The organism is Paenibacillus sp. JNUCC32 (genome assembly GCF_014863545.1).
Classification (GTDB): Bacteria; Bacillota; Bacilli; order Paenibacillales; family Paenibacillaceae; genus Paenibacillus_AQ; species Paenibacillus_AQ lautus_A.
This window is the reverse complement of record NZ_CP062260.1, coordinates 6,522,843-6,580,513: the sequence shown is the minus strand read 5'-3', so window position 1 is coordinate 6,580,513 and position 57,671 is coordinate 6,522,843. Positions and strand designations below refer to the sequence as shown.

The 57,671-nt window shown below is 53.1% G+C and carries 51 protein-coding genes and 1 riboswitch (2 of these 52 cut by a window edge); of the genes, 14 read left to right on the top strand and 37 right to left on the bottom strand.

Annotated features, from left to right (window positions below):
* Positions 1-273 carry the 5' portion of a DUF948 domain-containing protein gene (locus JNUCC32_RS29095; protein WP_036663863.1) on the bottom strand. It extends 249 nt beyond the left edge of the window, so the window shows 273 of its 522 coding nt (coding positions 1-273); the start codon lies at positions 271-273; its stop codon lies off the left edge, out of view.
* Between the two features lie 278 nt (positions 274-551).
* Here JNUCC32_RS29095 and JNUCC32_RS29090 point away from each other — a divergent pair, with 278 nt between their 5' ends.
* Positions 552-716, top strand: coding sequence for a DUF1328 domain-containing protein (locus JNUCC32_RS29090; RefSeq protein WP_036663891.1), 165 nt, complete (start codon positions 552-554; stop codon positions 714-716).
* A 122-nt stretch (positions 717-838) separates the two neighbouring features.
* Here JNUCC32_RS29090 and JNUCC32_RS29085 read toward each other — a convergent pair whose 3' ends face one another.
* The 3 genes from JNUCC32_RS29085 to JNUCC32_RS29075 form a co-directional block, all read right to left on the bottom strand.
* Positions 839-2,344 (bottom strand): DHA2 family efflux MFS transporter permease subunit, encoded by a 1,506-nt coding sequence (locus JNUCC32_RS29085; RefSeq protein ID WP_096776946.1) that lies wholly within the window; start codon positions 2,342-2,344, stop codon positions 839-841.
* Positions 2,345-2,400: 56 nt separating this feature from the next.
* On the bottom strand, positions 2,401-2,850 hold the full coding sequence (locus JNUCC32_RS29080; protein WP_096776945.1) for a MarR family transcriptional regulator: 450 nt from the start codon (positions 2,848-2,850) through the stop codon (positions 2,401-2,403).
* A gap of 256 nt (positions 2,851-3,106) precedes the next feature.
* On the bottom strand, positions 3,107-3,685 hold the full coding sequence (locus JNUCC32_RS29075; protein ID WP_192570559.1) for a hypothetical protein: 579 nt from the start codon (positions 3,683-3,685) through the stop codon (positions 3,107-3,109).
* Between the two features lie 188 nt (positions 3,686-3,873).
* On the opposite strand from JNUCC32_RS29075, the gene JNUCC32_RS29070 reads away from it, so the two are divergent.
* Positions 3,874-4,218, top strand: a complete 345-nt coding sequence (locus JNUCC32_RS29070) for a hypothetical protein (RefSeq protein ID WP_009594133.1) — start codon at positions 3,874-3,876, stop codon at positions 4,216-4,218.
* Positions 4,219-4,326: 108 nt separating this feature from the next.
* Here JNUCC32_RS29070 and JNUCC32_RS29065 read toward each other — a convergent pair whose 3' ends face one another.
* Positions 4,327-5,202 (bottom strand): cation diffusion facilitator family transporter, encoded by an 876-nt coding sequence (locus JNUCC32_RS29065; protein WP_036663860.1) that lies wholly within the window; start codon positions 5,200-5,202, stop codon positions 4,327-4,329.
* Between the two features lie 222 nt (positions 5,203-5,424).
* Between JNUCC32_RS29065 and JNUCC32_RS29060 the strand changes: the two genes are divergently transcribed.
* On the top strand, positions 5,425-5,613 hold the full coding sequence (locus JNUCC32_RS29060; RefSeq protein WP_009594046.1) for a hypothetical protein: 189 nt from the start codon (positions 5,425-5,427) through the stop codon (positions 5,611-5,613).
* A gap of 117 nt (positions 5,614-5,730) precedes the next feature.
* Here the strand turns inward: JNUCC32_RS29060 and JNUCC32_RS29055 are convergent, their stop codons facing one another.
* Positions 5,731-7,356: an ABC-F family ATP-binding cassette domain-containing protein gene (locus JNUCC32_RS29055; RefSeq protein ID WP_192570558.1), complete on the bottom strand. Its 1,626-nt coding sequence runs from the start codon at positions 7,354-7,356 to the stop codon at positions 5,731-5,733.
* 208 nt (positions 7,357-7,564) lie between these two features.
* Between JNUCC32_RS29055 and JNUCC32_RS29050 the strand changes: the two genes are divergently transcribed.
* Positions 7,565-7,711, top strand: coding sequence for a hypothetical protein (locus JNUCC32_RS29050; protein ID WP_192570557.1), 147 nt, complete (start codon positions 7,565-7,567; stop codon positions 7,709-7,711).
* 90 nt (positions 7,712-7,801) lie between these two features.
* On the opposite strand, the gene JNUCC32_RS29045 is transcribed toward JNUCC32_RS29050, so the two are convergent.
* The 4 genes from JNUCC32_RS29045 to JNUCC32_RS29035 form a co-directional block, all read right to left on the bottom strand.
* Positions 7,802-8,833 carry an MBL fold metallo-hydrolase gene (locus JNUCC32_RS29045; RefSeq protein ID WP_096776941.1) on the bottom strand — a complete coding sequence of 344 codons (1,032 nt, stop codon included), beginning with the start codon at positions 8,831-8,833 and terminating at the stop codon, positions 7,802-7,804.
* Between the two features lie 127 nt (positions 8,834-8,960).
* Positions 8,961-9,062 (bottom strand): cytochrome bd oxidase small subunit CydS family protein, encoded by a 102-nt coding sequence (cydS, locus tag JNUCC32_RS31870; RefSeq protein ID WP_015737491.1) that lies wholly within the window; start codon positions 9,060-9,062, stop codon positions 8,961-8,963.
* A gap of 5 nt (positions 9,063-9,067) precedes the next feature.
* Entirely contained in the window at positions 9,068-10,099 is a 1,032-nt protein-coding gene (locus JNUCC32_RS29040; protein ID WP_192570556.1) for a cytochrome d ubiquinol oxidase subunit II, read from the bottom strand.
* Positions 10,096-11,448 carry a cytochrome ubiquinol oxidase subunit I gene (locus JNUCC32_RS29035; RefSeq protein WP_192570555.1) on the bottom strand — a complete coding sequence of 451 codons (1,353 nt, stop codon included), beginning with the start codon at positions 11,446-11,448 and terminating at the stop codon, positions 10,096-10,098. The genes JNUCC32_RS29040 and JNUCC32_RS29035 overlap by 4 nt, the downstream gene beginning before the upstream one ends.
* Positions 11,449-11,804: 356 nt before the next feature.
* Here JNUCC32_RS29035 and JNUCC32_RS29030 point away from each other — a divergent pair, with 356 nt between their 5' ends.
* Both JNUCC32_RS29030 and JNUCC32_RS29025 read left to right on the top strand, forming a co-directional pair.
* Entirely contained in the window at positions 11,805-12,935 is a 1,131-nt protein-coding gene (locus JNUCC32_RS29030; RefSeq protein WP_192570554.1) for a virulence factor, read from the top strand.
* A 117-nt stretch (positions 12,936-13,052) separates the two neighbouring features.
* Positions 13,053-13,233: riboswitch (Lysine riboswitch) on the top strand.
* Between the two features lie 113 nt (positions 13,234-13,346).
* Positions 13,347-14,798 (top strand): amino acid permease, encoded by a 1,452-nt coding sequence (locus JNUCC32_RS29025; protein WP_015737496.1) that lies wholly within the window; start codon positions 13,347-13,349, stop codon positions 14,796-14,798.
* Between the two features lie 74 nt (positions 14,799-14,872).
* Here JNUCC32_RS29025 and JNUCC32_RS29020 read toward each other — a convergent pair whose 3' ends face one another.
* The 5 genes from JNUCC32_RS29020 to xylA all read right to left on the bottom strand — a co-directional run bounded on the left by JNUCC32_RS29020 (position 14,873) and on the right by xylA (position 22,593).
* Entirely contained in the window at positions 14,873-16,015 is a 1,143-nt protein-coding gene (locus JNUCC32_RS29020; RefSeq protein ID WP_015737497.1) for a transglutaminase domain-containing protein, read from the bottom strand.
* A gap of 107 nt (positions 16,016-16,122) precedes the next feature.
* Complete coding sequence (locus JNUCC32_RS29015; protein WP_192570553.1) at positions 16,123-18,474, bottom strand: YcdB/YcdC domain-containing protein; 2,352 nt, start codon at positions 18,472-18,474, stop codon at positions 16,123-16,125.
* A gap of 193 nt (positions 18,475-18,667) precedes the next feature.
* Positions 18,668-19,291, bottom strand: coding sequence for a bifunctional 4-hydroxy-2-oxoglutarate aldolase/2-dehydro-3-deoxy-phosphogluconate aldolase (locus JNUCC32_RS29010; protein WP_090913217.1), 624 nt, complete (start codon positions 19,289-19,291; stop codon positions 18,668-18,670).
* 271 nt (positions 19,292-19,562) lie between these two features.
* Positions 19,563-21,059 carry a xylulokinase gene (gene xylB, locus JNUCC32_RS29005; protein ID WP_096776933.1) on the bottom strand — a complete coding sequence of 499 codons (1,497 nt, stop codon included), beginning with the start codon at positions 21,057-21,059 and terminating at the stop codon, positions 19,563-19,565.
* A 217-nt stretch (positions 21,060-21,276) separates the two neighbouring features.
* Positions 21,277-22,593 carry a xylose isomerase gene (gene xylA / locus JNUCC32_RS29000; protein WP_015737501.1) on the bottom strand — a complete coding sequence of 439 codons (1,317 nt, stop codon included), beginning with the start codon at positions 22,591-22,593 and terminating at the stop codon, positions 21,277-21,279.
* Between the two features lie 368 nt (positions 22,594-22,961).
* Between xylA and JNUCC32_RS28995 the strand changes: the two genes are divergently transcribed.
* Positions 22,962-24,134, top strand: coding sequence for an ROK family protein (locus JNUCC32_RS28995; protein WP_192570552.1), 1,173 nt, complete (start codon positions 22,962-22,964; stop codon positions 24,132-24,134).
* Between the two features lie 152 nt (positions 24,135-24,286).
* Positions 24,287-24,490, top strand: coding sequence for a hypothetical protein (locus tag JNUCC32_RS28990; RefSeq protein WP_192570551.1), 204 nt, complete (start codon positions 24,287-24,289; stop codon positions 24,488-24,490).
* A 124-nt stretch (positions 24,491-24,614) separates the two neighbouring features.
* On the opposite strand, the gene JNUCC32_RS28985 is transcribed toward JNUCC32_RS28990, so the two are convergent.
* The 5 genes from JNUCC32_RS28985 to JNUCC32_RS28965 form a co-directional block, all read right to left on the bottom strand.
* Positions 24,615-24,851: a glutaredoxin family protein gene (locus tag JNUCC32_RS28985; RefSeq protein ID WP_006212730.1), complete on the bottom strand. Its 237-nt coding sequence runs from the start codon at positions 24,849-24,851 to the stop codon at positions 24,615-24,617.
* Between the two features lie 66 nt (positions 24,852-24,917).
* Complete coding sequence (gene trxB, locus JNUCC32_RS28980; RefSeq protein ID WP_015737504.1) at positions 24,918-25,859, bottom strand: thioredoxin-disulfide reductase; 942 nt, start codon at positions 25,857-25,859, stop codon at positions 24,918-24,920.
* Between the two features lie 418 nt (positions 25,860-26,277).
* On the bottom strand, positions 26,278-27,342 hold the full coding sequence (locus JNUCC32_RS28975; protein ID WP_192570550.1) for a leucine-rich repeat domain-containing protein: 1,065 nt from the start codon (positions 27,340-27,342) through the stop codon (positions 26,278-26,280).
* A gap of 136 nt (positions 27,343-27,478) precedes the next feature.
* Complete coding sequence (locus JNUCC32_RS28970; protein ID WP_192570549.1) at positions 27,479-29,503, bottom strand: heavy metal translocating P-type ATPase; 2,025 nt, start codon at positions 29,501-29,503, stop codon at positions 27,479-27,481.
* Between the two features lie 340 nt (positions 29,504-29,843).
* On the bottom strand, positions 29,844-30,953 hold the full coding sequence (locus JNUCC32_RS28965; RefSeq protein ID WP_192570548.1) for a PEP-utilizing enzyme, TIM barrel domain protein: 1,110 nt from the start codon (positions 30,951-30,953) through the stop codon (positions 29,844-29,846).
* 187 nt (positions 30,954-31,140) lie between these two features.
* On the opposite strand from JNUCC32_RS28965, the gene JNUCC32_RS28960 reads away from it, so the two are divergent.
* The gene (locus tag JNUCC32_RS28960) at positions 31,141-31,755 is read left to right on the top strand and encodes a nucleotidyltransferase domain-containing protein (protein WP_192570547.1); all 615 of its coding nucleotides are present in this window, start codon (positions 31,141-31,143) and stop codon (positions 31,753-31,755) included.
* A gap of 86 nt (positions 31,756-31,841) precedes the next feature.
* Here the strand turns inward: JNUCC32_RS28960 and JNUCC32_RS28955 are convergent, their stop codons facing one another.
* Entirely contained in the window at positions 31,842-33,134 is a 1,293-nt protein-coding gene (locus JNUCC32_RS28955; protein WP_009594125.1) for a homocysteine synthase, read from the bottom strand.
* A 150-nt stretch (positions 33,135-33,284) separates the two neighbouring features.
* Positions 33,285-34,112 carry an SDR family NAD(P)-dependent oxidoreductase gene (locus JNUCC32_RS28950; protein ID WP_096776926.1) on the bottom strand — a complete coding sequence of 276 codons (828 nt, stop codon included), beginning with the start codon at positions 34,110-34,112 and terminating at the stop codon, positions 33,285-33,287.
* A gap of 240 nt (positions 34,113-34,352) precedes the next feature.
* Between JNUCC32_RS28950 and JNUCC32_RS28945 the strand changes: the two genes are divergently transcribed.
* On the top strand, positions 34,353-34,610 hold the full coding sequence (locus JNUCC32_RS28945; protein WP_192570546.1) for a DUF3949 domain-containing protein: 258 nt from the start codon (positions 34,353-34,355) through the stop codon (positions 34,608-34,610).
* 75 nt (positions 34,611-34,685) lie between these two features.
* On the opposite strand, the gene JNUCC32_RS28940 is transcribed toward JNUCC32_RS28945, so the two are convergent.
* The 7 genes from JNUCC32_RS28940 to JNUCC32_RS28910 form a co-directional block, all read right to left on the bottom strand.
* Positions 34,686-35,543 carry an ATP-binding cassette domain-containing protein gene (locus tag JNUCC32_RS28940; RefSeq protein ID WP_036663839.1) on the bottom strand — a complete coding sequence of 286 codons (858 nt, stop codon included), beginning with the start codon at positions 35,541-35,543 and terminating at the stop codon, positions 34,686-34,688.
* Complete coding sequence (locus tag JNUCC32_RS28935; RefSeq protein WP_015737511.1) at positions 35,536-36,378, bottom strand: hypothetical protein; 843 nt, start codon at positions 36,376-36,378, stop codon at positions 35,536-35,538. Before JNUCC32_RS28935 ends, JNUCC32_RS28940 begins: the two co-directional genes overlap by 8 nt.
* A complete protein-coding gene (locus JNUCC32_RS28930) occupies positions 36,359-37,048 on the bottom strand; it encodes an RNA polymerase sigma factor (protein ID WP_009594062.1) in 690 nt (229 codons plus the stop codon). Before JNUCC32_RS28930 ends, JNUCC32_RS28935 begins: the two co-directional genes overlap by 20 nt.
* Before the next feature lie 88 nt (positions 37,049-37,136).
* A complete protein-coding gene (locus JNUCC32_RS28925) occupies positions 37,137-39,338 on the bottom strand; it encodes an ABC transporter permease (RefSeq protein ID WP_192570545.1) in 2,202 nt (733 codons plus the stop codon).
* The gene (locus tag JNUCC32_RS28920) at positions 39,331-40,200 is read right to left on the bottom strand and encodes an ABC transporter ATP-binding protein (RefSeq protein WP_036663835.1); all 870 of its coding nucleotides are present in this window, start codon (positions 40,198-40,200) and stop codon (positions 39,331-39,333) included. The genes JNUCC32_RS28925 and JNUCC32_RS28920 overlap by 8 nt, the downstream gene beginning before the upstream one ends.
* A gap of 317 nt (positions 40,201-40,517) precedes the next feature.
* Positions 40,518-41,423, bottom strand: a complete 906-nt coding sequence (locus tag JNUCC32_RS28915) for an aldo/keto reductase (RefSeq protein WP_192570544.1) — start codon at positions 41,421-41,423, stop codon at positions 40,518-40,520.
* A 50-nt stretch (positions 41,424-41,473) separates the two neighbouring features.
* On the bottom strand, positions 41,474-42,268 hold the full coding sequence (locus JNUCC32_RS28910) for a sulfite exporter TauE/SafE family protein (RefSeq protein ID WP_081746330.1): 795 nt from the start codon (positions 42,266-42,268) through the stop codon (positions 41,474-41,476).
* Between the two features lie 122 nt (positions 42,269-42,390).
* On the opposite strand from JNUCC32_RS28910, the gene JNUCC32_RS28905 reads away from it, so the two are divergent.
* Positions 42,391-42,576 carry a hypothetical protein gene (locus tag JNUCC32_RS28905; protein ID WP_015737517.1) on the top strand — a complete coding sequence of 62 codons (186 nt, stop codon included), beginning with the start codon at positions 42,391-42,393 and terminating at the stop codon, positions 42,574-42,576.
* A gap of 43 nt (positions 42,577-42,619) precedes the next feature.
* Here JNUCC32_RS28905 and JNUCC32_RS28900 read toward each other — a convergent pair whose 3' ends face one another.
* Together JNUCC32_RS28900 and JNUCC32_RS28895 are read right to left on the bottom strand one after the other, a co-directional pair.
* Positions 42,620-43,174, bottom strand: a complete 555-nt coding sequence (locus tag JNUCC32_RS28900) for a hypothetical protein (RefSeq protein WP_192570543.1) — start codon at positions 43,172-43,174, stop codon at positions 42,620-42,622.
* Positions 43,171-44,073: a hypothetical protein gene (locus tag JNUCC32_RS28895; protein ID WP_192570542.1), complete on the bottom strand. Its 903-nt coding sequence runs from the start codon at positions 44,071-44,073 to the stop codon at positions 43,171-43,173. Before JNUCC32_RS28895 ends, JNUCC32_RS28900 begins: the two co-directional genes overlap by 4 nt.
* Positions 44,074-44,266: 193 nt before the next feature.
* Here JNUCC32_RS28895 and JNUCC32_RS28890 point away from each other — a divergent pair, with 193 nt between their 5' ends.
* Complete coding sequence (locus JNUCC32_RS28890) at positions 44,267-44,608, top strand: protein YmzB (protein ID WP_192570541.1); 342 nt, start codon at positions 44,267-44,269, stop codon at positions 44,606-44,608.
* A 154-nt stretch (positions 44,609-44,762) separates the two neighbouring features.
* Here JNUCC32_RS28890 and JNUCC32_RS28885 read toward each other — a convergent pair whose 3' ends face one another.
* The 5 genes from JNUCC32_RS28885 to JNUCC32_RS28865 all read right to left on the bottom strand — a co-directional run bounded on the left by JNUCC32_RS28885 (position 44,763) and on the right by JNUCC32_RS28865 (position 52,236).
* Positions 44,763-46,952 (bottom strand): alpha-galactosidase, encoded by a 2,190-nt coding sequence (locus JNUCC32_RS28885; protein ID WP_192570540.1) that lies wholly within the window; start codon positions 46,950-46,952, stop codon positions 44,763-44,765.
* Between the two features lie 47 nt (positions 46,953-46,999).
* Entirely contained in the window at positions 47,000-49,042 is a 2,043-nt protein-coding gene (locus JNUCC32_RS28880; protein ID WP_192570539.1) for a beta-galactosidase, read from the bottom strand.
* Positions 49,043-49,157: 115 nt separating this feature from the next.
* Entirely contained in the window at positions 49,158-50,444 is a 1,287-nt protein-coding gene (locus JNUCC32_RS28875; protein WP_192570538.1) for an ABC transporter substrate-binding protein, read from the bottom strand.
* A 71-nt stretch (positions 50,445-50,515) separates the two neighbouring features.
* Positions 50,516-51,355 carry a carbohydrate ABC transporter permease gene (locus JNUCC32_RS28870; RefSeq protein WP_015737524.1) on the bottom strand — a complete coding sequence of 280 codons (840 nt, stop codon included), beginning with the start codon at positions 51,353-51,355 and terminating at the stop codon, positions 50,516-50,518.
* Complete coding sequence (locus JNUCC32_RS28865) at positions 51,355-52,236, bottom strand: carbohydrate ABC transporter permease (RefSeq protein WP_009594044.1); 882 nt, start codon at positions 52,234-52,236, stop codon at positions 51,355-51,357. Before JNUCC32_RS28865 ends, JNUCC32_RS28870 begins: the two co-directional genes overlap by 1 nt.
* 124 nt (positions 52,237-52,360) lie before the next feature.
* Between JNUCC32_RS28865 and JNUCC32_RS28860 the strand changes: the two genes are divergently transcribed.
* Both JNUCC32_RS28860 and JNUCC32_RS28855 read left to right on the top strand, forming a co-directional pair.
* Entirely contained in the window at positions 52,361-54,205 is a 1,845-nt protein-coding gene (locus JNUCC32_RS28860) for a cache domain-containing sensor histidine kinase (RefSeq protein ID WP_228468843.1), read from the top strand.
* The gene (locus JNUCC32_RS28855) at positions 54,183-55,820 is read left to right on the top strand and encodes a response regulator transcription factor (RefSeq protein WP_192570537.1); all 1,638 of its coding nucleotides are present in this window, start codon (positions 54,183-54,185) and stop codon (positions 55,818-55,820) included. Before JNUCC32_RS28860 ends, JNUCC32_RS28855 begins: the two co-directional genes overlap by 23 nt.
* A 127-nt stretch (positions 55,821-55,947) precedes the next feature.
* Here JNUCC32_RS28855 and JNUCC32_RS28850 read toward each other — a convergent pair whose 3' ends face one another.
* Positions 55,948-57,671, bottom strand: the 3' portion of a protein-coding gene (locus JNUCC32_RS28850) for a beta-galactosidase (protein WP_192570536.1). It continues 310 nt past the right edge of the window; 1,724 of the gene's 2,034 nt are visible here — the last part of the coding sequence; its start codon lies beyond the right edge, outside the window; it ends in the stop codon at positions 55,948-55,950.

The window sequence follows — 57,671 nt, the reverse complement described above, 5'->3', positions numbered from 1 at the left end:
GACTTCGCTTAAAGCTTCTCCCAGGTTTTTGACGGTATCCATAACCGGATCAATTTGTTTCATCTTATGCTGAACATCCACCGTAATATCGTTCGTATTTCGAATGGTCTGCTTCACTTCATAACTCAATTCGTCGACCGTCTTTTGTACTTCCTGAAGCGTTTGTGTTACCTTTTCGAGCGATTGCGTGGCCGCCTTCAATGTCTTGATCAAGAAGAATACGAGAACCGCAAATGCCACGGCAATAATGGCAACACTGATTTGAGTTAGCATACGTTGTCCCTCGCTTTCAAGTTATGTTTGGTTTCGGATACGCAATAGTTACCCTATCCCCAACCTCACGAAACAAAGGGTTCCTTGCCATCCATGCCACTGTTCTCCAGCTTGTTTCATCCCCTGCCGCCCCGGTTAAAGAACACTACGAAGGGCGCTGCGGCAACGCCGATGGCCCCTACCGATCTTCAAATTGGATAAGAGCTCCTTACTTGGAGCAGCATGCGATGACATGCGATCTATCCAATAAAATCGATGAAGAAAGCAGGGTGAATATGATGTTAAAATGGTCCGTAATTTTTCTGGTGGTTGCACTGATTGCAGGGATCTTCGGCTTCTTCGGCATCGTTGAGGCTGCAGCCAGTATCGCGAAGGTTCTGTTCTTCGTCTTCGTTGTCCTGTTTGTGATCTCTCTCTTTACCGGACGCAGACGAAGTATGTGACGGCGTCACATGTTGTTAAAGCCCGTGCATTGAATATACACATAGGAACATGAAAAAGGGTGTCCCTCCGTTGTTAAACGGATGGGACACCCTTTTTATGGCGTGCTTGAATTTGAGGCGGCTTAAGCGTTCGTTGCTGCAGCCTCCCGGCTTCCGGCTGCCTTCGGCTCTTCCGCCGGCTTCGTCTTCTTGATGAAGAAAGCCAAAATCAAGGAAACCACGCTGATCCAGGTGGCAATAACAAAGGCATAGTTAATGCCATAAATCGTTGCTTCGTTGCCCAGCTTAAGCAGGTCGGCCTGATTCTTCGGATCGAACAGTCCCGACTGCATCAAGGCTTCTCCTCGGCTCTCCGCCTGGGTGGACATGACGGTAACGAGGATCGCGGTTCCGATCGAGCCGGAAACCATGCGGAGTGTATTCGACATGGCCGTACCATGGGCGTTCAAGCTCCGCGGCAGCTGATTCAATCCCGCGGTCTGAATCGGCATCATGAGCATCGACATACCGAACATGCGGGCCGTATAGATAATCATAATCTGGCCGTAAGACATCGTTTCGGTCAGATTACTGAACTCCCACGTCGTAATGACCGTTATCGCCAGACCGATAACAGCCAGCCATCTTGCGCCAACCTTATCGAATATCGCGCCCGTGATGGGTGACATAATCCCCATCAGAATCGCGCCGGGAAGCATGAGCAGACCGGATTCCACCGGCGTAAACCCGCGAATCTGCTGCAGATAAATCGGCAGCAGGATCATCCCGGCATACATCGCCATCGTGACGATGACATTGATCAAGGTCGTTAACGTAAACATGTTGTACTTAAATATACGGAATTCCAGCATCGGATTGTCGGCCTTCATTTCCCGCCATACAAACAGGATGAGGGCAACCGTGCCGACCGCAAGGGTCGTCACGACCGGCGTGCTGGACCAGCCGTCGTTCCCGGCGTCACTGAAGCCGTAGAGCAAGCCGCCGAAGCCGAGCGTCGACAAAATGACAGCGATCATGTCCAGCTTGGGCCGGCTGACCTCGGTCACGTTTTTAAGGAAGAAGACCCCGATTAACGTAGCGATAACGGAGAAAGGCAGGATCATGTAGAACAGCACCCGCCAATCGTAATGCTCCACGATATATCCGGAAAGCGTAGGACCGATCGCAGGAGCAAAAATCATGGCGATCCCCATCATCCCCATGGCTTTACCGCGGTTCTCGATAGGGAAAATGTTCAGAAATACGACGGTCATAAGCGGCATGAGAATTCCTGCACCCGCTGCCTGAACGAGGCGTCCGGTTAGAAGGAATGCGAAGTTAGGGCTGATGGCACACAGCAAGGTGCCGATCGTAAACAGCGTCATGGCGCTGATGAACAGCTGCCTGGTCGAGAATCGCGCTATCAGGTAGGCGGTAACGGGAATCAGCACTCCGTTCACCAGCATAAAGCCTGTGGTCAGCCACTGGGCTACCGTCGGTTTGATGCTTAAATTTTCCATGATGCTCGGCAGAGCAACATTCATCAAAGTCTGGTTAAGAATGGCGACAAAAGCGCCAATCATTAATGCGGCAATGATGGGGCCTTTCTTGACAGGCTCGCCGGGGCGAGCAGCAGTATGGGTATTCATCGGAAGCTTTCACTCTCTTTCTAAGTAAGTTCGTTCATATCAATAGCATGTTTGTTCTATGTGGACAGCTGACCTTGGATATACTCAACATTCGTCAAAATTTTGCGGTACAGGGAACTCAACTGCCTAACCTCTTCATCTGTTAGAAAACCATATAACAAATCGCTCAGTTCGGCGCGTTTATTGGCCAACTGCTCGATCAGCTCCCGCCCGAGCGGCGTAATCTCCAGATGGATGACCCTGCGGTCGGTTGTATCCCTTACGCGGCGCGCGAATCCGCCTTCGATCAATTTATCGGATATGCCCGTGACCGCACCGCACGTCACATGAATGGAATCCGCCAAGTCAGACAATCTCAAAGCACCCTGTTCGTGGAGCTTCTCCAAGGCGGTGTACTGAGTTCTCCCAAGCTTAGGGAACCCCTCCTTCTGCCATTCATTCTGCACAGTCCGAAGCATCTTCTTAAATAGCATCTCCAACTCCAGAATTTCATTCCGCATGGACATGTATTTTTTTACACTCCTTTAATGGTCCAGCACTCCTTCAATAGAGACACCCTCTCCTTCGCCTCTAAATACTTTAGTACTAAAACATTTATTTCTAAACATTTACTGATTATAGTAGGGGATCATTTCAGTGTCAATGTTTACATATATATTTTTTTCATAATTACTTTCTGAAAATAATGCTTTATCATGAAAGAAAATGCAAAAAGACCCAGACATCGTTTCCTTGTCTGAGTCTTTAGCCGATTCTCTTGCTTTACTTAAACAACGAAGGAATCGACATCCAATCCATCGTAAAGTTCAATTCCAGGCCATCGGACAGAAACTTAACATTCTTCACGGTTACCAAATCCGGCAAATAGTCCTTCAGCGAAATTTGAATGGGGTCAAGCCGGAACACATTCAGCGGAATCTCAACGCCACGAATCGTTGTCGATTCATGCGCCAGGTGAAGATAGCTTCCCTCGGCTGACATCTGGAAGCGCAGGACGGCTCCAAACGGCAATACGCCCCATTTTCCGTTCATGCGGGCTGTCATGGTGGTACCGTTCATTACGAAATCGGCTCCGGTTATATCGACGCCAAGGTCATGCGTGCTCATATATTTTACCATGTTCTTCTTGCTGAGTTCCCCGACTTCCTCCGTGCTTAGTTTCATGCGGGTATCCCGGTTCGACACCATGGTCATCAATTTGTCCTTGAAATCAACGGATCGATAGCGCATATCCAAGGATTGCGTAGGATAAACAAACCAGACTGCCGCACCGATGATCACAAGCAACAAGACAAGTATTCCCAATAGGAATCGCCCGGTTCGTTTCTTTCGGCGTACCATCCAAAGATCCCTCCTCCCAAAGGATTTCCCTGCTGGAGCAGGGCTTTTCCCATCCCCAAAGTATATAGGAATCCTGGAAACTTGTCACGATTTGAGAATTGTACCCAACTTTCTTGGTTCAAAACATCCAAATGGTGGTTATTACGATATTGTCAAATACTACTTCGGTCCCAAGGAGGAATCATTCCATGAAAAAAACGCTAAGCATTACTGCAGCCCTAGCACTCACCCTGTCCCTAACCGCCGTAGCAAGCGCGGATCCGATTAACGGTACGGTATCCAACACTTCAGGACCGGCTCCGATCTCGGTAGAAGACCCGATCATCAAACCTGAAGAAGTCGTGATCGTACCGACGCCGATGATTGAGCTTACAAGCAAAACTTACTTCTACAACGCTCCAAACGGCGAAAAGCTTGGTGCCCTGGCTCCGCAAAAGCTCGACACCACCGGCAATCGTTACGATGTCATGCTTGGCGGGGAATGGGTTGAAGTATATACATGGCTCGGTAAAGCTTGGATTTATGTAGAGTAATCGTGTATGGCTATCGGGCTTCATGATCCTTCATGCACCCCGGCATGTTAAATGGCAGGTCAAGAGAATCTTGGCCTGCCATTTTTATACCTGCACATTCGGTATCCCTTAGGAGGATCCCTTAGGCTCCACATGAATATGGACGCTCATAATATTATGAATCTTCTCCATCTGCTCTTCGATTCGGTCACTGATCTGATGCCCCTCCAAAACGCTGATATCCGGGTCTACCTCGATGACGACATCCACCAATACATGATTGCCGTGGATTCGGGCTTTCATATCCTTGATTCCCTCGACACCGGGCGTACGGGCAATCGTGCTGCGCAAATCCGACAAACGGTTTTCATCAAAGCCGTCGGTGAGGCTATAGGTACAATCCCTGAATATTTCCCAAGCCGTTTTGCAAATAATGACGCCAACCGCTACGGCCGCCACGGTATCCAGCCAGGGCAGGCCGAATTGTGCGCCGATGATGCCGACAGCGGCCCCAACGCTGACGAGCGCATCGGACAAGTTATCCTTGGCCGCTGCCATCAGCGCCTGGTTATCGATGCGCCGCGCAAGGTTCCGATTGTAACGATATACGCCCAGCATCGCAACGGCACAGATGCCGGCTACGCCGGCAGACCATAAATTCGGCACTTCCTTGGAGCCTTCAAAAAAAGAACGGACGGCTTCAACCAGCACTTGGATGCCCACGACCGCCATGATGAAGGAGGCCACCAGCGCCGCGATCGTCTCCGCCCTCAAGTGTCCGTACGCATGATCGGAATCCGGCGGCTTCTGGGAAATCCGCAGCCCGATCAATACGGCGAGCGATGCCACGATATCCGTCAGGTTGTTGAAACCGTCGGCGAGCAAAGCACTGGATGCAAACAAGTATCCGCAGAATATTTTAAACGATGACAATACGAGGTAGGCCGCAATGCTGATCCAGGCCCCTCGCTCCCCTTGTTTGATGTTATCATAGGCATTCACTATATGCGTCTCTCCTTTGCTTGCTCCGTGCAGACTTCAAGCGATATCCATCATTATCCATATTTAATCCTAGCAAAGGTCTTTCGTGTGGGTCTAGAGAAACATAATTGCTTCGGTCAAAGAACCATGGACGTAGAAAATGGTATTAATCATTGTTACCCTTGCCGGACGATTTAAAAACGAATAAAATGAGGACAAGCGAACACGAAGAGGAGGGTGATTTCTATGCCCGAGAATAATGAGCCACGCAAAGTGAATTTGGCTGATGCGATCAAGCAAAAGCTGGAACAAAAGAAACAGCAAAATACATCCGCGAACAAGCCGGGGCAATTCCAAGCCGGTTCAGCGCAAAAAATGAAAAGCCAAAACAACAAAAAGCCAAACAACCAGCGTCGTCGTACCGGCGGTTCGTAAAGAGCCGATCCGTACCGCACGCCAAAAAAATGCTGCATCTCCCATACCCGGGAGGTGCAGCATTTTTAATGAAAAGGCGGGATGACAGCTTATCGCCATCACCCCGCCGCTTAATTTTTAAACTTCAACCGGGTACATGCTTTCGCGAAGCCCCTTGATCTCTTCACTCTCCAGATACTCGTCATAACTCATGCTGCGGTCGATGATGCCGTTAGGCGTAATCTCGATAATCCGGTTGGCAATCGTCTGAATGAACTGATGGTCATGCGAGGTGAACAGAATCGTTCCGTCGAAATCGATCAAGCCGTTGTTGAGCGCCGTGATGGACTCCAGATCCAAGTGGTTCGTCGGCTCATCGAAGATCAGCACGTTCGCGCCGTTCAGCATCATTTTGGCCAGCATGCAGCGAACCTTCTCGCCTCCGGACAATACGCTCGCTTTCTTCAGCGCTTCCTCGCCCGAGAACAGCATGCGGCCAAGGAATCCGCGCAGGAACGTTTCGTCCTGATCCTTGGAATATTGGCGCAGCCATTCCACGAGATTCAGGTCGACTCCGTCGAAATAAGCCGAATTGTCTTTCGGGAAATATGCTTGAGTCGTGGTTACGCCCCAACTGTATTCGCCGGCTTCCGCTTCGGTTTCGCCGGTGATGACCTGGAACAAGGTCGTTTTCGACAAGCCGTTTGGCCCGACAAACGCAATTTTGTCACCTTTATTCACGACAAAACTCACGTTGTCCAGCACTTTCTCGCCTTCCACGCTCTTCGTCAAGCTGTCCACGGTCAGCAATTGTTTGCCGGCTTCGCGTTCAGGCTTGAAGTTGAGGAACGGATATTTACGGTTGGATGGACGGATATCGTCCAGCGTAATTTTATCGAGCTGCTTCTTCCGGGATGTCGCTTGCTTCGATTTCGAAGCATTCGCGGAGAAGCGCTGAATGAAGGCTTGAAGCTCCTTGATCTTCTCTTCCTTCTTCTTGTTGGATTCGCGCTGGAGCGCGAGGGCCAGCTGGCTGGATTCATACCAGAAGTCGTAGTTGCCGACATACAGCTGGATTTTGCCGAAATCGATATCCGCAATATGCGTACATACCTTGTTCAGGAAGTGACGGTCATGGGATACCACGATAACGGTGCCTTCATAATCCATCAGGAAGTTCTCGAGCCACTGAATCGATTCGAGGTCCAAGTGGTTGGTAGGCTCATCGAGCAGCAGGTTATGCGGCCGGCCGAACAATGCTTGGGCCAAGAGAACGCGGACCTTCTCGTTGCCGCTCAGCTCCGACATTTTCTTGTCGTGCAGCTCACGCGGAATTCCGAGGCCGATCAGGAGCGCAGCCGCATCCGGCTCGGCATCCCATCCGTTCAGCTCGGCGAATTCGCCTTCCAGCTCACCCGCACGCATGCCGTCTTCTTCGGAGAAGTCGGCTTTTGCATACAGCGCATCCTTCTCTTTCATGATGGTATACAGTCTGGCATGACCCATGATGACCGTCTCCAGAACCGGATACTGGTCATATTCATAGTGGTTCTGCTTCAGAACCGCCATCCGTTCGTTGGGAGTCATATGAACCTCGCCTGAGTTCGGTTCGATCTCGCCGGAGAGGATTTTTAGAAATGTAGACTTACCCGCCCCGTTAGCGCCGATGAGGCCGTAGCAGTTGCCCGGGGTGAATTTTATATTGACATCTTCAAATAGTGCTCGTTTGCCATAGCGGAGCGTTACGCCGCTTGTACTGATCATTAAGCATTACCATCCTTTATCACTATTGGTTTCAGCACATTATAGCATAAGTACGGCGGTTATCGAAGCTTCTGGACGATATAAAACGGTTTTAAACAAATATAACCTCCTGCATGGGCCATTTCATGCTGACCAGCCACAGGAGGCCGACGATCAAAGATTACATTTTTTCCAAGTTTCATAGAACCGAGGCGTTTCTATTAATTAGATGAAACCAGTCGGACCGGATCCGCTGTCTTACCGTAGTCTTCACCGGGAATCGATTGACGATCCCGTGCAGTTGGCTAAGAAAAACGCTGCTGCCGCAAGAGCGGTCGGCATTTGGCCCAAAACGATGACGATTAGAAGGAACTAATAAATGGGCCCGAAAGGTTATACGACCTTTCGGGCCTTTTTAGGCAGTCTGTAGTGTGTATGCCGATCGGAATCGCTTCTTGGGTTTCCGTTACGAAGTCACGCTTCTTCGTTCCGGCTGAACCTTGAAGGTTTCCCCGTACTTCAAGACGCGAATCCGCTCCTTGGCAATCCCGAGCCGCTTTCGTTCCGCTTCCATCCGGTCCAGCGCTTCCCTGGCCGTATCATCGGCCAGCTTGAAGGTCCCGTAATGCATCGGAATCATCGTCTCCGCCTTCACGTCCTGAAAGGCCTGCAGCGCCTCTTCCGGATTGACGTGCTGAGACGTCATGAACCACTCCGGCTCGTATGCCCCGATCGGCATTAAAGCTAGGTGAATGTTGAACCGTTCGCCGATCAGCTTAAAACCCTCGAAATAACCGCTGTCTCCGGCAAAATACAAATTCGGCGGAAGCAGTCGGGTACCGTCCTCTGCGACGGGTTCGTTATTGCATGGCGATTCATCGGAAGAACTCGAATCCGTCTTTCCATCCTGCAGCACGGGCTCCATCACGAATCCTCCCCAATGGGACGTATTCGTATCAAACGGTGTCCGCCGCGTCCAATGCTGTGTCGGCACGAAGGAGAATTTCACGCCTTTTATGGCGACCGATTCCCACCACTGCAGTTCGATCACGCGGCGAAAGCCTTTATTGATCATTTTCCGACGCAGACCGACCGGTACAATGATGGTGGTATCCGCACGGTACAGCTTACGAATCGAGGAAACATGCATATGGTCATAGTGGGAATGCGATATCAAAATGACATCGATCGGGGGGATCTCATGAATGGGAAGTCCAGGTTCCCCAAGGCGCTTATTAAACCCCATTCTCCGCGCCCATACGGGATCAGTCACAATATTCATGCCTTCGTATTGAATGAAGAACGTGGCGTGCCCGATCCAGGTAACGGAGGTTTCGTGCCGGTTGCTATGCAAATACTGAAGATCCGGCGTCAGGTTCGGAATGCAGTAGGAATAATCCTTCTTCTTCTGACGACGTTCGTCGCGCCACTGCTTGAACTGTTTAAGCGTTTTGTCCGTGCTGACGTTATCGATATTGTTATAGCGAATTCTTGGCATGCAGCCTCCTCCTTCCATTACCCTGTATTTTACCCGTATTGAGCTATCCGCTCAACTTTGCGCTATGTTGTTCTTTTTACACCGAATGATTCTTGGCGAAACAGCCCGGATTTATTTTGTCCATCCCTCAATCCGAAGGGTCTTTATACTTGACGACGTAAATCGCCATAAAGGCTACGGCAGCCAGTACCGTGAGCAGCGGTGCTATGAAAATGCCGAAGTCCTCCACTTGCCTCACCCCTTCTTCGCGGATTTGCCGCGAATGTAGTTCGCATCGAACAGAAACAATCGCATCAGCAGGATCAGGGAAGGCACCAGCACGCAGAAGCCGAGAATAAACGCGGTAATCAAAGCGATGGCCATCGTATCGTTGGTGATGCTCTCATGAATGTGAATGTAATCATAGAGAATGTACGGCAGATGCGAGCGACCATATCCGTACCAGGCAAAAGCGAATTGAAGCATGACCATGATAAATGCGATGCCAAGGCGGGTGCGTTTCCACACGAGGTATACCGCGATCACAAAGCAGACGAACGACGCGATAAACATCCAGGCGATATCCAGCATTTGCCCAAAATGGACCGGATTCTGATGGTTGATCTGGAAAAACGCGAAAACCGAAGCCAGGATCGTCGGCCCGCTCCACCCCAGTGCATAACCCCGGACTACGCCGAACGCCACCTCATCCCCGGCACGCTGCGCGTAATAGGACAGGAACATCGCCGAGATGTACAGAACGCTGACAAGGGCAAGCAGAATGACCGACCACGTGTACGGATTCGTGAAGAACGTGTACCAGTGAAGCTCCACCTTCCCGCCGTCCATATAGATGATGCCGCCTTCGGAGATGGCCAATATCGTCGACAAGGCGGCAGGAATGAGCAGCCCTGTCGCTCCGTATAGTCCCATGTATACGATATTGTTGCCCGTCTGGCTGCCATACGTATGATAGGCGTAGTAAGCGCCTCGGATGGCAAGCAGCACTAGCGCCAAGCTGCCCGGGACAAGCAGCGCGGTACCATAATAATAAGCGGCATCGGGAAAGAATCCGACGAGCCCGACCACAAAAAAGATCAGGAACACGTTGGTCACTTCCCAAACGGGGGACAGGTATCGCTGGATGATATTGTGGATCTTGTTCTCATGTCCGGTAAGCACGCTATAGAAGCTGAAGAATCCGGCACCGAAATCAATCGAGGCCACCAGCAAATAGCCGAACAGGAACGTCCATAGAACGGTTATGGCTACCATGGCATAGCTCACTTGCGGTCTCCTCCTTCGATTTCGAGTCCCAGCAGCCGGATTTCCTCTTCCGCGCTTTTATTCCGGAACAATTGGCTCAGCACGCGGATTGCGGATACGGACAAGACCAAATACAGTAGAATAAACAGCACCAGCATCCAGCCGACGCTCGATGAAGTGGTCGCCGCATCCGATACCTTCATATAGCCCCGCACAATCCACGGCTGCCTTCCGATCTCGGCAAGGAACCAGCCCAGCCATATGGCTGACATCGATAAAGGCCCTAAAGCCAATATACTGAGCAGCAGCCACTTTGGGTAAGGCTTTTTGCCAGGAAGTTTCCTTCGGAACATATACAGGAGAGGAATCAGAACGATCACGGCGCCGCTGGTCACCTTCAAATCAAAAAAATAATGCACGGACATCGGCGGTCTCTCGTTCTCCGGAAATTCATTCAGGCCGATGACCTCCGTACTGGGGCTGTTCCCTGCCAGTATGCTAAGCGCGTACGGAATCTTTAACGCATACTTGATTTCGTTATTCTCATCCAGAAAGCCGCCGTAAATGAGCGGGGCTTGTCTCATCGTTTCAAAATGCCACTCGGCGGCCGCCAGTTTCTCGGGCTGGTATTTGGCCAGGAATTTGCCGGAAAAGTCTCCGATCATCACGGTGGCCACGGCAAACACAAAGGTGGAAACGACGGTGAGCTTCAGCGCTTTCTTAAAATAGACGTGCCTGCTTCCCCGAAGTAAGCTGAAAGCCGCGATGCTGGCCAGCGCCGCTGCGCTTGTCGTAAACGCCGACGCCAGCACATGGCTCACCTTGGTCGGCGTCGCCGGATTGAACATGGCCACGAACGGATTCACGTTCGTAAACACCCCGTCCACCAGCTCAAAGCCCTGCGGCTGGTTCATAAATGCATTCATGCTCGTGATAAAGAATGCAGAAGCGGAGGAGCCGATCGCCACGGGAATTAGCAGCAGCAAGTGGGTCCATTTGTTTTTGAACCGATCCCACGTATAGAGATAAATGCCAAGAAAGATCGCCTCCACAAAAAAAGCGAAGGTTTCCATGAACAGCGGCAGCGCAATGGCCTTACCGGCTACGCGCATAAAGGTGGGCCACAGCAGGCTGAGCTGCAAGCCGATGGCGGTTCCTGTCACGACGCCGACAGCTACGGTAATCACGTATCCCCGCGCCCAGCGCCTGGCGAGCAAGGTATAATGGTCGTCCCCCGTCCGGATCCCCCTCCACTCCGCCAGAGCCAGCATAATGGGGATCCCGACGCCGATGGTTGCCAGAACAATATGTACAAACAGGGTCAGTCCGGTCAGTATCCGGCTCATCAGTACTGGATCCAGTGATGACATCAGGTTCACTCCTCGGGTGTGTTATCCAAAATGATGCATGTAGCGCAAATATCCTTTCACGGCCCCGTACAGCATAATGGCCGCCACGATAAAACATAGAATCGCAAGCTTTTTCTCCTGCTTCCTGTACATCGACAGCCTAGCCTCCCTTATGTATTTCGGACTTCCTGCAAGGGGTGCCGCCCTTCGCCGTAATTCTTTGAAAAACATGAATGAATTCCATCCAACATTATCAGTTTTACAAACCCTTCCTCTTTTTATCCAAAGTCCGGTCAATTTGTTGGAATCCTGTGCATGATGTTTTTTCCGGCATGGAAAAGAGGTACAATAAGAGGATAAGGAGGCGATAAAAACCCATGAAAATTACATTCATTGAACCAACCCCGAGCCCGAACTCCATGATGCTTCATCTTGACGAAACCCTGGAGTCCGGAATTCGCAGAACATATACACTAGACAACGAACGGTCGGCTCCTCCCTGGATCAGGCAGCTGCTCCATATCCCTGGCGTAAAGAGCGTGTTCCACACCCTCGATTTCATCGCGCTCGACCGTAAAGGCAACGCCGATTGGCCTTCCATTCTGGGCGCCGTTCAGGAAATATTCGGCCAGGAGGGACTCGCCGCCGGACTCAAGGAAGACGCTGATGATATCGCATTTGGGGAAGCCCAGGTGTTCGTGCAATATTTCCGCAATATTCCGATGCAAATTCGTGTCAAAAGCGGGAATCAGGAAGAACGTATCGGTCTGTCGGAGCGCTTCTCCCAAGCCGTAGCCGCGGTAGGGACTTCCTCGCTTATCAAGGAACGCAAGCTCAAGGAGTACGGCGTACGCTACGGCCAGCTGGAAGACATCGCCCGTGACGTGGAGCAGGAGCTGGAAGCCGCATTCCCGCAGGAGCGCCTCGATAAGGTCATTGCCCAGGCGATTGCCCACGGTGCCAGCGACGAGGATTTCGTCGAGCAGCGCCGGAAGCTGACGGACGAGGAAACCGAGGCCGCGATGCAGGATGAGGACTGGCGCGTACGTTATGCCGCGCTGGATGCGCTGGAGCCGACGGAGAAACACATTCCGCTGCTTCGCAAAGCGCTTCGGGATCCGAAGATGCAGATCCGACGGCTCGTCGTCGTGTACTTGGGCGACCTTCGGACGCCTGAAGCGATGGAGCTCCTGTATGAAGCCATGCGCGACGAAACGCCGGCCGTTCGCCGTACCGCTGGAGATACCTTGTCCGATATCGGCGATGCCGCCGCTACCCCGGTCATGGTCGAATCGCTCAAAGACAGCAGCAAGATCGTTCGCTGGCGTGCAGCCCGCTTCCTATACGAAGTCGGTACGGAGGAAGCGCGTTCCGCCCTTGAAGAAGCCGCCAACGATCCGGAATTCGAAGTAAGCCTGCAGGCGCGAATGGCGCTGGAGCGCATCGAATCCGGCGAAGAAGCTGCCGGAACCGTCTGGCAGCAAATGGCTAAACGGAATCAATCGTAATCGCTGGCGGAAACCGCCTTGAACCGTAAAAATTAACCATTGCTTCTGACATGGAATGTGATTTATACTTAGGACTCTCTTGTTAGAATTGAATATACAGATAGCCTCATCATTCCAAGATGAGGTAGAGGTTGCAGACATGATCAGTAGTTGTGCCGAGGCAAAGAGAAGCCGGTGAAGCACAGTGAAAGGCATGAATGCCGAAGTGCAGGGTATCCTCTTGTATCCTGTGCTGGGGCCGTTGTCGAAAGAGACGGAACTGTCACGGGGGATTTCCTCGTGTTGTGCTATCTTCATGGAGGGTATGATGCGGATACGATCAAGACCGCAGGTATAGGACCTGCGGTCTTTTTGTTCTAACAGGGTATATTTTAAATATCATTTCTTAATGTATAGAAGGAGTGTTCGACCTTGAATCGCAAAAAAGCACCGGCTGCTTCGCTTAAGCAGAGCTTTAAAGCCCGTCATATGACGATGATCGCCCTTGGCGGATCAATCGGTACGGGCCTGTTCCTGGCAAGCGGAACGGCCATCGCCTCTGCCGGTCCGGGCGGAGCGCTTATCGCGTATGCCGCCGTAGGCCTCATGGTTTACTTTCTGATGACCAGCCTGGGCGAACTCGCTACGTATCTTCCGGATTCCGGCTCATTCAGCACCTACGCCTCCCGGTTTGTCAGTCCCGCCTTCGGATTTGCCGTCGGCTGGAACTTCTGGTACAACTGGGCCGTTACCATTGCCGCCGAGCTCGCGGCGGCGACGGTTATAATCAAGTTCTGGTTCCCGGACAGCCCGTCATTTCTCTGGAGCCTTCTGTTCCTGGCGATTATGTTCGGCTTAAACATTCTATCCGCCAAAGGATACGGCGAATCGGAATATTGGTTTGCTATCATTAAAGTAGCGACCGTCATTGTATTTCTTATCATCGGCGTTATGATGATTTTCGGTATTCTTGGCGGCGAAGCAGTCGGATTCAGCAACTTTAGCCTAGGCGACGGGCCGGTACACGGCGGATTCTTCGCGCTGGTCGGCGTGTTTATGGCTGCAGGCTTCTCCTTTCAGGGAACCGAGCTGATCGGGGTAGCCGCTGGCGAAAGCGAGAATCCGAGAAAACATGTGCCCAAAGCCATTCGTCAGGTTTTCTGGCGCATCCTGATCTTCTACATTTTCGCCATTTTTGTTATCGGCATGCTGATCCCGTACACCCATCCGAGCTTGCTTCAATCCGGGGTCGACAATATCGGTGTCAGCCCATTCACCCTGGTGTTTGAGAAAGCCGGCCTTGCGTTTGCGGCTTCCGTAATGAATGCGGTCATTCTCAGCTCCGTGCTGTCTGCCGGCAACTCCGGGATGTATGCCTCGACCCGCGTCCTGTATGCCATGGCGAAGCAGGGCATGGCTCCGAAATGGCTGAGCCGCCTGAACAGCCGCGGCGTGCCGGTTGCAGCCCTGATCGTAACCTCCGCCGTGGGCATGCTGGCATTCCTGGCCTCCTTCTTCGGCGATGGCGTCGTTTACGTGTGGCTTCTTAACGCCTCCGGGATGTGCGGATTCATTAACTGGCTGGCGATTGCGGTGAGTCATTACCGCTTCCGCAAAGCCTACGTTGCCCAAGGCAAGGACCTGAAGGATCTTCCGTTCCGTGCGCGCTGGTTCCCCTTCGGCCCCATCTTCGCTTTCCTGCTCTGTCTCGTGGCCATTATCGGTCAAGGCAATTTCAGCGGGGAGATCGACTGGTTAACGATCATTGCCACGTATGTCAGCATTCCGTTGTTCCTCTCCATCTGGTTCGGCTACCGCTTGATTAAGAAGAGCCGCATCGTGCCATTGGATGAGTGCGATTTGAGCACGGATGCCAAATCATAATAAAGACGAACAAGCATAAAAAACAGCTTCCTCCCGTTGTTGGGAGGAAGCTGTTTTTCATTTGGCACGGACATCTACCATATGATCTGCACTCTAAGATCACCCGTGTTTTCAAAAGCATTGTGGTAATACTTGATGGACCCCAGATTGTTCTTTAACTGCAGCTGCTGGAGCACGCTCACAAGCTCTCGCTCGCTCCCGTCAAACCGGAATACCAGCTTACGGCTGCCTTCCGCCTTCGCTGCCTTCACCAGCGGCTGAAGCTGAAGGTGGGAGCTGACGATGGCGCGGGCATCGTATAACTGATACTCCAGATCCTTCTTAATCGCTTCATATGATCCCGCTTTCGAACGATCCTTCGCGGCCAGCCCGGCCAGCGTGTTGCGGTAAAGCGTATTTGCCTTCGGATAGGATTTCACCCAGGTATGATCCCGGCCCATCTGCTCATCCGTTCGGAGGTAATATGTGTAGGATACCTCGTTGTCACGATCAGGAACGGGATCGTTCCACGTCGTGTCCAGGTGGTACCATTTGCCATCCAGAAGGACCAGATTCCAGGCATGGAGCTGGCCCTCTGGATTGTCGGAGGCGTAAGCCGTACCCTCCACGATTTTGTTCTGAATCCCGGCTTCCTTCAGCAGCTTATGCGTTAATAGAGAATAACCCTGGCATACCGTGCTCCCCGTGTAAAGCCCGTCATAGGCCGTATATTTCGTAAGCGTCGTATCGTATTTCAAGTTGCGGACAACCCAATCATGGATGGCTTTCACCTTCTCATGATCATTCATGCCCGGCTTGATGATCTGCTTCAAAATGCGGTCGGTATGCTGGTTCACGTAGTTCGTCTGCTCCGCGGTCTCGCGATAGCTCAACCGGACGGTAACATTGGCGGAACTGGATGTTCCACGATAGTCGTAGCTATAGCTGGCAATGGTGTAATGGATATAAGGATCACTGGCCATCGCCTGATCAAGTGCGTCTTTTAGCTGCGATTTCAGCGATTTGGTCTCGCCCTGGTAAACAAAACGCACCGTCGATTGCCTGTCGCTCATCGCTGTCAGCAGTTTCTGCTGTATCGCATGGACCGACTTCACGACCGCTTTGTTGGAAGTGGCATAGACATCACTGAGATTAGCTGGTTCTGGTACTGCTGCAACGGTTACCGCCAAAGTCCCTATGAACAGTAATTTAACGATCGTTCCTCGGCTTCGTTTCATCGGTACACCCGCCCTTCATCTTCCTCATCCGTATGCACCATCATTGTAACACATAACATCAGGGCTTAAGGGTTCTAGTTTTGTCGACCGGGCACGAATATTAAATACTACCAATAAAATGAGGACAAGAAGGAATCGCTTCGCCCCGCCAGCTTCGACATGCGGACCAGAACCTCAGCCGCTTCCGCGCGCGTCACTTCGCGATTAGGCAGGAACTTGCCATCCACCGCCGGAAGAAGTCCCAGCTTGAGCGCGATCAGGGCTGCGCCTTTGTTCGTCACGGCGTCGGCATCGGATATCCCCTGCACATCGGTTGGAAGAATAAAGGCTTTGGACAGCTTCTCGTAATTCAAAATCCGGGTCAGCGAGCTTGCCAGCTCATCCCTGGTCAGCTTACGGTCCAGCTGCAGCGGGCTGTCCGGGTCATACGGAATCCAGTTCTGCCCGATCAGCACTTGGATGGCCTGGTAATACGGATGGTCCGGCTGGAGGCCCGCGTACGGATCCATGGTGGATCTTCCGTACACCTGCTCGTAGGACGGGCTAACCGAAGCCGCTACCAGCTGATACCATTCGCCAAGGGTGATCTGACGATCCGGGTACACCTTGCCGTCCTTGTCCGGAACCAATACCCGATATTTCACCAGCTCCTTCAGAGCCGCTTCGGCTGAATGCCCTGCCGCGTCAGTCACTGGCGGAATATCCTTGCGGTTCATTTCCGGCATGATATCGCGCCATTTTCCGCTCTTGGCATCGAGCGGTACCTGCATGCCGCCTAAAGCCTGCTGTTTATGTGTCGGATAATAAATCAGCTTGATGAAAGGCTTGGTGATTTCATTATTGGCAGACAGGTAACCGCCGTAATAGCCGTATTTCAGCTTCAGGTCGATCTCCTTCAAATACTGCGCTCTTGCCTGCTCCTCGGTAATAGCCGGCTTTACGTCCGTTGGCAGCTTGGAGAGGACGCCTTCCGAATTCACGCTAAAGCCCTGGATTTGCCCGTTGGCCTCAATCGTGAGGTTCAGGGAATCGCCCATGACGCGAATATCGCCGACATAGCGCTGGAATGAAAATTGATAGTTGAGGGTTTTCGTGTCCTTACCCATTTTATCAACCGATGTCAGCTTCCATTCCTCGGAAGCGTTGGGCACCAGCTTGCTTACCGTCTTGAAAGCAAGATCCTGCGCAGCCTGCTGCGAAATCGGGTTCTTCACTTCCGCAGTTTCGGTCCGGTCATAACGATATCGGTTGTACGAGTAGATCTGTCCGGTCTTGGCGTCCACCTCTGCGGATACCATCTCTCCTCCGCCCATGGCGGAGATCGCATGTTCGCCCCATCTGATGTTCCACGTCTTAACCTCTTTGTTGTTCCATCTTGTACCCAGACTCTTGGATTCTGTCTTCAAGCCTGACGGCAGCTTGATCTGCGACTCCACCCATCGGGCTGCCGCATCACCGCCGGCGAATGGACCCGCGATCGGCTTAAAGGTTTCTTCGGTTGCCGGAATCGTGCCGTCCTCAACGGAGACAAGCCCGCTCTCTTCCCCCGTGAAACTGATGAATTTGCCGGTATTGGCATCCATTGAATAACCTGACAGATCATTAGGTATGTAACCTAAAAAATATTCGCCTTTGGCATTGTTATATAAATTTTCCGGCACATAGGCCAAGGTTACTTGGAATTGATCTTCAAACAATTTGCGGATCGAGGCCTCGTTCAATTTCGGCGTGGATGAAGGAAACTCCTCACTGACTTGATTGCGGGAATATTGAATCGTATTGCCCTGTCCATCCAGCGTGATCGTAATGCTGTTCACATCCGATTCAATTCCGTTCACCGATGTCTGGAAATAGAAATCAAACCGGGGCGGACTGAACAAAGCAGCTTGCATACCGAGATACGCTTCATTCTCCTTAAGCTCGCTTGCCTTCACGTCCGACACGTGGGTGCTGATCCATTTCAGCGCCTTCTCCTTGGCTGCTTCCCGGGTTAACGCCGGTTTGTCGCTATCCTGCTTCAACAAAGAGTTAGGGAGATAGATATGAATAAGTTCACCCGTAACCGCATTGACCTGGGCATTGAAGCCGGAGCTTGAGTTCCCTTTGGTCAACACCAATTGCAGATCCCATGTAAGCGCACTTGATCTCATGTCGTCATTCTCCAGGAACTGCACGTTCGACACCTTTACATTCTTGAGTTCAGGAAAAGCCTTCTTCACGATTTCTTCCGCCTGTTTGGACGAAATTTTTGCACCCTTCGGTATTTCGTTATCCGTAACGCTTTCGGAACCGGCTTGACCACTGCTGTCGACGGAAGTTACCGTTTCGGATACAGCGACTCCGCTGCCCGGAACGGAATTATCCCCCCATACCGGCTGCGCCAAACAAAGCATGGCCGTAGCCGTAACCGCACAAACGGTCTTTTTTACCCTTACTTTCTTCTTCCCCGATGGATTCACTTGATTCGCTCCCTTCCATTTCTTGAACCTAACCATGCATTACTTACACACGATGCTATCCTCAACAAGTGCCTGTACACGGCAGCAATGACATAACCAAGCTACCTAAATAATACCATAACTTGTCTATATATTCCTTATGTAGTAAGCTTCCAAAACATAACCTGCGTGGTTAAGGATGAACAAAGTGTAACTATTTCGCCGCTTCCACAAAAGCCGCTGCACGGCGCTGGATCTCGTCCGAATTCCCGGACGCAAGCGCATCCTTCGGAAGCAGTGCGCTCCCTAAACCCACCGCAGCCGCGCCTGCGTTAAAATAATCCGGAAGATTGCCCAGCGTAACTCCGCCCGTGGCAAGCAGCGGAATGTGATTCAGCGGGCCCTGAAGCTCCCGGATAAACGACAAGCCGAGGCTTGCCATAGGAAACAGCTTTACGATCTCCGCCCCGGCGGCGTACGCCGCAACGATCTCCGTTGGTGTCATCGCCCCGGGCCATACGTCGATTCCCTGCTCCAGGGCAAATTCGATGACGGAAAGATCCGTGTTCGGCGAGATCAGGAATTGGGCTCCGGCAGAGACCGCTTCCTTGGCCATCTCCACATCTAGGACGGTACCCGCGCCGACATACACGTCACCGTCATAGCGGGCGCGCCAATCCTGAATCATATGTAAAGCGCCCTTCGTATTCATCGTCACTTCCATAAACCGGATTCCGCCCCGGGCCAACCCTTCCCCCACGAAGCCCGCTTGTTCTTTTGTAATACCGCGCACGATAGCAACGATTTTCTCGCGTTTCAGTTCGGCTGTCAGTTTCATTGACGTCCCCCCATCTCTTTTTTTACACTTTCCGCGCCATCCTTAATCGGATTGGCCGCAGATGTTACACAATGATCACAGGCCATCCAATAAAGGGAACCTGAAAATCGATATCCAAACCGGTTCCCATCGAAGAGGGTCGACCCTCATTCCCCGGCGTAACCTGCTTATGACTTCAACCTGCTTCAAGTATATGCGGTCCGGAGCGTTCACGCAAAAAAAAGCAGGCCGGGAGAAATGTCTTCCCGACCTGCTCTTCAACATCTGCAGGTTATCCGCGGAATTCGGACAGCTCCGCGCCAAGTTCACGCGTGGCTCCGTATACGCTTTGATAGAGTCCAAACAATTTGTCATAGGCCTGAACCGCTTGCGGGTTTGGAGAATACGAGCGTGCCGGCCGCAAAAACGCCTTCGCGCAGTCCTGAAGGCTTGGGAACCAGCCGCAGCCGTAAGCTGCAAGCATCGCCGCGCCCATGGCCGGGCCCTGCTCGCTTTCCAGCTTCACGATTTCCGCGTTGAACACATCCGCCTGCATCTGCAGCCAGGTCTCGTTCTTGGCTCCGCCGCCAATGGAAATCACGCGGTCGATCTGCTTGCCCGATGCCCGTAGGATATCGATGGATTCGCGGAGAGAGAACGTGATCCCCTCGAGTACCGAACGCGCAAAGTGAGGCAGCTTATGCCCGGCGTCCATGCCAATGAAGCTGCCGCGGATGGTGGCGTCCGGATGGGGCGTGCGTTCGCCGACAATATACGGCGTGAACAGCAGCCCGCCGCTGCCTACCGGGATATTCCCGATATCGCTTAACAGCGCGTCAAAGGAAACATCCGGAGCAAAGGTATCCTTGAACCAGGTCAGGCTGTATCCCGCTGCGAGGGTTACCCCCATGATATAATAAGCGTCTTTCTCGCTATGGTTAAAGAAATGGACCTTTCCTTCAAAATCCACCTCACGGCGCTCCTCATAGGACAGCACCACGCCCGATGTACCAATGCTGCACATCGTCTGCCCTTCTTCGAGAATGCCGGCGCCGATAGCGCCGCAGGCGTTGTCCGCCCCGCCGGCAAATACCTTCGTCTCCGGCAGCAGAGCGGCTTGCTCCGCAATCTCGGGGAGCAGCGTGCCGCATTCGTCGAAGGATTCGACCAACGGCGGGCATAAGGTGTGCGGCAGCTGGAAAGCATCCAGAATGTCGGTGCTCCAGGATTTCCCGGCCACGTCCAGCAGCAGCGTGCCGGCTGCATCGGAGTAGTCCATCGCGTATTGTCCGGTCAAGCGGAAACGCACGTAATCCTTAGGCAGCAGGAACAGGGCAGCCCGTTCGAGCACTTCCGGCTCAAACTCCTGAACCCAGAGAATCTTCGGCAGAGTGAAGCCTTCCAGCGCGCGATTGCGTGCAATGCCGAGCAGCTTCTCCTGCAAGGTCTCCTCGATGCGGCGGCATTGCGCCGTTGTCCGGGTGTCGTTCCACAGGATCGCCGGCCGCAGCACGGCGCCCTCTCCGTCTACCAGGACCAAACCATGCATTTGGCCGGAGAAGCTCAATCCCTCAACCTCGGATGGATGTATGTTGTTTCCTTTCATTAATTGTCGTAGCGACAATACCGTTTTGTCCACCCAGTCCTCCGGCCGCTGTTCGCTGTAACCGGGCTTCGGCTGGCTCAGCGGGTATGACTCCGAATGCTCGGCAACCACCGTGCCGCTGCGGTCCACCAGCACGGTCTTCACGGCACTGGTCCCCAAATCAACTCCGATAACGTAACTCATCTATATCCTCCTTCGTCTCCTCATGAACCGAACATGAAAACATCGTTGGCATTCTCCCCTAGACGCATCGTCTGGTCCGGGACATGCCTCCAATGACTGCCGACCATCGATCGCGCCATCGTTTCCGGTTTGAAATAAGTACACCGGCATCCCTGGAGGGAGCCGGTGAAGGTTTTGGATTTCATGGAACAAGCTTAAACAGCCGTACCGTTATGAATTAATTCGCAAGAATGTACTGATTCAGAATCGCCTTCAGCATTTCTTGGCGTCCGGACTCGTTTTTGCGAGGGGACTCGTTGTTCAGCGCGTATTCCGCAAGGGAAGCCAGCGTAGCCTTACCGGATACGACGTCAGCGCCGATGCCTTCATTAAAGCTGCTGTAGCGCTTCGCGATGAAGTCCTCGAATACGCGGTCTTCGATCAGCTTCGCTGCCACTTTCAAGCCTTTTGCGTAAGTATCCATACCAGCGATGTGCGCATGGAACAGATCTTCCGGCTCGAAGGATGGACGGCGAACCTTCGCGTCGAAGTTCACGCCGCCGCGGCCGAGGCCGCCGTTCATCAGCACTTCGTACAGCGTCAATGTAGCGTCATAGATGTTAACCGGGAATTCGTCCGTATCCCATCCGATAAGCATATCGCCTTGGTTCGCGTCGAGGGAACCGAGCATGCCGTTGATGCGTGCTACGCGAAGCTCATGTTCGAAGGTATGACCGGCCAGCGTGGCGTGGTTTGCTTCGAGATTCAATTTAAAATGCTTGTCGAGACCGTATTTCTGCAGGAATGCAATCGTAGTAGCCGCATCGAAGTCATATTGGTGCTTGGTCGGCTCCTTCGGTTTAGGCTCGATCAGGAACTGAGCGTCAAAGCCGATTTCCTTCGCGTAATCCACCGCCATATGGAACAGGCGCGCCAGATTATCCAGTTCAAGGCCCATATCCGTGTTCAGCAGGGTCTCGTAGCCTTCACGGCCTCCCCAGAACACGTAGTTCTCGGCGCCGAGGCGTTTGCCGACTTCGAGGCCCTTCTTGATTTGCGCTGCCGCATGAGCGTATACATCGGCGTTGCACGTAGTGCCCGCACCATGCATGAAACGAGGATTCGTGAACATGTTGGCCGTGTTCCACAGCAATTTTTTGCCGGTGGACTTCATGTGGTCTTCAATCGAGTCCACGATCGTATCGATGTTGCTGTAGAACTCGCGCAGGCTGCTGCCTTCCGGCGCAATGTCCACGTCGTGGAAGCAGAAATACGGAAGGTTCATCTTCTCCATGAATTCAAAGCCTGCCTCAACGCGTGCTTTGGCAAGGTCCATGCCGGAGTAGTTGCCCCAAGGACGAACCGCCGTGTCGGCACCGAACGGATCGGAGCCGCCTGCAGTCAATGTATGCCAGTAAGCCATCGCGAAACGGAGATGCTCTTCCATCGTTTTGCCGGCTACGACTTCTGTCGGATTATAAAATTTAAAAGCATAAGGGTTGGTCGATTTGCTGCCTTCGTACTCGACTTTGCTAATGTTGTTAAAATAGGCCATGAATAAATCCTCCTATACCTTGTTAAGGTGTGGTTAACGCTTACAAGGTTATCCTATCACAGCTCCACCACTTTGTCTATTGGTTAAACAAAGTTATTCCTTTACAAGTTTTTCAAAAGCGATTCCGCCTGCCGTTGTGACGGTTTCGCTCTGCGGCAAAGGACATGTTCCACGTCTAATCCAGGGTACACCCTTCCTCCACATTCGGATGAAGACATCGCCGACCGGACCCGGCTCATTAAAGATTCCGTGACTTAAGCTGCGTTACGGGCTGTTGCATTTTCCCGGCTTTGCCCCTAGACTATGAGCATATCAAGTCTCACAAGCCTAACTGGATTAGGAAAGCAAGACTAAAAGGATGAATACACATGACGAATATTACCGGTGACCAGGCTCTGGTCAAAAAAATAAACACTTCCATCATTCTCGATACGATACGTCAACACGCGCCGGTCTCCCGGGCGAAGGTGTCCAAGCTGACAGGCCTGAACAAGGCTACCGTCTCCAATCTTGTGCAGGAGCTGTGCAGCAACCACCTGGTCCAGGAAATCGGGCCCGGCGAATCCAGCGGCGGCAGGAAGCCGCAGCTGCTGCTGTTTAACGGACAAGCCGGGTATGCCATCGGCGTCGAGCTGCGCGTGAAGCAGATAACCGCCGTGCTTACCGATCTGGAAGGACGGATCCTTGCCGAAGAGGACACGGCGCTTGAAGCGCACGGCGTTGAATCGGTGACGAGGCTGATGGTGGGCATGATCCACGGCCTGATGCGTCAGGCCCCTCCCTCCCCGTACGGCATCATCGGGATCGGCGTGGGCGTCCCGGGAATGGTCGACGGCGACGGCACCGTCCTCTTCGCCCCCAACCTGGGGTGGGACATGGTCCCGCTGCAGGAGCAGCTCGAGCTCGAGCTCGGACTCCCCGTCACCATCGACAATGAAGCGAACGCGGGTGCCCAGGGCGAGCTGCGCTTCGGAGCCGGCCGGGACGCCCGCCATCTCCTCTATATCAGTGCCGGCAGCGGTATCGGCTCCGGCATCATCATCAATGGCGAGCTCTATAAGGGAGCCCGCGGATATGCCGGCGAAAGCGGCCATATGTCCATTGAGGCCGAGGGTCGGGAATGCAGCTGCGGCAACCGCGGCTGCTGGGAGCTGTACGCCTCGGAGAAATCCTATGACGGCAAAGATGCCGTTCTTCCATCCAGGCGGACGTCCGAGCTTGTCCATCATGCCCAGCTCGGCCATGAGGAGACCATCCGGCATTTCGAGGAGCTCGGACGCTATCTGGGCATTGGGATAACCAATCTTGTTAACGGATTCAATCCGCAATCGGTCATCATCGGCGGGCCGCTATCCGACGCCCGGGCTTGGATCGAAGAAACGCTCCAGCAGGTCGTTGCCCAGCGCACGCTTCCTTACCACCGTGAGCGGATGGAGATCCGGTTTGCGGAGCTCGGCAGCCGCTCTACCATGATCGGTGCGGCCTACTCTGCCATTTCGCAATTTCTTGGCCCGGTACGGGTCTCCATGCCGATTCATTAAAATTGACGATATTTTGTCGTAATTAGCGCCCAGCATATTAAGGAAAATCTCGCGATTTTCCGCTATAATTAATCTCGTCCTGTAATTTAAATCACGTTTCTCCTCGCGGAGAAACGTGTGATCGTTATACTAAAGGGAGAGGAAACGCTCAAATGACCTATGTAAGCACTGCGGAAATATCGCCGGAAATGTTTGTGACCGTATTGCTGTTTCTCCTAGTTATCGCACCTTTGTTCAGTCTCGGCATTATGCGTTTTTTTCAAGGCAAGAAAAAAGCCGGCTTCATTCTATTCGGCTCCGGCGTGGCGGCATACGTCGTATTCCAGATCATCATGAGCCTGTTTTTCAGCAAGTGAACATGATCTGTACGAACGTATGGCAGCATGAGCATGGCTCGGCAACAAAAAAAGCTCCTTCCCGAGGCTCGGGAAGGAGCTTTTTATCATAAGCAAGCGATTGGCTTGCCATCTGCTGATGAGATTAAGCTTCCGGATTCAACGCTTTGTTGAACTGGAGCTTGTTCATGCCAAGAATTCGGTGCTCACCGATGATGGTGAGAGGTACAGCGCGAACGCCCATATCCCATACTTGCTGTGCGAATTCGTCGTTCTGCTCGATGTTGCGCTCTTCAAACTCGATGCCTTGATCGGACAAGAAGCCTTTTACTTGTTTGCAGTGCGGGCAGTTGTTCGATGTGTATACAATCACGTTTTCCATGGTCGGTCAGTCTCCTCTACTCATGATTTGGGCTGCTTACAGCCGGTTCGATCTCTATCTATCAGTTTACAACACGACAGCGCTGTGTTCCAAGCTCTCGATGTATTTCTCCGCATCCATAGCCGCCATACAGCCGCTTCCCGCTGCCGTGATCGCTTGTCTGTAACGGGTATCCTGCACGTCGCCGCAAGCAAATACGCCTTGGATATTCGTTTCGGATGTTCCCGGAGTCGTTACGATATAACCGTTCGGGTCGGTCGTAATGCTTCCGCCAAGGAAACCGGTGTTCGGATGGTGGCCGATCGCCACGAACACGCCGCTGACCGCGATCGTCTCTTCTTCGCCGGTCTCATTGTTGAGCACTTTGATGCCTTTTACGCCTGTCTCGTCCGCAATGACTTCCTGCGGCGTGCGGTTCAATGCCCATTCGATCTTCTCGTTGGCACGGGCGCGATCCTGCATGATTTTCGATGCACGAAGCTCCTCCCGACGGTGAACCAGCGTTACTTTGGATGCAAAGCGGGTCAGGAAGTTGGCTTCTTCCAGCGCGGAATCGCCGCCGCCTACAACAACGATCTCTTTCCCTCGGAAGAAGAATCCGTCGCAGGTTGCGCATGTGCTGACGCCGCGTCCCACATTGTCCTGCTCTCCCGGAATGCCGAGATATTTGGCCGTTGCGCCCGTAGAGATAATCAGCGTCTCGGCAACCACCTCGCCCATTCCGTCAACGTCCAGCTTGAACGGACGCTCTCCGAATTCCACGCTGTTCACCCAGCCTGTACGAAATTCCGCGCCAAAACGTTCCGCCTGCTGGCGCATATTGTCCATCAGCTCAGGACCCATGATGCCTTCGGGAAACCCCGGGAAATTTTCAACTTCGGTCGTGGTTGTCAGCTGTCCGCCAGGTTGCGGACCTTCAATGACGAGCGGGCTCAAATTCGCGCGAGCCAGATAAATGGCAGCCGTAAGCCCGGCAGGGCCTGTGCCTATAATAACGGATTTGTACATATCGTTTCCCTCCTATATATGGAACACTTAATTATAATCATTATAAATTAATATTAATTATGGTTATATCGGAGCCGTCTGTCAATATGTCACATCACACCCCAACAGCAAATATTGTTAATCCATTCTTCATAAACCGCTGGGGAATTTACTATTTTGAAAAAATGAATCTCCTGCTCGAAAGAACACCTCGTTGTAAAACGTTTACTTCGAGGTCAGGAGTGCGCTGAGATCAGGTTAGAAGAATTTTGGGTTACGAAAAGACTTCAACCACACGATTAACTGTGCGAAGATGAATGTTTGATGAAGTTCCGAAGCGAAACGCGATACCTGCACAAATCCCCCTGTACTCGCCATGCGAGCTCAGAGGGATTCTTAGCTAGGTCATGATTTTCCAGATGCTCAGATTATTCTCCGATTATTCAATGTAATCATCCCAATGCTGATTTTGAGGACTTGGGTTATACCGGTTATCCGACAGATTAACATACGAAAGTCCCGTCAGTTTCTCTATGAATTCCGGCTCGCTCTGGAGTTGGTTTCGGCTTAGGTCAAGGAATCTCAGATTCTGCAGCTGCCCCATCTCCATGGGAAGTTCCAAAATCCCCGTGTAATTCATACTAAGTTGCTCCAGCAACCTCAATCGTCCGATCTCCGGAGGGACCCTCGTCAACGATACTTCCTCTCTCCGGATCACATAATCTGTAGGTCCATGATAACTCCCGCACGCGATATTCAAGCGTTTTAACTGGGTCAACTCACCGATCTCCGCCGGAATCTCCACCAGATCCTCCGTATATACCGTCAAATCCTCTAATTCCGTAAGACCGAACAGGGCCGCAGGCAGTCTGGTGACGTAACTTTCATGGATCATAAGTTCCTTCAGCTCCTTCAGCGCTCCGATGCTTTCAGGAATCTCCCGGATGCCAAAACCGAAAATTTCAAGCTTGCGCGGTTTGTGAAACAATACATCCTGCCAAAATACTTCAAACTTCTTATGTTCCGGACGGCTTAGAAACAGGCCTGGAACCATGGCCGATATGTTCTCGGCTTCTTCTTGGCCGATCTGAAGCCCGCCCATTCGTTCATGAGCTACATGATGTAAGAGGTCTTGTCCATCATGATCCCAAAAGTTCAAATCCTCCGGCAGATGGGGATGCTGCCATGCAAACAGATCATCCGCCGCATGCTTCAACACAACAGCGGCTTCCTCGCAGCATTTATAAATATAATAAGTGCCCGCTCCGTATTCAATCCCGTTGCCACGCACGGTCTCCTCATCCAATCGCTTCATGATATCGCGCTCGCTAATCTTGCGTTCTTCGATCAGATAAGGCTCAAGCAGCGAAAACACACGCTCGGCTTCCTCCATGAGCTGGAACTCTCCACGTCTTGCTAACACGAATACCGCCGACCGCTCCATCGCATAATCAATCAGCCAGGAATAAGCAGCTCCCCTAGGAGAGTCGTAAAAGAATGCCATATTGCTGATCACCTCTACCTCTCATCTTCCACGATTTCAAGCAGCCTGTTTATTTCGCTGCCCACAGTAAAATCCCCTTCTTCTCCAGCAAGGAAAAGAAGGGGACGCTTTGTCATTGCAGATGATACTCAGTCCATTAACGGCTGCTGCGCAGGAGGCGCAGCCCGTTCAGGATGACCAGAATCGTGCTTCCTTCGTGGCCGATGACCCCGAGCGGCAGCGCTACGCCTTCGATGAAATTGGCTGCAATCAGTGTCAAGATGACGGTAATGGCAAATATCATGTTTTGCTTTATTATGCGTTGAACCTTGCGTGCCACTTTGACGGTACCGGCGATTTCATCGATGTTGTCGTTCATCAGCACCGCATCCGCTACCTCCAGCGCGGTTCCGCTTCCCGAAACGCCCATGCCGATGCCGACGGTTGCCGTGGCCAGCGCCGGCGCATCGTTCACGCCGTCCCCTACCATGACCACATGGCCGTAACGGGCACGCAGGTCCTTAATATGGGTAACCTTATCTTCCGGCAGCAGGTCGGAGAACACCATGTCGACGCCGCTTTGCTTGGCGATGACTTCTGCCGTCGCCTTGCGGTCCCCCGTCAGCATCGCTACCTTGATGCCCAGCTGTTGGAGCCGCTTAACGGCCATGGCCGCCTGAGGACGGACCGCGTCCTGCAGCGCGATCATGCCCACGATGCTGTCCCCTTTCAGGATAACGGATACCGTTTTGCCTTCGGATTCCAGCGTGTTCCGAATGGACAGCCAGTGCTGGCGATTCTCTTGAACGGCGCCCAAGCTTTCATCTTGATCCGAAATCGCACCCGAACGCGGATCTCCGGTCCCTTCCTCCAGTATATCGCTTTTGCCTATTTTCCAGGTGACTCCCGCGACTTCCGCCTGCATGCCCCAGCCAGTGATGGACTGACCGTTCTCTACCTGCTGCAGCGGAGCTCCCTCTTTCTCGGCCGATTGAACAATCGCCAGGGCCAGCGGGTGCTTCGACATCCGTTCGATGGAAGCGCTGATGCCAAGCAGTTCGTGCCGATCCCATCCCTCGCCTGCGATAAAATCCGTAACCACGGGTGAGCCGAGCGTCAAGGTACCGGTCTTATCAAATGCGACAACGGCCGTGCGCGCCATATTCTCGATGTGGGCACCGCCCTTGAACAAGACACCCTTTCGGGCGCGATTGGAAATCGCCGACAGCATCGCTGGCATAATGGAAGACACCAGCGCGCAAGGGGATGCCACAACGAGAAACACCATCGCTTTATAGAAGGTAGTATCCCAATCCCATCCCAGAACGGGAGTGGCCAGAACGATCAGCGCCACGGTCGCAATGACTACGACGCGGGCATAAATCGATTCGAACCGCTTGATGAACCGCTGCGATTCCGGGACCTCGTTCTCCGCTTCTTCCACCAGCCGGACGATCTTGGCGAACAGCGTAGATTCCGCCGATTGGGTAACCTCAATGTACAGGACCCCTTCCCCGTTTAAGGTGCCTGTGAACACTTCATCGCCTACGGACTTATCGACCGGCACGGATTCGCCGGTAATGGAGGCCTGGTTAACGGAGGAGCTGCCGCGATAGATTTTGCCGTCTGCCGGAATCAACTCGCCCGGCTTCACCAGGATGAGATCGCCGATCTCCAGCTTGTTGATGGATACCGACACCATTTCCCCCTTCTCGATGCGAAGGGCCGTCTCCGGCTGCAGCTCCATCAAGGACGAGATGTCCTTGCGGCTTCTTTCCATCGTATAACTCTCAAGCGCTCCGCTGAGGGCAAAGATGAAGATCAGCATCGCGCCTTCGTTCCAGTATCCGATCGCCGCAGCCCCCATAGCGGCAGCGATCATCAGCAGGTTCACATCCAGATCGCGTTCCTTCAGAAGGGTCTCGACGCCTTCTTTGGCTTTCACCCATCCGCCGACGGCGTAGGATATCACGTACAGCACAACGGAGAGCGGCTCAGACCATTGGCTGGTCAGCCAGGCCACCAGCATCAGCAAACCGCTGCCCAGCGCAGCCACTACCTCCGCATTGCTCAGCAGGCTGCGGATATCCCATTTCCCCGGCTGCCTCGGCTCACGCGGATCAGCTCCATTTTCTATTGTCGATATGCGTCCAGTTGTCGTTTGATTTTGTATCCATTGCATAACCAATCACCTTCCTAGTTGAGAATGAAATCCATTATTACTACCCTTAAAATGACACATGCTGCCCCGGCTAGGCCGGAGCAGCATGCTAAATGAGAATGAGAATCATTTTTGAACTTATACAATTTATTTTCCTTCGTACAACTTTATATGTATCATACTCACTTTGCTTTCATTTGTAAACCATATTTTTCACGTCATTTTAATTTCTGAAGAGCACTATCGGAGTTGTTGTCCACACATATGAGGCGGATGAGCATCCAAACGTAAAAAAGGTCCTAGCGATTTCTTCGCAAGGACCTCTCTTATGAACCAAACCGTATAAAGCGCTCTCATTCCCTTAATCGACGATCGTGGAACATCTGCGCCGCATTTCCAATCTTGCACCGGTTATCCGTATGGCCGCAAGTTCCGAAGGATGACAGCATACCTCGTGTATGCCCTGCCGGTACACCATCCGCAAATCCGCAGTGCCCACGCCATTGATCCGGAGCGTCAACTGCGGCTTCGTTCGTCTGATTCGACTGATCATCTCCGAGAACGCCGAGACCTTCTGACCTGCTTCATCCGACGATTCGTAATTCCCTATGCCTTCGCAATCGAATACCAGCACATCGGCCAAACGGGCAATCTCCGCCGCAACCGACGGGCTCATTCCTTCGCCAAGCAGCGCCCCGTAGCGGATTCGGACAAAACGCTTCTGATCCATCAAGGTCTGCTCCGCCACTTCTTCGATAAAATTATGGATCGATATAAACTCATCCGCATGTGCCGGACGCACAGCCAACAGCTCTAAATGGCAGTCTATGCCTTCCGCCCCGCACTGCTCCATCGCCCGGAACAAGGACTCGAGCTGAGCATCCTGCGCCTCGCGCAAATCCATCGTATTGGAAAGCCGGGCATCTTGCAGCAAACTGATCGCGCATCGGGCTCCGGCTGCCGCTTGAAACACCGACACCCAATACGTCACCCATAACATAATGAGTCTCCGTCTCAACAAAGCGCTCTTCTCCGCGCTCCGTGAATTCAGCCATGCCGAATATACCTCCTGCAGCAGGCCATGCTGCAAAGCATCCTCACCGCGTATCAGTCCGATTCCCTGAGCACCCTGCTCGAGATCACGTGTTATGGATTCAGGATCCGCGGATCGGCTCATGACTTTCAGTCTTCGGTTCCTGTCACTCCACCCCAGCAGTCGGGTCAAGGAAGGTCTGTCCGTGCCGTTATGACGAATCCCCGAAACCCTGAGGGCTTCTTCAATGTCGTCGGGCGATGCCAGTAACAGCAATACCTCCTCATGGGTGACTCCTCCTGCCATAGCAAAATGCTTCAGCAGATCCGTCTCGGGAGAAAAATCGTTTGCCGTGATGTCCTCTGCTCCGATAAACTTCTTATCTTCCCATAAACGCTCTCCCAATTCACTGCCTGCTCCCCAATGCCTTTCCGTCATGGTTATCCTTCTACTCCCTTTCACCTTGAATTGGATAAACGCTTCTTTACAGGTTATTATGAAACATTTGGAAATATACAGCGCACGGGATAAACACAGATCGAAAAAATATCCACCCCCGACCATTTCCCAACCATTTATAATGGAGGAACGGACCGAAGCGAGAGAACAAAGAGGAGGAAGAGACATGCGAACCGATTATGACCATTGGGAACCCGTCAGCGTATCGGAGGCTGCCGGGATTTTTGCGGAAATCCCTGTTCATTGGTATATCGCAGGAGGATGGGCGTTAGATTTGCATTTGGGAGAGCAGACCAGAGAACACAGCGATACCGATATCCTGATCCATCGCGAAGAGCAGGCCGATGTTTATGCCGCCTTAACCAAAGAATGGACGCTGTACAAAGCCGATCAAGGAACCTTGTCGTTATGGGAAGAAGGCGAGTATCTGCATTCCGTCGGGGATGTGTGGGTCAGTAAGGATGCCAAAGCTCCATTTGCATTCCAGCTCATGTTGACGGAAACCGAACAGGATTGCTGGGTCTATCACCGACAACCGTCGATCCGAAGACCGCTTCGCGATATCTTGTTGAAGACAGACCAAGGAATCCCCTACCTGAAGCCGGAAATACAACTCCTGTGTAAAGGAGGCAGCAGGAACATCCGCGACAAAGACGAGCGGGATTTCAGGACGGTCCTCCCCACCCTGGACCATGAGGCTATAGAGTGGCTGGCCCAATCGCTCCGCACGGAATTTCCGGAAGGTCATCCCTGGATCGACTACATCGAATCAACGGGGTAACTGCCGTGTGGCATCACAAAAATAGGGCGCCTTCCCCCAAGAGGGAAAGCGCCCTTTGTCTTACCTATCGATATAGCAGGATTGTCTTACTTCTGGCTGGCCGCAATCGCTTGTTCCAGATCGTACAAAATATCGTCGATGGACTCGGTCCCGATCGACAGACGCAGCAGTTCCGGATTGACGCCTGCCGTAAGCTGCTCGTCTTCGGACAGCTGCTGATGCGTCGTGCTGGCCGGATGAATGATAAGCGACTTGGAATCGCCAACATTGGCAAGGTGGGAGAACAGCTTCACGTTCTCGATCACCTTCTGCCCTGCTGCTGCCCCGCCTTTAATGCCGAAGGTCAGAATGGCGCCTTGGCCCTTCGGCAGGTACTTTTGTGCCAGCTCATACGAAGGGTGGCTCGGCAGCCCTGCATAGCTGACCCATTCCACGGCTTCGTGATTCTCCAGATACTTGGCAACCTTCAGCGCATTTTCGCTATGGCGCTCCACCCGGAGATGCAGCGTCTCCAGCCCTTGGAGAAGCAGCCAGGAATTGAACGGGGACAGCGACGCGCCGATATCCCGCAGCAGCTGCACACGCGCTTTGATAATGTAAGCGATCGGGCCTACGGCTTCTGTATACACGACGCCATGATAGCTTGGATCCGGCTGCGTCAATCCCGGGAACTTGTCATTAGCCGTCCAATCGAATTTACCGCTATCGACAATCACCCCGCCGATGGAAGTGCCGTGGCCGCCGATGAATTTGGTCGCGGAATGAACGACGATATCCGCTCCATATTCAATCGGGCGCAGCAGATACGGGCTAGGGAACGTATTGTCGACGATCAGCGGAATGCCGTTCTCATGCGCGATGGCAGCAACGGCTTCCACGTCCAGCACATTCCCCTGAGGGTTGCCGATCGTTTCGGCGAACAGCGCCTTCGTCTTGCCGTTGATCGCTTGGCGGAAATTTTCCGGATCCGTGGAATCCACGAAATGGACCTTGATGCCCAGCTTCGCCAGCGTATTGGAAAATAAATTATAAGTGCCGCCATACAAACTCGAGGAGGAAACGATTTCATCACCTGCACCCGCGATGTTCAGAATGGAGAAGGTGATGGCTGCCTGCCCGGAAGATGTCGCCAGTGCTCCGGCCCCGCCTTCAAGCGCTGCAATCCGTTTCTCGAATACATCCGTGGTCGGGTTCATGATACGCGTATAGATGTTGCCGAATTCTTTAAGCGCAAACAGATTAGCTGCGTGCTCGCTGTCTTTAAACCCGTAGGAAGTGGTCTGGTAAAGAGGGACCGCGCGGGATAATGTGGTCGGGTCAAGCTCCTGACCGGCGTGAACCGCTAGCGTTTCAATGGAAAATTGGCGTTCTTCTGACATGGGTATTTCCTCCCTTTTCTTCATATGGAAAGTATGATCATTTCATAATTTCTCCCATTCTCTCATACTTTCCTTCGTTTGAAAAGAGTGATACCCAACTAATTTCATCGGAATATAATATTTTATTTTGCATGAGGTTTGAAAACCCCTTCATTCCTTCTCCTCTTGATAAACTTTACCCCATCCATATCCGGCTTCCGGGGACGTATCCTCGGGCATGCCCGGCAAGATCAGGCCGCCGTCAATACGAAGGTTAATGCCGGTAATGTAGGAAGCCGCATCCGAGCACAGCCAAGCGATGGCTTCCCCGATGTCCGACGGCGTCCCCATTCGCCCCAGTGGGATTTTGCTGCCAAGCGGCTCTTCCTCCGCCGATTGCTCCGGCTTGTGAACCGTCGCACCCGGAGCGACGCAGTTCACCCGGATGCCATGCGGCGCCCATTCCAGCGCCAGCGATTGCGCCGCGCGGATCAGCGCCGCCTTCATGCCGCCGTAGATGCTGTCCTTCGGATAGGCTCTCTCTCCCCGGGAGGACGTAATGAAAATGACGTTTCCCGGAATTCCTTGGGCGATCATCTCCCGAACCGCATATTTGCTGAGCAGCATCGGCGCCCGGAAATCAAGATGCATCGTCATGTCCAGCGCATCCTCTTCAAGCTCCGTCAACTCGTCGTATAGACCGATACCGGCATTGTTCACCAGCAAATCGATCCGGCCGAATTCCTCCAGCGTCTTTCGTATCGTATTCTCCGCTTCGCTGCGAACGGTTAAATCGCTCTGAATAATAAGCGGCTCCTTGCCATAGGTATGGCCGATGTCCTCCGCTACATCCACGATCCCTTCTTTGCTGGAATTGTAGGTCATCGCCAGCCGGTAGCCTTTTTCAGCCAGCACCTTGGCAATGCCTCGTCCGATTCCCGCGCCAGCGCCCGTTACCAGCGCCACCTTCTCCGTTCCCTGTTTACTTACGGTTCCCATGATTTCTCGCTCCCTTCCGAATTCATCCTTCCATGCCACAGTCGCTTGCCGCCGTTCAACGATGACGCGCACCGTGCCTACCCTTCCTTACCCTGTTCTGAAACGGATGATTGGCTTTCGATAGATAAAGTCGGCATGGCGGGCGTTCAAATGGTACATATTTGAATCCATTCCGATATTTATACGTAGTGTATATTAATATGGCTTTCCATATACGATAAACCAAAGGAGCGTGACCTTATGAGCTCTATGATCTGGATCTTTGCAGGCGTTCTGCTAGCCGTATTCCTGATCATGATTCCCGTACAGTACCGGTATATTGCAGCGTTAAAGGAAGATCCCCGAAGGCAGGGGACCAATCAGGAAACGTATTACAACAATATGTCCTTTCAGGAAGAACAGCTCCACTACAATACGCAAGTCTTGTTTTTGCCTTCCACCATGGTTGCCTCGTGGATTTATAATTGGAGGCATAAGAGCGGAAAACCGACCAAGTAGGCGAATTTAAACGAATGAAAACGCAAAAATCATCGCCCGAATGAAGGCGATGATTTTTCATGATCCAAGCTATACTCACCCGCGTCTGGCTAAGGCGTTCATATGTAGGAAAAAGGTGTCCTCCAGTGTAGGCGCCTTCTCCATGAACTCGGGACCCGGCTGCTTTTTCCCCATCAGCCTGACTCTCATCCGATGCTCCGTCATTTGAAAATGAATCAGCAGCTCCTGCGGTATCCGCTCGAAGTCTTCCAAATCGATCTCGCCTTCCCAGACGCTGGAGGCCACATTCAGCTTCCATTGGGTCGGCGAACCGATAAACCGGAGGCGGCCGCGGTGTATCCAGATCACGGTATCCGCAGCCTCTTCCCATTCGTTCAGCTCGTGGGCCGCAACGATCACCATACGGCCCCGGGCGTATTTGGTCAGATACGTGATGAGAAATTTGCGCTCCTCCGCGTCCATGCCGTTCAAAGGCTCATCCAAGAACAGAAAAGACGGCGAGGCCAACAGCGCTTGTACGACGGCAATGCGCCGCTGCACCCCTTGCGACAAATTCTTGACCTTGCTCTTGCGGAAAGGCTCCAGCCGAAAGTCCGCCATCAGCCTGTCAATAGCCTCCGGGTTAAACACGCCCTTCAATTCGGCCATATAGGTCAGCAGCTTGCCGACCTTCATATCTCCATACAGCTCGATATCCGCCGGAACATACCCGATTTGACTGCGGATCAGCGGCAAATGATCCCCTGCCCTGCGCCCGCTGTACAGGATCTCGCCTGCATCGGGTGCCTGCAGCGTGGTCAGCAGCTCGATCAGGGTTGTTTTTCCGGCGCCGTTCGCCCCCACGATGAGGTTCAGGCCGGATTGAATCTCCGCTTTCTCGATTTCAAGCCGGTACGTGCCTGCCTGCCGTTCCAGTCCTTCCAGCCTAATCATTCGCCAATCTCCAGGCTCCGTTCAGCTTCAAGCTGCGTCCGTAGGAAGAAATCAGCAGAATCAAGCCGATCACAAGCAGGGACATGTCCGTCAGCATCTTGCCGCTCATGGAAACGCCGTGGTCCACGATTTGGCCCTGTATCACGATCCACATGCCGTACACCAACACCGCCGAGATCAGCGAATAGACCATGCCTTTGCGAAACAGCATATACATCGCGGCCCCTCCCGTCACCAGCAGAATGCCCATCCACTCCAGAATAAACGGTCCGAATAAAAAGCGGGAGGATTCTGCTTGGATGGATCGAAGCCCGAGCGCAAGGGTACTGAGCAAGGCCATTCCGACGACGATGCCCGTCACGAGAAGCAGGCGGGTATACAAGACCAGTGCCGGCGGGTAAGGGGTCAGCGTCTCCACTGCCCGCATCCCTTTATCCCAGGTTCGGCTGCTGAACAGCATCGATACGATCAGCAGCAGAGGGGTAATCAATGGAAAAATGCCGCCGGGCAATCCGGCAAATTGATCAAGCGGATATTCCGGATCGATCAGCATGACCAGCATGCAGAATACCGCGCCTGCCGTGAGCAGAATGGATCTTTGATTCAATCGAATCTGGCTCCGAAGGATCTGTTTCAATGAGGGCGGGTCGACCTGCGGATTAAAATCCAGCTTGGGAGACTCGGGCTCAATCCGGAGCTGATTGAACTCCCCCTGAAGGGACGCGATGAGCTGGGCCGTCTCATCCGGCGTCGGCGACGGAAGAGCCGCGCGTCTGAGCGGGCCGCGAAGCTCGTCTTCAAGTCTTCTCAATTCATTATCGAATGGATGATCCATGGAGATACACCTCACTTTCTTTTACTTTGCTCTGCGAATCAGACTCTTCCGACTTGGAGCGGTTCCGTACCTGTTCCTGAGGACTTTTCTCCCGCGTCCTTCGGGACGAATGGACGGGAACCAAATCGGAATGCTCCATGGACAATGTTTTCTTCAGCTTTCTCAAGCCGTTATATAAATGCGTTTTGACCGTACTCAAGGGGAGGTCGACCAGGTCGGCGATTTCCTGCAGCTTCAGGTCATGAAAGAACCGAAGCGATATGACTTCCTGTTGTATATCGGGCAAGGTCTCGAGCGACGCCGCAATTTCGAGGGAAGTTTCCTGTCTTTCCACAAGCTCCTCCGCGCCCGGTTCAGGGTCGTATGCATCCGGCATTTCCTCACCCGCAAGACCTTCGGACCTGTAGGATGCGCTTTTCCAATAATCCTTGCACATATTCAGAGCGACGCGGTACAGCCAGGAGCGAACATGCTCGAGCGTCCCGTGCTGCTTCAGATGCCGGATGAGCCGGATAAAGGTTTCCTGAACGATATCCTGGGCCTTTTGCCTGTCGGCCAGCCTCTGGGTCGTATAACTGAGCAGCGGACCATGGTACCTCGTCACCAGCATTTCAAACGCTTCCTGGTCGCCGGCAGCCATGCGTTCGGACAGCTGCTGATCGGAAATCATGCCTTCCCCCCCTTTCTACATGCATTCTCATCTTCCGTTATAACTATTTCTCAATTATAACCGACCGCGTGCAGGTGCATAGTCGTCATTATTTGACATTCATCATGGCATCCCACTTCTGCTGCCACTCTTTGTACGTGATCGGGTTCTCCGGTCGTAAGGCCGGGTTGCGTTCGGTGTCGGGAAGCATCAGCCCCTGCCCATAAAACTGCACCAGCAGCTCTTTGACCTGATTCCCTCTACCTTCCTCCAGCGCCTTTCTAACCTGTCTGGCCATACTTATGCCTATTTGGTTTTGGGGATCCTCCCCGCTTCCGTTTTTGAACAACAGCTGCTGTACCGACCGGAGATTTCCGTAAGCCGATCTTAATTGTTTATCGCTAAGCCCTTTCTCCTCTACGTAGTATACATACCAGAAAAGACTGCTGATCTTTCCGCGTACGTCTCGTTCCGGATGCTCAAAATTATAATGGAACGCACCCTGGTTGCCGAACAGAATCGAGTTCATCCATTCGCCGGGCAAGTTCGCGAAGTTATAGGTGTAGTGGTTCGAGGACAGAATCAGGCGATGATTCACCTGAGGGTAATCAAAGCCTTGGCCCAAATACAAGATCTTCTCGACGCTGCTGTTGAACTCGGGTATCCACTCGGAAAAATAGTCATATTTCTTTTTCATATCCCTCAGCAGCGATACGGATGCCTTCTCCAGATAAGGCGTTGTCACGATGGTAATCGGGAGATCATTCCGGTGGATTTCCTTCCAAAATTGTCCCCCGTACAGAGAGATATTCTGCTCGATCTCCCTGTCCTCAAACCGCTGGTAGCCCGGCTTCCGCTCCAGCTCTTTCATTCCCGTATACAAGGGTTGCGGATAACCCTCCACCACCAGCTTCATCTCTCCGGCAGAATAGCGCAGCTTGCCGAATTCCCAGCCCAGATAAACGTATTTCGACGAAAGATCTCCGTTGTCACTCTTTAAATATACCTCCTGATGACCGGGAAGCGGATACCAGGCCATATGCCCCTCCAGTTTAACTTCAGGCCCCACGCTATAGGCCGCAAATTCTTCATTGGAGTACCCGGCCATAAAATCCATTACCTTGCCCCTATATTCCAGCTCGGCTTGAAGGTCCCCTCCCTTGGCATCGCCAACCATCCTGATCGATATCCGCTCTCCCTGTCTGCGATAAGGAGCGTCGATGCCCTGGAGTTGGACACGTTCAAGCTTGAACATCCGGTTCAAGGTTAACGGCAGCTGCCTCATGCCTGATATTTCGGAGGCCGGTATCGTTAGCTTCGCCGTTACGCGTAGCTCGTCGTTTGGCAGCCGTTTCAGCTTGATGTCATAGGAAGACACATGATAGAAGGCTATATTTTCAGGATCATCGACATAAGAAATCGTCGGGTCCTCCAGCTTCGCATCAATTTGGGCATACCGTTCCGCCCAAAGCGTGCCATAAGGCACGGCGGCGGCTGCCGTCAACACGACAGCCCCCAGCACGCCCAGCCACCCTGCCTTTTTCAGCATCGTGGGGCGCTTCGAGTTTAACAAGAACAAACACACCGTCAGCAGCAGGAAGGTGAAAGCCAGCACGAACCAACGGGACAGCTGGATATCCTTGGATAGCAGGCCGTACCCCCAATTCTCATATTCAAACCGATTGGATTGAAGGAAGAATTGGTTAAGGTGAAACACTTGGGCCGGCATCCATCTTAATTCGCTGATAAAATAAATTTCCATAAAAAACGTTCCAAACATCCATGCACAGAAACCGATCAAATACACGATCCGGTTCGGAATGCTTGCCCCGAGGAGCATCGCTAGCGCGAGCGTCACCATATAGGAAACCTCATACTGCACCGCGAATTGCATCGTATGCACCATCGCGATATCACCGGCTATCCCCTGGCTGACCGACAGGATATAGAATATAACCGACGTCGAGAGGGTAAACAGGGAAAAGTACAGCAAGCTGACCGCATATTTCGACGACAGCAGGGTGAAGAAGGACACAGGCAGGCTGTGGTTCCATTCAAACGACCGACGGCGGACATCCCGCCGGATGGACAAGATGCCGATTAACATCGTCGGACCCAGCGTCATCGTATGACCCAGCATGTGAAAGGAATACGCAGCCGAATACAGGTTATGATTCGGTCCGTTTCCGCTTGCCGCCTGCAGCATGATGACGATGAACAGGATCGCGTAGAGGACCGGAAGCGAGGCAAACAAGGGATTGCCGAACAAAAGCCGCAGCTCTAACAGACTGTGCCTCCACCACTTATGCATGGCGATCCCTCCGCAGCAGAGCCAGATAGCCGTCCTCCAGGGTCGGATCCGCCGGAAACGCGCCGGTCACGGGGGCTGCTGCACTGATAAACCGGCAAAGCACGCCTTCCGGTACCGTTCGAGTGGACACGACGGACATGGGATCCATCAAGGCAAATTCTTCATGGCCCATCACCGCTTCCCACACTTGTCCCTTCCCGCAGGCCTGCAGTTCGGGCAAGCTGCCGTTCATGGCCAATCTCCCCTTGTTCATTACGGCGATGCGACGGCAGTTGCTCTCGATATCCGCTACGATATGGGTGGACAACAGGACCGTCCGGTCGATGCTGAAACGGGTTAACACATTCCGGAACCGGACACGCTCCTGGGGATCCAGCCCCGACGTCGGCTCGTCTACGATCAAAATATCCGGGGAACCGAGCAGCGCTTGGGCTATGCCCAATCTTTGCTTCATGCCCCCCGAGTACGTACGCACTTTTTTGTCCGCCTTCTCCTGAAGATTGACCATCTCAAGCAGCCTGGAGATCTCCTTCAGCCTGGCGCTCCGGTCCGTGATCCCCTTCATGGCCGCCACATAATCCAGATAATCTCTGCCGGTCAGCTGCGGGTAAATGTGAAAATGCTGCGGCAAATAACCGATCATCTGCCGAATCTCCTCCGGCCGTCCAAGGGATATTCCGTTCACCCTCACCTGCCCGGAGGTCGGCGTCAATAAGGTTGCCAGGATGCGCATTAAGGTAGTTTTGCCGGCGCCATTGGGTCCTAGCAGACCCGTCATGCCTTTATCCAATTGTAATGAAACATCCAAGAGCGCCCAAGCGCCCTTGCGATAGGTTTTTGATAGATGCTCAATGGTAATCATTCTAGAATCCTTTCACCATGTACGATTATGGCATAAGCCGCGCGGTTTACGTTCCTTGGAACGAACCATCGCTTCAAAAAGTTTGACATTCCCCAAGGTTTGACGCCAATTTATTGATAAAGTACAAATAAGGTACAAAAAAGCCCGTGATCCTAAAAGCGGATTGCGGGCATGAACTATTTCGCCTGACGTCAGGCTCTTATCCAGTTATTATAACATGCGGGAATGCGGTTCATCCGTAAATCTTCAGGCCATAAATATTTCATGCCCCAAAAGATTAACGGGATAGACCATTCACACGCTTATCGCTCCCGGTGTTACCGATGCGCCTCATATTGATTGGCGCGGCTGATCGCCTGGATCGATTGGATGTCCTGAGGCGATAAAGCTTCCATATCCCCCGCAGCCAGGTTATGCAGCAGCTGTTCAAGCGAGCTCGCCCCGGGAATGGTGCAGGCCACAGCGGCATGGGCCAAAGCATAACGAATCGCCAGCTGGGACAAATCCCGGCCTTTTCCAAACGCTTCAAGCCTCTTGAGCACGTCGAGCAGCTCTTGTTTGCTGTAATCCAGGTATCCCTTCTCCGCTTTGGCTTGTCCTCGGTCCGACAAGATGCCGCGGGCAACGGGACCCCGGGCAATCGCGGATATTCCGTTCTCCTCAAGCAGATCAAGGACCGTTTCCTCCGGTCTCCGGTCCAGGATGCTGTACTGGCTCATGACGCTGACGATATGGGATTTAGCGACATACTCGCGGATGACGTTCGGCCGGATGGACGATATGCCGTAATATCGAATCCACCCTTCCCGCTTCAATTCTTCAAAAGCTTCAATCGTCTCTTCGATCGGATCATCCAGCGTCCCCCCGTGAAGCTGGTACAGATCGATATAATCCGTACCCAGCCTGCGCAGACTATCCTTAACGGCTGATTTGATGTAGTCCTTCGAAGGATCCCATACCCAGCCCTCCTGTCCCGGCACGCGGCGGTTGCCCACTTTGGTGGCGATGATGACGTCCTCGCGCCGGCCCTGAACCGCTTTGCCTACCAGTTCCTCGTTGCGGCCTGCATCATATAAATCCGCCGTATCCAGAAAATTCACGCCCCGATCCAACGCTTCATGAATAAGCTTCACCGCTTGTCCTTCGTCCGTACCCAGCGACATGCAGCCCAGCCCGATTTCGCTTACATACAATTCCGAAGAGCCCAGCCGATTGGTTTTCATCGTTCATCTCCTCCTCTTCCATCATGATGAATAAGGTTCTACCTCTTTACTTACCCTAAAATATCGATCCAGATCTTGACCGCCGTCACTGCAATGAGAAGAGCCAAGGCGTACCTCAGCAGGCGGACGTTCATCTTGCGGCTGATAATCGCGCCGATGGGGGCACCCATCAAGCTTCCGGCAACGGCAAACAGGGACGGCCAAATCGGAATGTCGCCCGAGGCGATTTTGCCGATAACGCCCCCGACCGCAGACAGAAAGACGATCGCGAGCGAGGATGCGATGGTGATCCGCGTCGGGATCTTAAGAACCGTCAGCATAATGGGGATCAGGATAAAGGCGCCGCCGGCCCCGACGATTCCGGCAATGCCGCCGACAATAAAGGCAGCTCCCATTGCAATCCATGCATGGTAAGTCACCTCGCTCACCGATCTGTTCTCCATGGATGCCCGGGTCGGCACGATCATCAATAACACCGCGATTACCGCCAGAAATCCATAAATCACGTTAATCGTTCCGCTCGTCATGAGCATCGAGGACAGGCTCCCGATCAGACTGCCAATCAGGGTACTTGCCCCCATCTGGATGACCAATCGCTTGTGAACGTACGACTCACCGCCGCGCGAACTCATCCGATTGGTTAGCATGCCTGACAAGGAAGCAAAAAATACCTGCAGCATACTGATGGACGCGACCTCCTTGGAGGTGAAGGCCTCCAGTCCAAACCAGGAAGGTACATATAAAAGCAGGGGGAAATTAATGATCGCTCCGCCTATTCCCAGCAGCCCTGAGAAAAAAGAACCGATGATACCTATAAAGACCATGACTACAAGTTGCACTATCAAGGTGATCGATCTCCGTTCATTTGATATCGTTGCCGGGGCACATTGCTATTGAATGTGCCTCGCTGTTGATTTATAATAAACCCAAGTATTTGTATCGGAAATTAAGGAGGTGTGTGGTGATCATGTTGAATAAGCTGAAATTTCTTTTCCAGGACCGCTGTCCCGACTGCGAGCAGAAGCTGATCTCCAGGCAAGAAGACATGGCAACGATCAAGCACTGCCCGGATCACCACTACACCGAAGAAATATATAACCAGCTGGGCGTTACGATCGTGTATCATCCCAGCAAAGACAATGGTTCAACATGATTATTTCATAATCGTTAACAAACCTGGGTATAGCGCTTTATTCCTAATTCTCGGTCGATTCCCGTACGGCAAGCCTGACCAGGAGCAGAACCGCGATCTCGGCCGCCATTACGATGAGCGAGCACAGTAAGAACACAAGGAACATATCGCCCGAATCCAGATTTAAAACGAATGGGTACACGATCAGCCACAGGAGCTGTCCCGCCATAAATAAGCCCAGCCGGAAGCTTGCCTTGTGATCCAGTCCGGACGCGTTACCCGCGAAATGCGCCTGGACGCCTCTGCAAATTCCGTAAATCAATACGGTATGCAAGCAGAGGGCAGGCAGCTGGATCCATACATCCTTCGCGGATTGCACGGGTAAGCCGTCTATCCCCGCTTCGGTAAACCAAAACAATTGTAACACCGACCAGGCCATCAGCAGCCAAGCCGACAGATGCCCTGCCTTAAAATATCCGTTCAACTTCTGGAGCCGCCATAGTCCCGAAGCGATCAGCAGGTACCCGAGCATATCGGGCAACATATCCACCGAGTCCAGCTTAAAGTCGACAATTACAAACAACAGACCCCAGCCCATACGCCCGTAAGCCCTACTCATGGTATCCTCCTGCTATCCCGGACAAATTCCGACAATTCTTGATCTGTCGGTCTCGGGTGATAGGGAATTACCGTTTCTCCATGCCACTGGCGACCGCTTTCCTCGATAAAGATCGTTTTCAATAGGAGCTGGTAAACCTGCAAGCTCTTCTCAAGCGACGGCATATCAAATTGGTGGCTGATTCTAATGGAATCCCCTTTATGAATGTTAAGTGGAAGCTGAATCTCATCGATGGGCTCGCCTCTTAACTCGATGTGCGCTTCCGAAGGCTGCGACCGGTAGCTGGTACCTGGTATTTGACTTGAAATGTCGGCATAGATTCGGAGATGCCCCTCTAGAGCGATATCCAGCAGTTTCGAGGAGAACGCCGTTAACTGTACCGGACGCTTCACAACAGCGGAGTCGTATCCCGAATGATCGGAGGAAGATCCGCCGGATGTCCACGATATCGGATCTTGCTCTTCCTGACGATATACGCCGGGCCAAACGTATATTTCCCCGACATTCACTTGCTCCGAGCTTCCGTCGGAATAAAGCGCGGTAACTTCCCGAATAAGAATCGGCTCCTCCAGCTTCTCTACCGTCCCTTTTTGCTCGGGGGCATTTAAGTTCACCATCATTTTTCCTAAGCACTGCCTCTGATACTCCGCATATCGGGGATAGGGCGTGACGATCTGTCCAGGGTAACCTTCGATCCGGATGGAGCTCAGCCTCTTATCCGCTTGTTTGTCCTCCACATAATACAAGTCGAATACGCGGCCTCCCCCTTCCCTTGTCTCCACATGATGCTCGAGAAATACGGTTCTTCCCAGTTGGTTGGCTTCGTAATACCAGACATTCCCGATCCAGCTGCAGGCTGCGAGCAGGATGGCGAGCACGTAATACCATTTCTTGCCCATGGACCCTCCATATGTAGCATGCGTTTGTCCCATATTCTTTAACTATCTTAACACGTAATATCGAAGAAGAGGGTTTGAACTGCGTTAATTTTTCCGTCGACTTCCTGCGGGAGAAACCCGGTCCGAATTGAAATAACGAACCCCCTTCGTGGACAGACTAGTTGAAGCCACCCTAAAATCAAGGAAGGTGTCCATGATGAATCCATCGATCGAAGAGGTTACGAACTGGCTTCAATCCAATAGCAACCGCACGCTGCACATATCCAAGCAAGAAGAGAAGGATCAAGACCAGGTTGAATTACGGCTGGAACGATTTGAACATCAGCAGCAGCAAGCGCAGTCCATCGACGGGTACGGAGATCGCCACGCTCTTCTGCTGCACGGTCCCGGCGTGGTCATCACGGCAGGACACGAAGCCCCGCTGCCAAGCAATGCCTTCGTCATCGGGCTGGACGGGTTAACGGCTGCGGAGGTTCAAGACCGTCAAGTGGTGCTCACAACGGAACGCGGCATTTATTCCATCACGGCGATCTGAAAGCAGCCGGTTATAGAAACAGCAAGAACCGCCAAAGAGTGCTTCTCTGGCGGTTCTTTTGGCTTCTCCCGCAGCTCGACTTGATGCCGGATCAACCTTGATATTATGTCGCGCTCAGGACGCGGTTGGGTTCCGCAGGCTTTTAGTAAACAGCTTATACCCGTTCGAATCTCCAGATAAAGCTTTGGAAATCGCCATGCATCGGCGGAACGGCCAAGCCGGCGTTCATCAGCCGGTCTCCGCCGTAGATGTTCCCGTCTTCCAGGCACTTGTAATCCCCTTCCGGATCCAGCCCCATCGTACGCAGCCACCGAATCGGTTCATTCGCCTCGCTTAAGATGCGGAAATAATACAGCACCGCTTCCGATCGATCCTCGGAGACGATCGTCCAGGCCGCTTCATTCCCTTCGAACGGGTTCCGAAGGCGGTAGAAATCCCCGAACTGCACGAGATGCCGAATCTCTTTGTACAGCTTTACCTGCTCGCGGACCTCCTCCTTCTCCTGTTCGCTGAAGGCCGTCAGGTCCAGCTCATAACCGAAATTGCCCGACATTGCAGCGTGTCCTCTCGTCCGCAGCGAAGTATTCCGGTGCACCTGATGGTTCGGAACGGCGGACACATGCGCTCCCATGGAACTGAGCGGATAAACCAGGCTCGTTCCGTATTGGATCTTCAATCGGCTGACGGCATCGGAGTTATCGCTTGTCCACGTCTGCGGCATGTAATACAGCATTCCCGGATCGTAGCGTCCGCCGCCCCCGGAGCAGCTCTCGAACAAAATATGCGGGAACTCCGTCGTCAGCTGTTCCATTACCCTGTACAGACCCAGCATATAGCGATGGGCCGTTTCCCGCTGGCGCTCAGGCGGCAGCGCAGCCGATCCGATCTCCGTCATGTTCCGGTTCATGTCCCATTTCACGTAAGTGATCGGGGCGCTTCTCAGGATGCCGCGAACCATATCGGCCACCGCGTCGCCTACTTCCTGGCGGGAGAAATCCAGGATCAGCTGCTGTCTCCCTTCCGTCCGCCGGCGCCCTTCCACGTGCAGGCACCAGTCGGGATGCTGACGGTACAGATCGCTGTCCGGCGATATCATTTCCGGCTCAAACCACAAGCCGAACTGCATATCCAGACCGCGTACCCTCTTCACGAGATCCTCGAGGCCGTCGGGCAGCTTGTTCTTGTCAACGACCCAATCCCCGAGGGAAGTCGTATCGTCGTTGCGCTTGCCGAACCATCCGTCGTCCAGCACGAACAGCTCGATGCCGAGATCCCGTCCCGCGCTTGCAATCTGCTCGATTTTATCGGCATTGAAGTTGAAGTAGGTTGCTTCCCAATTGTTCACCAGCACCGGGCGCGTGGCATCCCGGAATTGCCCCCGGCACAGCCTGGTGCGGTACATTTTATGATAGCGTCTGGACATGCCGCCGAGGCCCTCCGCCGAGAAGACCATCACCGCTTCCGGCGTCTGGAATGACTGTCCCGGCTCCAGCAGCCACGTGAAGTCGAACGGATTCAATCCCATCGTGACCCGGGTCGTATCGTATTGGTCCACCTCGACCTGTGCGGAGAAGCTGCCGCTGTATACCAGACTGAAGCCGTACACCTCGCCGAACTCTTCGCCTGCCCCCTCGGACAGCAGCGCTAGGAACGGATTGTGGTTATGGCTGCTTGACCCCCTGCGGCTCTCGATGCCCTGCATGCCCGGGGATAGTCTTCTGCGCTGCACATGGCGCTCTCTCGCCCATGCCCCATGGAGATGCAGCAGGTCATAACGGCTGTGATCCATATCCACGCTGGCGCTCATGGCACGCAGCAGCGTCATGTTCTCCTTGCTGTCGTTCCGGAAGGATACGGAGCGGGAAATAGCGTCAAACGCCTTCATGACCGTATAAGACAAATAAATCGTCAAACCGCTTACCCGATCAAACAGTTCCAGCTCCAGCGTATCCGCCTCGTCATCCTGTTCCGTGTATACGGCAGGCAAGCCCTCAAGCTTCGGCTTGCCGCTGTAGATCCGGTGACGGACATATTCCGCCTCGGTGACCGTGGTCCCGTTAGCCAGCTGTACCTGATATGCAGGCTGCCGAAAATCGCCGCTGCCATAGCCCGGGTATTCCTGAGGCAAACTGTCCAGGGAGAAGGAAGCATCCTCGCGAAACGGCGTCGGCGAAAAGGATGCTCTTCCCCTCCGTTCCAGCAATCCTAGGACGCGGTTATCGCGAATCCGGCGTCCCCAATAGGCATGCGCCGGATAAACGCCGCGCACCAGCTCAATCACATAACTTGACCGATCGCTCTGGAGATGGAATATCCCCAGATCTTCATGGAAATGTATACTCACTGCTTTTGCCCCCTAACCAAGGTCCGAGTAAGATCTCCTTGCTCTCTTTAAGACCGGGCGGCGGCAGCCCGTTCCAGAATCATGACGTCCCTTCCCGGAATCGTGACATGGCCCGTAACCTGCCGGCTGCCCAGGAGATCGAATGAATTGGCAGAACCTGCATCAAACGTCATCTCTTCGGCATTGTGGTTCAATATGAACAGATAGGAGTTTCCGTCCTTCACCCGTTCCACCACCTCTACTCCTTGTGGTGTATCCAGCAGCGGCTTCACGCCTTGTTCTTCGCACAGATTGGCAAGAAACCCTTGCAGGAACTGCGCATCCGGACTGCTGGCCACATAATAGGCCTGCCCTTCGCCAAACGCATTCTTCGTTAAAACAGGCGTGCCTTTGTAGAAGTCGGATCCGTACTCAGCCAAAACCTCCGCCGTCTCCGCATGGATGACATCGCACAAAATTCCACATGGATAACTTCCACGCAGCGATCCCCAATCCTGCTTCATGTCGATCTGATTTTGCATTCCGGGCAGCAATGCATCGATTTCCTCAGCCCAAATGCCGGTCACGCTGCGCAGCTCGCCCGGATGACCTCCGAGGGTCACCAGATCGTTCTCATTGACGATGCCGCTGAAGAAGGTGGTCACGAAGGTTCCGCCCTGCGCTACGAACCGCTCCACGCGCTGGGCAACGCCCGGCTTCACCATGTACATCACGGGGGCAATCACGATATCATACTTGCTTAGATCCTCTTCGACGCTGATGATATCGGTCTGGATATTCTGCTGATACAGCGCGTCATAATATTTATGAACCTCATCCACGTAGTTCAGTGCTTTGGAAGGCCCGCTTGACAGCTCCAGCGCCCAGCGGTTCTCCCAGTCATACATGATCGCTACCTTGGCGTCCGAACGGGAGTCGAGCAGCTTGTCTCCGAGCTGCTGCAGCTCATGCCCCAGCTCCGCGCACTCCCGGAAGACCCGGGTATGCTCATGTCCCACATGCTCGATCAATGCGCCGTGGAATTTCTCGCACGCCCCCACGGAACGGCGGAGCTGGAAGAACATGATCGTATCCGCGCCGTGCGCTACGGCCTGATAACTCCACAGCCGCATGACACCGGGACGCTTCGCGGAGTTGTAGGGCGACCAGTTCTGAACGCTCGGAGTCTGCTCCATCAGCATGAACGGCTGTCCGCTTCTCAGCCCGCGCATCAGGTTATGCGACATCGCCGTAAAGCTCACCGGCGTATCGATCGCGGGATAGTTGTCCCAGGACACCACATCCATATGCTTCGCCCACTCGAAGTAATCCAGCTCCGGATAAAAGCCCATCAGATTGGTGGTGACCGGAATATCCGGCGTGACCTTCTTCAGCTCATCTCTTTCCAGTCGGTAACATTGCAGCAGGCTGTCGGACTGAAAACGGCGGTAATCCAGCGATATTCCCTGGAAGAACGACCGGTTTCCGCCGAATTCCTCGCTGAGCGCATTCGGTACCACGATCTCGTCCCACTCGTAGAAGGTATGGCCCCAAAACCCGGTATTCCATGCGGCGTTCAGCTTATCCAGCGATCCGTAACGCTCTTTCAGCCAGACGCGGAACTGACGCTCGCAGTTGTCGCAATAACAATACCCGCCATACTCATTGGAGACGTGCCAGATGACCAGCGCCGGGTGATCCTTGTACCGTTCAGCCAGCTTGCGCGCCATCAGCACGGAGTATTTGCGATAGGTCGGGCTGTTCGGACATGAATTATGGCGGCCGCCGAATTTGCGTTTGCGTCCATCGTAATCGACGCGCAGGATGTCCGGGTATTTCTTGGCCATCCAAGCCGGGTGCGCTCCCGTACTGGTTGCCAAACAGACGTGAACCTGCTCCTCCGCCAGGCGGTCCATAATTTCATCAAGCCACCCGAAATCATAGCTTTCCTCATCGCGCTGCGTTTTGGCCCAGGAGAATACATTGAGGGTCGCCACGTCGACGCCCGCCAGCTCGAACATTCGCAGGTCCTCTTCCATCGTTGCCTTATCCCATTGCTCGGGGTTATAGTCCCCGCCATACCATATCTTAGGAAAACGTTGATTAATCATAGAATTGCCTCCTTCGTAGACTCTGCTATAGAAAAGAGGTACCATCCCCTATCTTGTCGGACAAGGGATCATACCTCTTATGAACGGTCTGCTAACTTAAATTTTGCATGGCTCCTTACTTGCTCAAGCTATCCCAGGATGTCTGCATATCTTCAAGCATTTTGTTCGTATCGGATTTGCCGGCGAAGAATGCCTGCATCGCGCCGGAGAACTCCTGTGCCGCGCCGTCCGGGAACTTCGCGGATTGTCTTGGCAGCACTTTGCCTGCCTGCACGTACTCCCATACGGCCGAACCCAAGTCGCCCATATCCTCAGGCGTTGCTTCGATGGTCTTCAAGGCCGGGATGAATTTGAATTTTTTCACGATGTACTCTTTGCCGATATCGGATGTGACAAACCAGTTCAGGAAGATCTTCGCTTCTTCCTTCGACACGGAATCTTTGTTAATGACCAGGTTCGCAGGTACGCCGACGTTCAGCTTGTCATTTTGCTCCGCATTGTCGCCAAGCGGCATCGGCAGGTAGCCGAGATTCAGATCCGGATTGATGGCATCGATCTCGGTTTGAGCCCAGTTCCCGTTCTGCATCATGGCCGCTTTACCTGTAGCCAGCAGGGAAATGGCCGTATTGTAGTCGGTGGTCAGCGGGTTCTTGTTGCCGTGGTCCAATGTCAGCTGCATCAGCTTGGTCCACTCTTCGAACTTCCCATTGCCCACGAATTTTTGCGTGCCGTCGTTCAAGCCCTGGATAAACGCATTCGGGTCATCCTGCTGGGCGAATGCCGGGTTAATGCCCTGGTTGCCGATCAACCACCATTCCTGGTAAGCGTTCGCAAAAGGAGTTATGCCTGCGGCTTCCAGCTTCTTCGCGGCATCCGCCAGCTGAGTATACGTTTTAGGAAGCTCGGTAATGCCGGCCTGCTCAAACAAATCCTTATTGTAGATGTAACCCCATCCTTCAAGGTTCATCGGCATGCCGTATACTTTACCGTCTTTGGTCATCGGCTCTTTCGCCATGTCGACCAGATCGTTCACCCAAGGCTGATCGGACAGATCCTCGAGACGGTCGATCCACATCTCCATCTCGGCGTCGCCGCCATTGGAGAAAATATCCGGCGCATCGTTGGATGCGAATTTGGTTTTCAATGCAGCACCATAGTCAGCGCCGCCGCCTACCGTTTGAATATCCAGCTTGATGTTCGGGTATTCCTTCTCGAATTCGACTTTAAGCTCATTCAGGCCGTCCACGATCTCGGTTTTGAATTGAAAAATCTTGACCGTTTTGACATCGCCGGAAGCTCCATTCGAGCTTCCGCCCTGGCCTTCTTCCGACTTGCCGCCGCAAGCTGCAAGCAGCAGCGAGAAAGCCAGCAGCATCACGAGTGATAATTTCATTTTGTTCATCTTTACTACCCCCTGATAATGATTATATATAAAGATGGAAAAACCGGTTATGGGCGAGGCGCCCGCTGCCCTTACCCCTTAACGGAGCCGGCAGCGACGCCCTCAACGATGTACTTCTGCAGTGACAGGAAGAAGATGATGATCGGCGTAATGCCCAGCACGAGCGCCGGCAGCGCCATATCCCACTGCTTCGAATACTGCCCGAAGAAAGCAAAGGTCGCAAGCGGAATCGTTCGCAGTTCCGGACTTTGCAGGATCAAGGATGGCAGCAGATAGTCGTTCCAGACCCACAGGCAGTTCAGGATGATGACCGTTACCATCATAGGTTTCAGCATCGGCATAACGATGCGGGCAAATACCCTGAACGGAGAAGCGCCGTCGACCGTGGCAGCCTCTTCGATCTCAAGCGGAATGCCTTTCACGAAACCGTGGAACAGGAAGACCGACAGCGGGATGCCGAGTCCGAGATAACTGAGAATCAGACCCACGATGCTGTTGTTGACGCCGAGAAAGTTAATGACCTGCAGCAATGGAATCATAATGGATTGGAACGGAATGACCATGGCCGATACGAACAGCATGAACACGATTCGATTGAATCTCGTATTGGACCGGACCATCCGGTAAGCTGCCATCGCGCTCAGCAGGGCAATGATCAGATTGCTGATGACCGTAATGATGATGGAGTTCGTGAATGCTTCCGGGAAGCGGGTCATTTCCCAAGCCTTGCTGTAGTTGTCAAAGTGAAAGGCCGTTGGCCAGTTGGCCGCGTCGACCATAATATCGCCCAGCGATTTGACCGAGTTCACCAGCAGGAAGTAGAACGGTGCCAAGAAGATCAAGGCAACAATGACCATCACGATCTGCAGTACGATCGTGGAGGCCGACATGGGAGGTTTCTTCGATCTCATTAAGCTTCAACCTCCTTCTGCTTCGTTAAACGGACTTGGATGAGCGTAATGACGGCGACGACCAGGAAGAAGATCAAGGACTTGGCGGTCCCGAGACCGTACCGGTTGTTCAGGAAAGCCTCGTTGTACACGTTCATCGCCAGCGATTCCGTGGAGCGGTAAGGTCCGCCCTTGGTCAGCGACAGGTTCAGGTCGAACATTTTGAAGGACCAGGAAATCGCCAGGAACAAACATACGGTAACCGCCGGCATAATAAGCGGAACGATGATGCTCTTGAGCACTTGGAACCGGTTGGCCCCATCAATCTCGGCAGCTTCCATGACTTCCTTGGACACGTTCGTAATGGAGGCGATGTAGATGACCATCAGATAGCCTGACGACTGCCATACGAATACCATGATGATGCCCCAGAAGCCGGTTACTTCGTCTCCCAGCCACGGAAGATTAAAAAACGGAATTCCCGTCGCTTCGCCAACGGTTGCAAAGCCTTTTATGAAGATAAACTGCCAGATGAAGCCGAGCAGCAATCCGCCGATCACGTTCGGCATGAAGAATATCGTCCGCAGCCAGTTGCGGGCCCGAATATTTTTCGTTAAGAAGTAGGCCAGGAAGAATCCGACCAAATTCGTCAGAAGCACGCCGACGATCGTAAATTTGGTGGTGAACCAGAAGGATTGGGCGAATGCGCTGTCATTTGTGAAAATCTGTTTGAAATTGTCCAGCCCGACCCATTCGACGTTCCCGGAAACGCCGTTCCAGTCGGTAAACGAGTAATACATCCCCATCACAAATGGGATAATGATCGTAATACCGAAAAACAGCAGCGCGGGTCCGATATAAACCAACTGCTGCGTCAAAGCAGCCGTTCTCTTGCTGTTCATGTTAATCCCCCTCCGCTTGTCCTATCGTTTCTCTATCCATTTCTCTATGATTTAATTATGCTAAGATGAAGACCTTGGGACTACCATAGGATGTGAACTAATTGGTATAGAAAATTGATCGGCGGTGAAAATATTGAACTGGAACTGGAGCAGCATCCGCACCAAACTGATTACCTTCATGATCATGGCGACCATCATTCCGACCACCATTTCCATGATCATCAGTTACGTCATGACAACCAACTCGCTCAAGGAACGGGCCGTTGTTGAGAATATGAACCTTCTCTATCAGGGACGGTTGAATTTGGAGAGCTATTTGGAAGAGATGAACCGTAGTTCCCTTACGGTCTACTCGGATCCGGATTTTTTCCGCAGCCTCTATTACAGTCATGAGAACATCAACGCCAGCGGCAGGCAATCCGCCACGCTGCAATCCATTCAAAAAGCCATCAGCGGCTCCAGGCAGGTCTATCTTTACGTCGACGGCAAACGGGAAGCCACGTTATTCGCGCAGGATATCGCCAGAAAAACAAGCGAGGTCAACCTCTATCCCGAGATTCCCGATCTTCGTAACGATACGGTGGTCCTTCAGCCGCCGCATCCCCTTCATACGTACGGGTTTCAGTTAGCTTATCCCTATGAAGCCGATCAACAAGTATTCACGATGTACCGGGTCATTGAACGGGTCCCTTCAACCGAACGATTAGGCATTCTCGCCATCGATTTGGACATGGATTTCCTGAGCCGGATCAGCGGCCAGCTGTTCCAGCCTGATCATGAGCAGCTGTACATTGCCAATGAAGACGGGTATATCATGTATTCCGGCGATGACGAAATGCTGGGACAACAAGTCCAGGCGGACTGGTACGCCAGCATCAAGCAATCCGGCAAGAAGGAAGGCCATTTCGAGTATAACAACAAAATCTATTTATATAACAATATCAAGACTTCGGTCAGCGACTGGACGATGATCAAGGAGATTCCTTCCTCGTATATTTTAAGCAGCGCGGACAAAGCTGCCTTCGTCAATATTTTGCTGATCGGCGTGTCCCTTATTCTCATCATCGCGGCCACGATCTGGATATCGGTCTATATCACGGCCCCGATCCGCGAATTGGTAGGCCTCATGAGCCAGGTCAAAAGCGGACGAATGACCGTGGATATCTCGTCCAATCGCAAAGATGAAATCGGAGCCCTCCATCGCAGGTTCGGCAGCATGATGGATACGATCAACAACCTCATCCTGCAGGAATACAAGCTGAAGCTAGCGAACCGGACCAACCAGCTCCGGGCGCTGCAGGCGCAGGTGAATCCGCATTTCATGAACAATGCGCTGCAGACCATCGGCACCCTTGCGCTGGAGCATGGCATGAAGAGGATCTACTCCCTGATCTCCGCACTGGCCCGGATGATGAGATACAGCATGTACAATACGGACAAGCCGGTCACGCTGGCCACGGAGCTCGATCATATCAAGGATTACGTGGAACTTCAGAAGGAACGATTTGAGAATCAGTTCGACTTCCGTTACGATGTGGATGAGTCGACTCTGCAGGTGTTGATTCCGAAGATGCTGGTTCAGCCGCTGATCGAGAATTTTTTCAAGCATGGCATGAACCCCTTGGAGCAAGACAATTACATTGCGCTCACAAGCCGGCGCCTATCGGCCTCGATCGTGCAGATCACGGTCGAAGATAACGGAAACGGGATGCAGGAGGAGCCGTTCCAAGCCCTCCAGGAGCACTTGCTTCGGATGGAAGAGTTGGATCTGGAACAGCTTCAGGTTGTGTCCGAGCTGGAGACGGAAGACAGCAGCGGAATCGGACTCATCAATATCATGACGAGGCTGAGGCTGTACTATCGTGGAAAATCCAAATTCAACATCGAAAACAACCAGCCGCACGGCTTTCGTGTAGTGCTGACTATAAATGTGGAAGGTGAAACGGATGAAGGCATTGATCGTGGATGACGAGTCTCGCGTGCGCAAAGCCATCCGCCTGCTGGTCCAGTGGGAAGCGCACGGGATTACCGAAATAGAGGAAGCGGCCAACGGGCTGGAGGCGATGGAGCTGATCCCGGCGTTTCGGCCCCATCTTGTGCTGATGGACATGCTCATGCCCCTCAAAAACGGCGTGGATCTCATGGAATGGATTCACAAACATTACCCGGACATCAAATTCATCGTCATCAGCGGGCATGACGATTTCGAATTCGTGCGTAACACCATCTGGTACAGCGGAACGGATTATATCCTGAAACCCATCGAGGAGGACGTCATCAACCAAGCGGTCGCCAAGGCGACCGCGGCCTGGAAGGCGGAGGAGCAAGAACGCCTTGCGGCGCGGCAGCAGCATGTTCAGGTGAACGAGTACCGGCCGGTCTATTCGGAGAAGCTGTTATCCAGCCTTATTGATGACAGGAGCGCCCATTCCCAGGTGGTCAACCGCCTCAGCGATGAAGGCATCGTGCCGGCGCAGACCAACGCAATACGCCTGGCCGTCATGCAAATCGACAAGTCAGATCATGCGCTGTACGGCCGCTTCGGCCATCATCAGGATCTGCTGATGTTCGCCCTGTTGAATATTTGCAATGAATTTCTGCAAAAGGACCGGATCGGGATTGCTTTCCGTCCATTCGGATCGCCGCATCAACTGGTTCTCTTATTGTGGGAACAGCTCGCCACGGTCCCTACGCTACTTCAAGAGATCAATAGCGGGATGTTTCGGACGCTGTCGCGCCAGATGCATTTTGGCATAAGTCCGGAAGGTCAATATCCGGTAGACGTTCCCGAGCTCTATGCCCAATGCTCGAATGCCCTGCGTTCGCGTGATTTAACGGTCCTGAACCATTTCATCCACGATGCCGAGCAGCAGCGACGATCCGGGATGGATCATCATCGGGGCGTCCAGTTCAGCGGGTTCGAGGATACCTGGAAGCTTGCTGTACTTAGCGGTCAGCCTGCTCCCATTGCCGAGGCCGTCGATTCGTTCCTTGCCGCCATCCGAAAAAGCGGCGTTCTCACGCCCGAGCTTCTGGAGCGATGGGACCGCGAAATTGATCGGTTCGCCCATCACGTCATTCATGAAACCGCGAATCCGTCGTCTGAGGCTTTGTTGAAATTGTACAAAGAGGAAAGCGCCACCATCGAGCGGCCAAGCCCGGACAAATATGTATGCTCCTTGGCGGAATGGCAGCAGTATTGGGATCAATTAATGAGCCTGCTGGCCTCGGCGCTGCAGTCCCAGAAGCAGACAGGGCAGGACCTGATCCACGACATCACGGCGTTTATCGAGCAAAACTATCAGAACGACGTATCACTGTACGATATTGCAAACCGGTTTCACGTAAGCCGGGAGTACATCTCCCGCAAATTCAAGCAGAAGCACGGGATTAATATCCCCGAGCATCTGAACCGGATCCGCATCTCGAAGGCCAAAATCCTGCTGCAAAATCCGGGGCTGAAAATGGCCGCGATTTCCGAAATGGTCGGCTTTAAGAACGAGAAATATTTCAGTCTTGTTTTTAAGAAACAAGAGGGCATTTCGCCCAAGGAATTCCGAAAGCTGCACGAGAAGGATGCCTAGAATGGGCAGCGGTCGATAAGCTTCAGAGATAAAATAAAGCAGAGGAGGCGGGAGTCCCCGCCTTCTCTGCTTTTTGTTAAGAGCGCTTCAAGCTGTCCACTCTTCTTGGAAAGCCCTTATGTTATCTCTATCCCAACCGCTTCTCTAATATCAACACGCCTCGTGCCGGCACTTCGCAGATATCCCGAAGCTCCTCCCCTGTCAGCAGGTCAACATAGGCTTCCCCATCCAAGGACACGGATTTGCGCTCGGGCATGTGATTGAGCACAAAGATAAACTCCGCGCCCTCCTTCACCCGCTTTGTCACCTCAATGCCTTCGGGAGCGTTCAGGACAGGCTTAATGCCATGGTCGCTGCATATCGTTTGCATCAAATCTCGCAGGAATTTAGGCTCCGGGCTTGTGGCCACATACCAGGCCTTCCCTTGTCCGAAAGCGTTCACGGTCAACGATGGCATGCCTTGATAGTAGTCCGAGCCGTATTCGGCAACGACCTCAGCTCCCTCGGCATGGATCACGTCGCACAGAATGCCGCAGTCGTAGGTGCCTTCCAGCTGGCCTTTCCGGCCCCGCATTACCACCTGATTCTGCTGGCCCGGAAGAAGCGCATCAATCTCCTCGGCCCAAATTCCCATGACCTTGCGCAGTTCGCCCGGGTAACCGCCCAGCGTCACCAGATCATTCTCGTTCACGATGCCGCTGAAGAAGGTCGTCACAAAGGTGCCGCCTTGCGATACAAAGGCCTCCACGCGTTCTGCAAATCCCAGTTTGGCCATATACATCACCGGCGCGATGACAACGTCATACTTCCGGAAGTCCTCTTCCACGCTGATCATATCGGTCTGAATATGCAGCTGGTGCAGGGCATCGTAATATTTATGGACCTCGTTCACGTAATTGAGGGCGACGGTCGGACCGCTCGACAGGTCAATGCCCCACCGGTTCTCCCAGTCGTAGATGATCGCGACTTTGGCATCGGAACGGGCATCCAGGATCCGGTCTCCCAGCTGCTGCAGCTCCTTGCCCAGCTCGGCGCACTCGCGGAATACGCGGGTATGTTCATGTCCGACATGCTCGATGACCGCGCCGTGATACTTCTCGCAGGCTCCGATCGAACGGCGCAGCTGGAAGAACATCACCGTATCCGCGCCGTGGGCGACCGCTTGATAGCTCCACAATCGCATTACCCCTGGGCGCTTGGCCGAGTTATACGGCTGCCAGTTCTGAACGCTCGGCGTCTGCTCCATCAGCATAAAGGGCTGACCGCCCTTAAGCCCCCGCATCAGGGCATGCGCCATGGCGGTATAGCTGTACGGGGTATCCAGCGACGGATAGTTGTCCCAGGATACGACATCCATCTCCTTGGCCCATTTGAAATAGTCCAGCTCCGGATAAAAACCCATAAGATTCGTGGTCACCGGTATATCCGGCGTGAGCCGCTTCAATTCATCCCGCTCCAGCTTGTAGCAGTCCAGCAGGCTGTCGGACTGGAAACGGCGGTAATCCAGGGATATGCCTTGGAAATTCGTCCGGTTGCCGGACCACTCCTCGCTTAAAGCGTTAGGAACGACGATGTCTTCCCAGTCATAGAAGGTGTGGCCCCAGAAGCGGGTATTCCATGCCTTGTTTACGGCATCCAGCGTGCCATATCGCTGCTCGAGCCAAGTCCGGAATGCCGCGGCGCAATTGTCGCAGTAGCAGTACCCGCCATATTCGTTCGATACGTGCCAGATCAGGACGGCCGGATGATCCTTATAGCGTTCCGCCAGCTTGCCTGCCATGATTGTGGCGTATTTTCGGTAGGTGGGGCTGTTCGGACAGGAGTTATGGCGTCCGCCGAATTTGCGTTTGC

Bases quoted from the DNA above. Each gene is read 5' to 3' on its own strand.
- JNUCC32_RS29090 (WP_036663891.1), top strand. From the start codon at position 552: ATGTTAAAATGGTCCGTAATTTTTCTGGTGGTTGCACTGATTGCAGGG.
- JNUCC32_RS29085 (WP_096776946.1), bottom strand. From the start codon at position 2,344: ATGAATACCCATACTGCTGCTCGCCCCGGCGAGCCTGTCAAGAAAGGC.
- JNUCC32_RS29080 (WP_096776945.1), bottom strand. From the start codon at position 2,850: ATGTCCATGCGGAATGAAATTCTGGAGTTGGAGATGCTATTTAAGAAG.
- JNUCC32_RS29075 (WP_192570559.1), bottom strand. From the start codon at position 3,685: ATGGTACGCCGAAAGAAACGAACCGGGCGATTCCTATTGGGAATACTT.
- JNUCC32_RS29070 (WP_009594133.1), top strand. From the start codon at position 3,874: ATGAAAAAAACGCTAAGCATTACTGCAGCCCTAGCACTCACCCTGTCC.
- JNUCC32_RS29060 (WP_009594046.1), top strand. From the start codon at position 5,425: ATGCCCGAGAATAATGAGCCACGCAAAGTGAATTTGGCTGATGCGATC.
- JNUCC32_RS29055 (WP_192570558.1), bottom strand. From the start codon at position 7,356: ATGATCAGTACAAGCGGCGTAACGCTCCGCTATGGCAAACGAGCACTA.
- JNUCC32_RS29050 (WP_192570557.1), top strand. From the start codon at position 7,565: ATGAAACCAGTCGGACCGGATCCGCTGTCTTACCGTAGTCTTCACCGG.
- JNUCC32_RS29045 (WP_096776941.1), bottom strand. From the start codon at position 8,833: ATGCCAAGAATTCGCTATAACAATATCGATAACGTCAGCACGGACAAA.
- JNUCC32_RS29035 (WP_192570555.1), bottom strand. From the start codon at position 11,448: ATGTCATCACTGGATCCAGTACTGATGAGCCGGATACTGACCGGACTG.
- JNUCC32_RS29030 (WP_192570554.1), top strand. From the start codon at position 11,805: ATGAAAATTACATTCATTGAACCAACCCCGAGCCCGAACTCCATGATG.
- JNUCC32_RS29020 (WP_015737497.1), bottom strand. From the start codon at position 16,015: ATGAAACGAAGCCGAGGAACGATCGTTAAATTACTGTTCATAGGGACT.
- JNUCC32_RS29010 (WP_090913217.1), bottom strand. From the start codon at position 19,291: ATGAAACTGACAGCCGAACTGAAACGCGAGAAAATCGTTGCTATCGTG.
- xylB (WP_096776933.1), bottom strand. From the start codon at position 21,059: ATGAGTTACGTTATCGGAGTTGATTTGGGGACCAGTGCCGTGAAGACC.
- xylA (WP_015737501.1), bottom strand. From the start codon at position 22,593: ATGGCCTATTTTAACAACATTAGCAAAGTCGAGTACGAAGGCAGCAAA.
- JNUCC32_RS28995 (WP_192570552.1), top strand. From the start codon at position 22,962: ATGACGAATATTACCGGTGACCAGGCTCTGGTCAAAAAAATAAACACT.
- JNUCC32_RS28990 (WP_192570551.1), top strand. From the start codon at position 24,287: ATGACCTATGTAAGCACTGCGGAAATATCGCCGGAAATGTTTGTGACC.
- JNUCC32_RS28985 (WP_006212730.1), bottom strand. From the start codon at position 24,851: ATGGAAAACGTGATTGTATACACATCGAACAACTGCCCGCACTGCAAA.
- trxB (WP_015737504.1), bottom strand. From the start codon at position 25,859: ATGTACAAATCCGTTATTATAGGCACAGGCCCTGCCGGGCTTACGGCT.
- JNUCC32_RS28975 (WP_192570550.1), bottom strand. From the start codon at position 27,342: ATGGCATTCTTTTACGACTCTCCTAGGGGAGCTGCTTATTCCTGGCTG.
- JNUCC32_RS28970 (WP_192570549.1), bottom strand. From the start codon at position 29,503: ATGCAATGGATACAAAATCAAACGACAACTGGACGCATATCGACAATA.
- JNUCC32_RS28965 (WP_192570548.1), bottom strand. From the start codon at position 30,953: ATGACGGAAAGGCATTGGGGAGCAGGCAGTGAATTGGGAGAGCGTTTA.
- JNUCC32_RS28960 (WP_192570547.1), top strand. From the start codon at position 31,141: ATGCGAACCGATTATGACCATTGGGAACCCGTCAGCGTATCGGAGGCT.
- JNUCC32_RS28955 (WP_009594125.1), bottom strand. From the start codon at position 33,134: ATGTCAGAAGAACGCCAATTTTCCATTGAAACGCTAGCGGTTCACGCC.
- JNUCC32_RS28950 (WP_096776926.1), bottom strand. From the start codon at position 34,112: ATGGGAACCGTAAGTAAACAGGGAACGGAGAAGGTGGCGCTGGTAACG.
- JNUCC32_RS28945 (WP_192570546.1), top strand. From the start codon at position 34,353: ATGAGCTCTATGATCTGGATCTTTGCAGGCGTTCTGCTAGCCGTATTC.
- JNUCC32_RS28940 (WP_036663839.1), bottom strand. From the start codon at position 35,543: ATGATTAGGCTGGAAGGACTGGAACGGCAGGCAGGCACGTACCGGCTT.
- JNUCC32_RS28935 (WP_015737511.1), bottom strand. From the start codon at position 36,378: ATGGATCATCCATTCGATAATGAATTGAGAAGACTTGAAGACGAGCTT.
- JNUCC32_RS28930 (WP_009594062.1), bottom strand. From the start codon at position 37,048: ATGATTTCCGATCAGCAGCTGTCCGAACGCATGGCTGCCGGCGACCAG.
- JNUCC32_RS28925 (WP_192570545.1), bottom strand. From the start codon at position 39,338: ATGCATAAGTGGTGGAGGCACAGTCTGTTAGAGCTGCGGCTTTTGTTC.
- JNUCC32_RS28920 (WP_036663835.1), bottom strand. From the start codon at position 40,200: ATGATTACCATTGAGCATCTATCAAAAACCTATCGCAAGGGCGCTTGG.
- JNUCC32_RS28915 (WP_192570544.1), bottom strand. From the start codon at position 41,423: ATGAAAACCAATCGGCTGGGCTCTTCGGAATTGTATGTAAGCGAAATC.
- JNUCC32_RS28905 (WP_015737517.1), top strand. From the start codon at position 42,391: ATGTTGAATAAGCTGAAATTTCTTTTCCAGGACCGCTGTCCCGACTGC.
- JNUCC32_RS28900 (WP_192570543.1), bottom strand. From the start codon at position 43,174: ATGAGTAGGGCTTACGGGCGTATGGGCTGGGGTCTGTTGTTTGTAATT.
- JNUCC32_RS28895 (WP_192570542.1), bottom strand. From the start codon at position 44,073: ATGGGCAAGAAATGGTATTACGTGCTCGCCATCCTGCTCGCAGCCTGC.
- JNUCC32_RS28890 (WP_192570541.1), top strand. From the start codon at position 44,267: ATGATGAATCCATCGATCGAAGAGGTTACGAACTGGCTTCAATCCAAT.
- JNUCC32_RS28880 (WP_192570539.1), bottom strand. From the start codon at position 49,042: ATGATTAATCAACGTTTTCCTAAGATATGGTATGGCGGGGACTATAAC.
- JNUCC32_RS28875 (WP_192570538.1), bottom strand. From the start codon at position 50,444: ATGAACAAAATGAAATTATCACTCGTGATGCTGCTGGCTTTCTCGCTG.
- JNUCC32_RS28870 (WP_015737524.1), bottom strand. From the start codon at position 51,355: ATGAGATCGAAGAAACCTCCCATGTCGGCCTCCACGATCGTACTGCAG.
- JNUCC32_RS28865 (WP_009594044.1), bottom strand. From the start codon at position 52,236: ATGAACAGCAAGAGAACGGCTGCTTTGACGCAGCAGTTGGTTTATATC.
- JNUCC32_RS28855 (WP_192570537.1), top strand. From the start codon at position 54,183: ATGAAGGCATTGATCGTGGATGACGAGTCTCGCGTGCGCAAAGCCATC.